Source organism: Hyphomonas sp. GM-8P (assembly GCF_003263315.1).
Lineage (GTDB): Bacteria > Pseudomonadota > Alphaproteobacteria > Caulobacterales > Hyphomonadaceae > Hyphomonas.
Window position 1 is genome coordinate 57,672 of sequence record NZ_AWFE01000002.1, and the last position, 57,671, is coordinate 115,342.

The following is a 57,671-nucleotide window of genomic DNA, read 5'->3' on the forward strand; positions in this document are numbered from 1 at the left end:
TACGCAATGATTGCGGCATCATCACCAGCGGACCCGATAAACGACACACCGATCGGAATGCCATGCACATCGCCCATCGGCACCGTTAGATGCGGATAGCCCGCCTGCGCCGCTATGGAACCCGCGCCAGCCCATGCCGGCCAGACGTCGCCATTGACCGGATCAATGCGAGGCGCGACGGGGCCAGATGGAGACACAAGCAGGTTCACGTCATATTCGGCGAGCAGGCGATCAATCCCCTGCTCCCGCGTTGAAAACCTGACGGCCGCCTTCGCACCCAGATATTCGGGATCTGTCAGTGGTCCACGTGCTTCAGATTCCTCAAACAGACTCTGACCGAACAGCGGCATCTCTTCGTCCGCATGGATGTCATTGAACGCAATCAATTCCCGAAGCGTCCGGGTGGTTACCGTTTCCGGGGTGGTCGCGAGATACGCGTTCAGGCTGTCCTTGAATTCGTATTCGAGTAGCGGGAGCGTGCTGTCCCGGAAATTTTCTGCCGCCGGCTCAAACGCTTCAATATCGACAAGGGTGGCGCCTTGCGCTTCCATCACAGCCAATGCAGCGTCGAAGTGCTCCTTGATGTCCTTGTTGGACCCTTCTGCAAATCGCAACACACCAATCCGCATGCCTTTAAGCGCATCGGGTGACAAGCTGAGCGTATAGTCCTCATCGCCCGGATCCATGGCGTTCATCATCAGGGCCGCACCGCGTACTGTTCGCGTCATCGGACCCGCTGTGTCCTGCGAAGGAGAGATCGGCACAATGCCTTCCTGGGAAATCAGGCCAACGGTGGGCTTGAAACCCACAATGCCATTGACATTGGACGGGCAGATAATCGAGCCATTGGTTTCGGTGCCGACGGCGCCAGCAGCAAGTGACGCGGCGACCGCCACGCCGGATCCGGAACTGGATCCACAAGGATTCCGGTCCAGCATATGCGGATTGCGAACCTGTCCGCCCACAGAAGACCAACCACTCATGGAGTCGTTATCGCGAAAATTGGCCCATTGGCTGAGATTGGTTTTGCCGAGAATGATCGCGCCCTGCGACCTGAGCCCGGCAACCAAAGGGCTGTCACGGCCCGTGATATTGTCTTTCAACGCCAGCGACCCGGCAGTTGTCGGCATGGGATCGAGGCTTTCGATATTGTCCTTCAGAAGAACTGGCACACCGTCCATAGGCCCAAGCGTATCGCCATTCGCGCGGCGCTGGTCACTGGCTCGCGCCAGAGGCAAGGCATTCGGATTGAGCGAAATGATGCTCTGCAGGCGAGGTCCTTCGCGATCGAGTTTTGTAATACGGTCGAGGTAGGCTTGGGTGAGTTCTTCCGATGTCACCTCTCCGGCAGCGAGGCTCTCCACCAGTTCAGGTAGAGTTTGTGCGACAATGCCTGTGGCCTCATAGGATGGCATCACCGCAATCTCCTCCTGAGGAGCGGGTTCAGGCCGCCCCCCGCATCCAGCCAGGACCAGAGCCAACAACGAAGCTGTCACGAGAATTCTCATGCCCATTACCCTCTACATCTGGATAGAGAGCCTAGCCGACAGGCCACAGAGAACAAGGGCAATCGTGCGGAACTAGTTGGTTACGATGCCCAGCCGCTTTCGAAGCGTGCGGCCGAGATTGTTCATCCAGACCGGTCGAGCCGCCACGTCAATTTTCCAGGAAAGCAGGGTTCGCGCGGCTCCATTCGGCAGAATACCCATCAGGATCCACCAGGCATTCTTCGGCAAAGCTTTGCTGCCATACTCAAGACGGTTTGCTCGGCGCAGCTTCTGCAGCAGATTCTTCCGGGTGTCCGATTTGACCGGGTGGGCGCCGGGATCAAAGACGATTGAGATGAGCCGCTCTTGCAGGTGATCCGCATCCCGTTCGCCGATGTCTTCCGCCACCTTGAGACCAAGCCGGGCAGAATGACTGCGGATCACATCATGACGCGCCTGATGATGCTCAATCCGCCACCGACCTCGCTTGGCGTAGTTTTTTGCAAACTGCGTGTGCTGGGAGGGATGAAGGCGATAACCACAAATTGCTTCGTCCAGACCGCGGACCGGGCCATACAATGGAACCGCGGCCGTCAGGTACCCGTCTCCGCCATAGGCGAATGCCTCTGAATTGACCGGCACAATCCGCTGCAATGCCCAACGAGCGAAAACCATACCGGACGTGATCGTGCCGGAATAACTTCCAATGTCGCGGAGCCTGGCTGACACATCTCCATTTGCAAACGGCACCTGAAGCGGCGGGTAGAAGTCGCCCAAATTGTCCTCAAGATCCGCATAGCGCATCCGATAGAGGTACATGGCAACCTTGGGATCATAGTTAGCCAGGATCCGGTTCGCCGCCCCAGGCAACAGGAAATCGTCGGCGTCCAGGAACTGGACGAGATCGCCGGTTGCAATTTCAAGCCCGGCATTAAAGCCGCCCCCCTGCCCGACATTTTCCGCCAGGAACACCGGGATAACGCGATCACCAAATGACTGAATGACTTCGCGCGAATTGTCGGTGGAACAATCGTCAACCACGACCAGCTCAATCTCCACGTCCTGTGACAGGACGCTGTCGATCGCCCTCGTAATGAAGTTGGCGTAATTGTAGTTCGTGATCACCACCGAAAACTTCGGTGCAGCACTTGTCGTCATATCGGGCTCCCTGACGCCCGTCCTTACGCAAGATTCGCACCGAATTGCGTAAAGGACAGTGCCGGGAGCTGAAAAAGTTCGCCTAGCGCGCGAATTTCTTGAATTTCAGACGCTTCGGGTTCACCGCATCCTCACCAAGACGACGCTTCTTGTCTTCCAGATAGGAGGAAAAATCACCTTCGAACCATTCGACGTGGCTATCGCCCTCGAAAGCGAGAATGTGAGTGGCCATGCGGTCAAGGAACCAGCGGTCGTGGCTGATGATCACGGCGCAGCCAGGGAAGGCATCAAGGCCTTCTTCCAGCGCCTGCAGCGTTTCCACATCGAGATCGTTGGTCGGTTCGTCGAGCAGAAGGACGTTGGAGCTTTCCTTCAGCATCTTGGCGAGGTGCACACGGTTACGTTCACCACCGGACAGCAGACCGACCTTCTTCTGCTGATCCGAGCCCTTGAAGTTGAAGGCACCGACATAGGCGCGCGAGTTTACTTCCACACCGCCAAGATCGATCACATCCGTACCGCCTGAGATCTCTTCCCAGACATTCTTGCCGTCGTCGAGCTTGTTGCGGCTCTGGTCGACATAGCCAAATTTCACCGTATCGCCGACACGCAGCGTACCGGCATCCGGCTCTTCCTGGCCGAGGATCATCTTGAACAGGGTCGACTTACCGGCACCGTTCGGACCGATGACGCCGACGATACCGCCGGGCGGCAGTTTGAAGTCGAGGTCTTCAATCAGGAGGTTATTGCCGAAGCCTTTGCGCAGGCCTTCAGCCTCCAGCACCACGTTGCCGAGGCGCGGACCGGGTGGAATGCGGATCTGAGCCGTGGAAACCTTTTCGCGTTCGGCCTCGGCGGCCTTCTGCTCATAGGACTGGATACGCGCCTTGGATTTGGCCTGACGCGCTTTCGGACTGGAACGGACCCATTCGAGTTCCTTCGCGAGGGAGCGTTGCTTGCCACGCTCTTCGCGGGCCTCCTGCTCCATCCGTTTGGCTTTCTGTTCCAGCCAGTCGGAATAGTTACCCTGGTAGGGAATGCCGCGGCCCCGGTCGAGCTCGAGAATCCAGGTCGTAATGTCGTCCAGGAAGTAACGGTCGTGAGTTACAAGGATCACGCAGCCCGGAAAATTGATCAGGTAGTTCTGGAGCCAGGCGACCGTTTCGGCATCGAGGTGGTTGGTCGGTTCGTCCATCAGGATCATGTCGGGCTTCGACAGAAGCAGGGCGCAAATTGCGACCCGGCGGATTTCACCGCCGGACAGCTTGGTCACGTCCGCGTCGTCATCCGGGCAGCGGAGAGCTTCCATAGCCATCTGGATCTTGGAGTCGATATCCCAAGCATCTGCAGCGTCGATCTTCTCCTGGAGCTCCGTCATCTGCTCCATCAGCTCATCGGAATAGTCTTCGCCGAGCTTGCCGGAGATCTCGTTGAACTGGTCCAGCATCTGCTTTTCAGGGCATGCCGCAGCGATGTTCTCGAACACCGTCTTGCTCTCATCAAGCTTCGGCTCCTGGGGCAAGTAGCCGACTTTCACGCCGTCTGCAGACCAGGCTTCGCCAATGAACTCCTTGTCCTGCCCCGCCATGATGCGAAGCAGAGTCGATTTACCGGAACCGTTTACGCCGACCACACCGATCTTGGCGTCGGGAAGGAAAGACAGGTGAATGTTTTCAAACACCTTCTTGCCACCCGGGTAGACCTTGGTGAGGCCCTGCATGTGGTAAACGTATTGAGGTCCGGCCATGGCGGAAGAATCCTGTTTGGGGAAGTTATGTCGCCGCTGAGTTACGCACTCGCCCCATAAAATCAAGCGCGCAGGTGCCCGCGGTCACCCAACTGGAGCCAACAGCGACGCCATGGGCAAGAGATCCCACCGGAAGCCGAGACCGGCACGGATGACAGGGTCGTCGGCACAAAGGCGTCGCGCATCCACTTCATCATCGGCCTCCGCAATCGCCACACCCCATGTCCCTTCAGGGTCCATCACCGGTCCGGCCGCAAACACGACCCCGGTGTCGATCAGGTGCCGGATATAGTCGGAATGCCGTTCCATCGCCTCCAGTTCAGGCGCGCTGGCATCCGCGGGGAAACTCCGGCGCGGTGGAATAAGCTTCATGAGGAAAAAGGCCATTCTATCCGGCTCCGCTTCCGATCAGCCCGCCCTTCGAAAAGCGCGGTCCTGTTCTTCTGCGCTCATGGCAAGCTCAAGACGACGAAGCTCCTTGGCGGCTTGAGTATTCCCAAGCCGCTCGGATTGCCGGAACCAACGCCAGGCTTTCACCAGATCCTGCGGACTTCCATGGCCACCCGCATGGGCAATACCGAGATTGAAAGCGCAACGGCTGTTACCGAGGGCCGCCCCCCGGCTCCACCAATTGCGCGCAGCGGCCGGATCGGCCTCCCCGCCTTGTCCGGACATCAACATCAGTCCGAGATAGGTGATGGCGTCCGTTTCATCCTGCTGCGCGGCCCGCAGAAACAGGAACCGGGCACGGCGGTGGTCTGCCGCTCCCCCGAGACCGTGAAAGCACATAAATCCCAGATTAAACAGTCCTGTAGGGTGACCTGCGCTCGCCGCCTGATGGTAATAGGCTCGTGCAGCAACCAGATCCTGCCGCACCACGCGTCCTGCGTGAAGCATCGCACCATAATTGTTGGCTGCAGCAATATGGCCGGCATCGGCGGCACGGCGCATCATGTCAGCGCCACGAAGAAGTGCGTTGCCACCTCGGTCCGAAGCGACCAGGGTAATTGCTTCCTGAAACAATCCCACCCCATTCATCATGGAACTCACTTTATTGTGAGGCCTTGTCTTGGCTAGGGGGCGAAAGCAGTCAGTGTAGAAAAAAATGCAAACGACCTGTTTCACCAGCTGGAATGGATGACAAATGCCAGCTGGCACGGCTAGTTTCAGAAGCATGAAACCCGCCATTCATACCCTGTTTACTGTGCTCGCGGCTGCCATCATTTTTGCCGCCGCCTCGATGGCCCAGACACCGAAAAATACCGTGGAGACCGAAATATTGACCAACGCGCCAGACACTCTGCCGCTTGAACGCCTTTATGCGTCACCTTCCCTATCCGGCCCCACAGCCCGCATGGTGAAATACTCCCCCGACGGAACACGCGTGACGTTCCTCAAATCGCGTGCTGACGAACAGAACCGGTTCGACCTCTGGCAATATGACGTCTCGACCGGCACGCAGAGCATGCTGGTCGACTCAAGACTTCTCGAGCCCAAAACTGTGAACCTGTCAGAAGAGGAAAAAGCCCTGCGGGAACGGATGCGAATTTCAGGTACGGTTGGAATTACTGACTATAGCTGGGGCTCCGCCGATACGATTCTCGTGCCGCTTGGCGGGGACCTGCACCTCATCACTCTGTCAGAAGATGGACCGGTCGCGAGACAGCTGACTCACACCGAAGCATTTGAATATGACGCCCGCATTTCTCCACGGGGGACTTATGTCAGCTTTGTCAGGGACGGCGCCGTATATGCTGTAGTGCTCGACACAGGAAAAGAAATCCAGCTGACACCGGACGCCGCTCCGGACAAAGGTGTCAGCTATGGCGTCGCCGAGTTCGTGGCACAGGAAGAAATGAAGCGTTTCACGGGATATTGGTGGAGCCCGGACGAACGCTATGTCGCCTATACGGAAGTGGATGAAAGCGGGGTCGATATTATTCCCCGCTTCGACATCGAGGCAGACAAGGTAACTGTCATAGAGCAACGTTATCCTCGCGCCGGAAGACCAAACGCCGATATCGCTCTATACGTACACGACCTGAAGAAGGGCCGCACAGACCGCATTTTTGAAACCGGGCCGAACTCCTATCTCGCTCGCGTTTATTGGACGAGCACCAGTCTCTGGTTCCTCACCGTCAATAGAGAGCAAACAGAAATCCGCTACAACCGAACGGACTCTTCACCCTGGCGAATATGGTCTCCTTACAAGGAACAAAACGCCAAATGGGTAAATCTCTCGAAGGATTTCTTCGAACTCCCGGACGGCCGCATTCTCCTGACGACGGAAGATGGCGGCATGCGCCACGCGATCGCCATTGATCCTGAAGGGCATGGCGACACGAGCATTGTCACCCCACCGGACGAAGTGCTGAACGCCTTTGAAACAGTCTCGCCCGATGGAAATACGCTCTATTACACCGGCTATGCTGACACAGTTCTGGAGCGGCATTTATACAGAACCACAATCGGAAAAACCAAAAAGCCCTCACCTCCTGCTCGCATCACTGAAGCCGGCAAGTTCTGGGACATAAAGGTCAGCCCTGACGGGCAAAGCTTTATTGGCACGTCCTCATCCCCCAGCCAGCCGCCCCAAACCGGACTCTACCGGATCGACGGCACACGTGTCGGCTGGATCGAAGAAAATATACTCAATCACAACCATCCGTACACGCCATTCCTGCCGGGTCATGCCGAAGCGGAATATGGAACCCTGAAGGCCGAAGATGGACAGGATCTCAATTATTCCATCCTGAAACCGCCCAACTTTGATCCTGCACAGAAGTACCCAGTGATCATCGAAGTCTATGGCGGCCCACATGTACAGACAGTCACGCGCAGCTGGGGTAGACTGTCAGATCAGTTCCTTGCCCGCCAGGGTTATATTGTATTCAGGCTCGACAATCGTGGCAGTGACAATCGCGGAAGAGAATTCGAAGATGTCATCTATCGCCGCACGGGCGGACCTGAAGTCCGGGACCAACTGGCCGGGGTGGACTGGCTGAAAGCGCAACCCTTTGTCGATGCCGACCGGATTGCCATCAAGGGCGGATCATACGGAGGTTACATGACCCTGATGACAATTCTGCAGGCCCCAGAAGGTACGTTTGCGGCGGCAATTTCTTCCGCGCCCGTTACGGACTGGAACCTTTACGATACATTCTACACGGAGCGCTACATGGGCACACCGGAAAGCAATCCGGGCGGATATGCCGCTTCCAACGTGCTGCCCTCCGCTGGTAATCTGAACACCCCTCTCCTGCTGATCCACGGCATGGCAGACGACAACGTCACGTTCGACAACTCGACTCGTCTGATGGCTGTTTTGCAGCAGGAAAGGAAAATGTTTGAACTGATGACCTATCCAGGTCAGAGGCACGGCATACGAGGCGAAGCATTGCAAATTCATGAGATGAAGACCGAAATGGAGTTCCTGAACCGGCACCTGAAAAACGTCCAAAGCGCTACGGACGGACCTCAAGGTCTTCCATGATGGAGTTTCTTGACAAGCTGCCTCTCAGTCTCGCGGTCTTCGGATGCCTGACCCTCGGCCTGGCGCCATTTCTCCCTGAACCGCATATCTGGGAAAAACTGAAAATGCTTGCTAGCGGAACACTTCAGAAGCCTGTCGACATTTTTGATCTTTGCTTCCATGCGGCACCTTGGCTGCTTCTGGTCGCCAAACTGGCCCGCATGGCTGTAGTGAGATGACATGAAGCCCTGGACAATTCTTTCCTCAAAACAGGTCATGCGAGACCGCTTCATGGGATTGCGGACCGACCGGTGTGTCCGTGAGGATGGACACATCGTTGAGGCGTATCATGTGACGGAGCTGACAGACTGGGTCACCGTCATTCCGCTCACCGATGCCGGCAATATCGTTCTCATCCGGGAATACCGGCATGCCGCAGGCGTATTCACGCTCGGCCTGCCCGGTGGCGTCTCCGATCCGGGGGAGCTGGACTGGCCAGCCGTCGGCGCCCGGGAATTACAGGAAGAAACTGGCTACTCCGCCAGGGAACTGCACCATGTTGGCACCTGCTACCCCAACCCGGCGACACAGAATAACCGGCTGCACTACTATCTCGCCCTGGGCTGCCAAATGACCAGTTCGCAATCACTGGACCCCAATGAGGAGATAGAAGTTCTGGAAATGCCGTATGCTGATTTCCTGAACTATGGCGCCCTGGAAGTTCAGCACGCTTTGCACGCAGCGGCCCTCTTTTACGCCGAACGCTTTCTGACGCGTCACCCAGCGCTGCACCCGCACCAGAAATAGCAACAGGAGGACAAAGGATGCCCGCTTTCCAGCCCACCGCAGACCAGTTCCGCGCGTTTCGTGACGACCCCTATGACGGCCCCATTGCGCAGGTGAATATCCTCAAGTTCCGCGTGAAGGCGGAATACCAACCAGACGATCCGGAATCTGGAAAAGACGAGCCCGGCAGTGTCGCCTATCAACGCTATGCCGACGCCTTTGGCATAGCCGCAGCGGAAGTCGGCGGCCGGTGCCTGCTGATGGGCGAGGTCGAACGCTACTTCATCGGCAATGGCGACTGGGATGCCGTCATGGTGATGTTCTTTCCGGACCGCAAAGCCTTCATCGCAACCCTCAATCACCCTGACTACAAATCAATGGCACGTCATCGGGAGGCAGGTCTGTTGTGCCAGGAATTGCTGACAACACGCCCGGCCCGCGCCGAAGGGGTCCTGTAAGGCTGTCCTTCAACTCACCTGACAATTGCACGCTCCCCCCCGGTTTCGCCTGTGGCTTGAGGGATTATCGGGAATCCTGGTTCTCAGCGGATCTGCGCCTGTTATTCGGTCAGTCGAGCCACAAAGTCCTGCAGCGCAATCATTCATAACGCTGAAAAAGAGATTTTGGCGCGACCGCTTATAATCATCTTGATGATACCCCGTGAGGATCGAGAATTTTATTCAATTACTTCAATGATATAAAAAAGCGGTTCCGCGTTTCCAAATTCGCGACGGCGCGCATTGCGCCTTTTCCCACAGACCACGCCAGCACCCCTGAAACACGAGCCTGCGTCTCGGTATTTTCGCCCGAGAGGCGATCTTGTGTCCTTGTTAACACGGCGGTTGGATTCTCATGGTTAAACAAAGGGACAACTCGGTGACACCCCTATCTGGTCTGGTATAGTGATTGCACGATGCGGGGGTCGGGTAGATTGCATGAAACGCCTTAGTATCATTCTGTTTTTTCTGCTGGTCGCAGCAGGTGTATGGGGGTGGTTCCAACTGACCGCCCCGGCAAAACCGCTGGCGTTGGCTGAGCCTCTACGGATTAACCAAGGGCTGGTTCTCGGCGGCATTGATCCCGGCAATTCCGATATTCGGGTCTACAACGGCATCCCCTATGCGTCTGCGCGCCGCTGGGCGGCACCCGGTGCGCCACCTCAATGGGGCGCGATGCCACGTGACGTGCGGACCTACGGCGCGGAATGCCTTCAAGCCCGAAAAGGCATGAACGGTTTCGTCAACGGCATTATTGATGGTGCCGGGCTGCCCTGGTGGAAGCGTTTTGCTGCCAAGAAGTATATGGCGGCCATGCCTGCCCCGGCCGAAGCCGAAGACTGCCTCTTCATCAATGTCCGGACTTCTAATGTCGGAGGTGAAGCGCTGCTGCCGGTCATGGTCTGGATCCATGGTGGCGGCCATCAGGCCGGAGCCGGCTCCTCGGAAATCTACCAGGCCAATGCCCTGGTCGAGAATGGCGTTGTGCTCGTCACATTCAATTACCGGCTTGGCCCATTCGGTTATCTGGCCCACCCCGCCTTGACCGAAGAAGCCGGTACGTCTGGCAATTACGGCCTGATGGATCAGGCCGCGGCCCTCCGCTGGGTACGGGACAACATCCGCTCTTTCGGGGGCGACCCAGACAATGTCACCATTTTTGGCGAAAGCGCCGGCGCCCAGTCCATCAGTGAGCTGATGGCAACCCCCATGGCGGACGGGCTCTATCACAAAGCCATCCTCGAAAGCGGGACGAGCAGCTACAACGCCAACTATCTCGACAAGGCCCCTCTGCCCGGATCGCGAAGCATGGAGTCTGTCGGCGAAGAATTCCTCAGCGCCTTCGTCGGCAAGGCGGCAACCGCTGCAGAACTGCGTTCCATCCCCGCCGCATCGATCGTCACTCGGGCGGAACAGCGCGTGGATCTCGTCGGCTACTTCGTTCCGAACGTCGATGGAAAACTCCTGCCGGATACGATCGGCGCCACGATCCGTTCTGGCGAAGCCCCCAAAGTTCCCATTCTCGCAGGCTACAATGCCGATGAAGGCAGCCTTTTTTACGACGGCTTCCAGTCCCCCACTGTTCTGACCCACAACATTACGGGTTCCCTGGAAGAACGCGAGCAGCATCTGGCTGAAGTCTTCGGTGAAAATCCGGCAAAGGCCCTCCAGGCACTCTACGGAATGGACCAGCTGGCCACCTGGGACGAAGGCGCGGCCGACATGCTCGGCGATGACATGTTCGGCGTACACATGCGCTTTGTCGGCAAGGCAAACGCCATATCCGGGCATCCAACCTGGATGTATTTCTTCACCCGCGCGACGCCCACTCGCGGCCAGTCGATCGGCGCCTATCACGGTTCTGAAATCCCGTTCGTCTTTGGGTCGTCTTCCCCCCTGCTGCCCATGTCCGACAAGGACGAGAAGCTGGCCGAAACGATGCAGACCTATTGGACCAATTTTGCCCGCAACGGTGATCCCAATGGTCCGGGCCTGCCGGAATGGCCGGCTTATGAGCTGAACTCGGATGAGTGGCAGGTACTGGATCATGAAATCCTGACGGTTGCCGGGGTCCGCGCCCGCAAGCTGGATATTCTCGAAGAGCACCTGATCGACCGAATTGATGCGGTCACCCGGGCCACCTCGCCACAGGCACCGTACGAAGCCACCCTGATGACGACCGTGCCGAAATCAGGCGACGAGTAGGATCTCGCAAATTGCCGTCAGGCCATCGCGGTCGATTTCATCAAAGGCATCCGGCTCAGTCGAGTCGACATCCAATACAGCTGCGAGCTGCCCCTCCGCGTCGAATACCGGCACAACGATCTCGGAATTTGTCGCGGAATCACATGCAATGTGTCCCGGGAAGGCATGCACGTCCGGCACGATGATCGGCTCCTGCGTCGCGGCCACATGACCGCAAACGCCTTTGCCGAAAGGTATCCGCAGGCAGCCAAGCGTTCCCTGGTACGGACCGACCACGAGCTCACGCTCTTTCAGGGGATCGACGACATAGAATCCGGTCCAGAAATAGCGCGGCCGGAAGGCCTGGGCCAGGATACAGCTCGCGGTCGCATAGCGAGCCGTGACCGAGGTTTCCCCGGCAACCACGCTCTCAATTTCCGCTTTCAGGTCGCGATAAACCGCCGCCTTGTCCATGGTCTGCCTCATCTCTGCCTTGGCTGCGCTATATCGGTTGGCCAGACCGGCTTCGCAATAGGGCGTTGAAGCCAGCTGCGACCTCTGAAATAGTCGGTCGGTCGAGGCAGGCGGTCCCGCCGCCAGCAGAGGAGTATCCGGTGCGGTTGAGGTTGAGGACAGGAACTGCCCTTGCGCTCGCCTGCCTGCTCGCCGGACCCATTTGCGCAAGCGCCGCAAACGCACAGGAAACAGGCGATGCGAATGCACCGCATGCCGGCCCGATCGTCGTGCCCCCATCCATTGACGCCGACCCTGTGCTGGACGACGAATTCGCCTACAAAGCTGAAGACTGGCGGCCGCAGACTGACCTCGATGCCCTGGACCGGGCCCATGCCGACTATCTCAATCGCCGCGACATGCAGCTGGAACGTCCGGAGTGGGAAGCTGAGCCAATTGCCCCTCCAGACCCTCCACCGCAATGGCTGAAATGGCTGGGCGATTTGCTCGGCAATCTGTCACCTTTATTCCAATTCATGTTCTACGCCGTCATTGCGGCGGTTGTGCTGGGTTTTTTGTACTTCGTGTTCGGCGAAGCGATCCGCGTCCGCTTTGGCAAGCGCGGAGAAGGCAGAGTGGATGAGGGCGACGATATCCTGATCGACGTGCGCCCCGATGCGGGCATGGCACGCGGCCTGCTCGAAGAAGCCGACGCGCTGGCACGCGCCGGCAAGTTCGCTGAGGCCGTTCACCTGCTCCTCTTCCGCTCCATCGAGGATATCCAGACCCGCCTCGAAGGCGGCGTGCCGAAATCGCTCACAGCCCGAGAGATCGGCGGTCTGCAACACTTGCCGGAACGCGCGAAAAGCGGCCTCGGCCCGATCATCCGGATCGTCGAGCGGAGCTTCTTCGGCGGACGCCCTGTGGATTCAGAAGGATGGCAGGAAGCGCGTGCTTCCTATGAAGACTTCGCGTTCGGTGAGGGTTGGGCATGACCGAGACCTCGCAATCCTCTGCCGCACCGTTTGCGGCCCGCACGGTTGCCATCCTGATTGCGGTGGCAGTCTTCTCCTTCGGGGCCATTATGGTGCTCGCCGGCTGGTCGCCGGAACTGCGTGATCGCGACCGGGCGGGGGACCACCCCTTCTCCACCTCCGCCATCGGATACAATGGCATCATCCAGCTACTGGAAGCGCAGGGCTACCCTGTTGAGATCTCCCGCTTCAAAAGCAATCTAGATGGGCATTACGGCCTGATGGTCCTCACGCTCTCCACACGCGGCATGGGCAAGTCTCTGGAGGAGTATGAGCTCCAACCAGATACGCTGATCGTCCTGCCCAAATGGTCAGGCATGGTCGACTGGACCAATCCGTCCCGCATGAAAGATACCGACCTTGCAAACAAAAGCTCGATCGCCAGCGTGCTTGACGCATTGGGGATCGAGGCCGAAGTCATACGGACTGATGTGCCCGGCCGCATCGCGACACCTTTCGGACAAACGGCAATCAAACCGGATCTGCAGCTCCAGCTGCTCCAGTCAGAGAAGCTGACGCCCATCATTCGCACCGGTGAAGGTGCCCTCCTGTCCCAGCTTCCCGGCCGGGATATCTACATTCTTGCCGACCCCGACCTGATAAACACGTTCGGTTTGGCGGAACGTGAGAATGCCCGTCTCGCGATGCAGATGATCAACATGATGCGCTATAGCGAAGATGAGCCGATCATCTTTGACGCGACGCTGCATGGTTTTACACGGTCTGAAAACCTGCTGCAGATGATGTTCGACATCCCCTTCCTGGGAGTCACACTTGTCGCCCTGGCCGCTGCGCTCTTGCTCGGCTGGGCAGCCACGATCCGATTCGGCCCGCCAGCCCGCGAGACCCGCGCGATTGCCCTGGGGAAGCAAGCACTCGCGGATAACTCGGCTGGTCTGGTGTCCATGGCACGCCGCGAAACACGAATGGCGCCAGGATACCTTTCCCTCATCCGCCGCCGCCTTGCAAAACAAATCGGCGCACCGCGGAAGCTCACCGAGGCGCAGCTTTCTGAATTGTTCGACCGTCTTGGGCCGGAAGATGTTTCCGGCAAGACCTTTTCACAGATTGAAGCCGGTTTGCGCGGCCCCGCCGCCAACCGGGAAGACTTGATGCACAAGGCCCGCGACCTCTGGCGCTGGCGCCGCGATATTCTCAGGAGATCCATGAATGACCCCAGCTGACATCCGCGATCTGGCCACACGAATCCGCGGCGAAGTCCGAAAAGCCGTCATAGGCCAGGACGTGACAGTCGACCTGCTCCTGACGGCGCTGTTCTCGTCTGGCCATGTCCTTCTGGAAGGGCCACCCGGGACGGCCAAGACGCTTCTGGCGCAGTGCTTCGCGCGCTCCATTTCTCTGGAGTTCGGCCGTATCCAGTTCACGCCGGACCTCATGCCCGGAGATGTTCTGGGCACGAACCTGTTCAACTTCCAGACCAACGAATTCACGCTCACCAAAGGTCCGATCTTCACCGATCTGTTGCTTGCAGACGAGATTAACCGGACCCCGCCGAAGACCCAGGCCGCGCTGCTGGAAGCGATGCAGGAGCGGAAAGTCACCATCGATGGCGATGCCTATCAGCTGAATGACCGCTTCATGGTGATTGCGACCCAAAACCCGATCGAGCAGCAAGGCACCTACCCGCTGCCAGAGGCCCAGCTGGACCGTTTCCTTTTCAAGCATACGCTCGACTACCCCTCCCGCGAGGAAGAATTCGCAATCGTCGCCCAGCACGGCACCCGGACCGGCATGAAAACTCCCGCCGCCTTCGGGATCGAACCCGTTATTTCTCACGAGGAACTCGACGCCGCTGTCACCTCCGTGTCCGCAACAAAAATTCAGGACGATGTGATCGGCTATGTTGTCGACATCGTACGCGCGACACGCACCTCGCCTGCGCTGGAGACCGGCGCCAGCCCCCGCGCCGCAGCTGCGCTCGCCACCGCTGCCCGCGCCCGCGCAGCGCTCGATGGGCGTGACTTTGTCATTCCAGATGACGTCAAATCGCTTGCCCTGCCGACGCTGCGCCATCGCGTCCTGCTCTCGCCTGCCGCAGAAATCGAAGGCCGCACCACGGAAGAAACCCTGATGGCCATTATCGAACAGACGGCGGCGCCCCGGTGATTTCCCCGACCGCTCGCGCTATCTTCCTGATGTTGCTCGGCCTGCCGCTGATGGTCGGCATCGCCCTGCTGCGTCCGGACCTCTGGACCCTTTCGGCAGGATGGATTGCGCTGATCGGCGGTCTGATGGTTCTCGATGCGATGATTGGACCGGCGCTTCGCGCTTTCGAAACCGATATCGAGGCTCCGCCCATTCTCTATGCCGGCGATAGCGATCCGCTTCCGGTCACCTTCCGCTTCACACGAGGCAGCCTCCCCGCACGACTGGAGGTGCAACTGGAGACAAGCGAACTGCTTGAAGACGTTCCCACGCGTGGCCTTCGCGGCTGGGAGGGGAATGAACGCCGCTACCAATTCACGCTTACACCTCTTCGCCGTGGCACAGCGAAACTGCTTCGCCTTTGGTGCCGCTGGCAGGGACCGCTGGGCCTCATCCAGAAGCGGCATATTCGCGATCTTGGTACAGAAATCGTCGTCACGCCCAATATCCGCTGGGTGAAGGATGAGGCCGTGCGCCTGTTCTCCCGCGACGCCGAATTCGGCATCAAGACACAGATCGAGCGCGGCGACGGCAGCGAGTTCGACGCCCTGCGCGAGTTCGCCGCCGGCATGGACCGCCGGGCCATCGACTGGAAACACTCCGCTCGCCACCGTCACCTACTAGCGAAGGAATTCCGCACCGAGCGCAACCACAATATCGTCTTCGCCTTCGATACCGGCCGCCTGATGAGCGAACCGCTGGGCGGCGTGCCGAAGATCGACCGGGCCATCAATGCGGGCCTCCTTCTCTCATATGTCTCGCTGCGCAATGGCGACCGGACGATGTATTTCGGCTTCGATGCGAAGCCCGGGCTTGCCAGCGGTTTCCAGTCCGGTTCCCGGAGCTTTCCGCGCATGCAGAGCCTCGCCGCCCGGCTCGACTATTCGGCTGAGGAATCCAACTACACACTCGCACTCTCCACCCTGGCCAGCCAGCTGGAACGGCGCAGCCTGATCATCATCTTCTCCGACTTCGTCGACACCATCTCCGCTGAGCTGATGCTGGAAAATGTCCGCCGGCTGACCGACCGGCATCTGGTCCTGTTCGCGACCTTCGAGGACGAAGCGCTCTCCTCAATGGCGGATGCGCCGCCGGAAACGACCGAGGATGTCTCCCGCGCGGTGATCGCAGGCAATCTCCTGTCCGAACGCGATGTCGTTCTGCGGCGGCTGCAGCGGATGGGCGTGCAGATCATCGAGACCCGGCCGGAACACTTCGGCGGCGCCCTGCTCTCCCGGTACCTTGAGATCAAGAGGAGGGACATGCTTTGAGCGATATGCTGAAGTCCTACCGCTTCCGCGAAGAGCGGGAGTCCGACTGGCGCAAGCTGGACCTGATCCTCACCCGTGCCGAAAATTCCGGCGTGAAAGCGCTGTCGGATGAAGACATGATGGCGCTGCCGCATCTCTATCGGCAAGCCGTCTCGTCCCTTTCGGTCGCCCGCTCCATTTCGCTGGACCAGAATGTCATCACCTATCTGGAAGGCCTCTGCACGCGGGCCTATTTCTATGTCTACGGCGCACGCACCTCCCTTGGCGAGCGGATGGCGCAATTCATTCGCGCCGACTGGCCGGAAGCCGTGCGCGGGGCGGTGCTCTCCACAATTCTCGCGGCCCTCTTCCTGTTCGGCGGCGCAGCGCTCGCCTTCTTCCTCTGCCTGCAGGACATGGACTGGTACTGGACCATTCATGGCCACAGCTTCGGCGAGATCCGCACACCGGACGCGACCGTGGAACAGCTGCGCTCCACAATCTACACTGAACCTGGCGAGATCGGACAGGACCGGCTGACCGCCTTTGCCGGCTTCCTGTTCAACAACAATGCGCAAATTGCGCTCTTTGCCTTTGCACTCGGTTTTGCGTTCGGCATCCCGACGGCGTGGCTGCTTGTCTGGAACGGGATCATTCTGGGATCCATGTATGCGGTCTTCTGGGACAAGGGCCTTGGCTATGAGTTCACCGGCTGGCTGCTGATCCATGGGGTCACGGAATTGTTTGCCATCGTGCTTGCAGGCGCAGGCGGTTTCGTCGTCGGCGGCGCGGTCGCATTCCCGGGGCGAATGTCCCGCCTGACATCTGCGAGGCAGTCCGGACAGAAAGCGGCGACCATTGCGATGGGCTGCGTGATCATGCTGATCATCGCCGCAATTCTGGAAAGCTTCGGACGGCAACTGATCAATTCCGATACGATCCGCTACGCCATCGCCGGTACGACGCTGGTGTTCTGGCTGCTCTATTTCTACCTTCCCCGGCAGAGGCCAGGCACATGACAGCCCAGGCAGCCACACCTGTAAAGCAGATGGAAATCGAAGCCGCCCGCCGGCGCCGGGCGCGCATGGCGGAGGCACAACGCCTCAACAAGATGACACGGGAACTGGTCACCCCGGAAGGCGCAAAGTTACACCTGAAGCTCGCCACAGCAGCAGAGCGGGCCGGCGCCTTTGCGATGGATGTGGCCATCCAGTGGGCCATCGTGATCGGCACTTTGCTCGGCCTTTCCTATGGCGCTGCGTCCATGGGCATCGAGAATGTGAACATCGCATTCGCCTTCTGGCTGGTGTTCTATTTCTTCATCCGCAACTTCTATTACATCTTCTTCGAGATCGGCCGGAAGGCCGCCACGCCCGGCAAGCGCGCCCTGGGCCTTCGGGTGGCTTCCCGCGATGGTGGACGGCTGACGGCCAATGCGGTGCTGGCCCGTAATTTCACGCGGGAAATCGAAGTCGGCCTGCCGATCCAGTTCCTGCTGATGGGCGGCGACCAGCTGGGCGCCTGGATGGCCGTCTTCGGCCTGCTCTGGTCCGGCGTGTTCCTGTTCTTCCCGGTCTTCAACAAGGACAAGCTGCGCGTCGGTGACCTGATCGCCGGCACCTGGGTGATCAAGGCGCCGAAAGTGAAACTGATGGGCGACATTGCGCAGGTCACCGTCACCGCCCCGCGCACAAACATGTTCGCCTTCACGCCGGAACAGGCAGACGCCTATGGCATTCACGAACTCCACGTTCTGGAAGATGTGCTGCGCCAGTCGACCGGCGATATCAAGCAGCAGGTCGCCGAACGAATCCGCACCAAGATCGGGTGGGTCGCCCAGCCCGGCGAGACCGACATCGCCTTCCTCGAAGCCTATTACGCGGCCCTGCGCCGCCGGCTGGAACAGCGCATGCTGATGGGCGACCGGAAAGCCGACAAGTTCGACGTGCGGCGATAGAGCCAGCACGTTCGCCGGGAAACGCCTCGGCGTTCCGGCAGGTTCCTGGCTGATGGTGAGGTCGGCTCGTGTCGGGGTCCGGCCATGCCTTCAACGCTTCGATCAGCTGAACGGTGAGCCCACCCGAGATGAGGGCCACGGCGCGGTGCATGGCGTGGGTCTTTGCAATGGGAACGATGTAGGGTTTCGGCTCGCCTGCCGCCTTCTGGCGCTGCAGCGTACGGGCGAGGCATTTGGCCCGACGCTCGGCGCCCTGAAGCGCTTCGAGCATGGCCTGCCAGCGATCAATCAGGGGGGCGAGCACAGGCCCGCGCATTGGCACGATGATGGGCCCATGCAGGAAGTCCGGCGCTTTGCCAGCCTTCGTCGGCACGAGCGAGCACGTATACTTGCTCTGCGCGTCACCTTCGCTCTTCTCAAAATAGTTTGAGCCGAGGCGCGGCTTAACCGGCGCGAGCTGCACATGCATTGCCATCAGGAAGATCAGACGGCGGAGCAGAGTGCCGAGCCGTTTCAGCTCACCGAGGCAGCGGCGCTTCACCGTCTTCGAAACCGTCTCCGGCACCTCGCGTAGCCCGGCCTTCAGGCCCGCTTCCGCAATGGCGCGCCCGATCGTTTGCCAGGCATGAGAGAAGAAATCGGTGAGGTCCGTCATGCCGGGAAGGCTGGATTGGGCACCTATGCCGGGAATTGAAGCCCCCTGTTTGCGCGTAACCTGCAGGCACAACGGGCGTACTGTGGGTGGATCGAACCCAATCTGCCCCTCACCCTGCGGCGCTTTGACTATCCCATTGCGGCAGAACTTCGACCTGCTATTCTTCGTGTCGCAGACGCAGACCAAGTCAGATGTTCTGCCGTGTCATCTGGCCTGAGCAGGAAGCGGGAGGGTGTATTGCCTGACCAAGTGGCAAGGGTCACAGCCGTTCGAGGACCGGTGATAGACTTTGTCTGCGAAGGCGAGCTGCCGGCGATCAATGATGCCGTGATCGTTGATCCGGATAAGTCTGCTGTCGTTTGCGAAGTCCAGGCGCACCTGGATACCCAGCATTTCCGCGCCATCGCGCTGCAACCAACACAGGGCCTCTCCCGGCTCATGAGCGCGCGGATGACCGGCGCCCCCATCACCGTACCGGTCGGGGACGACGTGCTGGGGCGGCTGTTGAATGTTGTCGGCGACATCGGGGATGGCGGCCCGCCCTTGCCGGGCGGCACGCCGCGCCGATCCATCCACCAGCCCGCTCCGCCGCTTTCCCGGCAAGGCGCAGAGGTGAAGCTATTCTCAACCGGCATCAAGGTGCTCGACCTTCTGGCCCCGCTCGCACAGGGCGGCAAGGCGGCGCTGTTCGGCGGCGCCGGGGTCGGCAAGACCGTGCTGGTCACCGAACTGATCCATGCAATGGTGAAGGACTATGACGGCGTGTCCGTCTTTGCAGGCGTCGGGGAACGCTCGCGCGAGGGACATGAGATGCTTCACGACATGACGAATTACGGCGTGCTGGACCGCACCATTCTCGTCTATGGACAGATGAACGAGCCGCCGGGCGCGCGCTGGCGGGTGCCGCTGACCGCGATGACGATTGCAGAACATGTGCGCGACCAGGACCAGCGCAATGTCCTGCTGATGATGGACAATGTCTTCCGCTTCGTTCAGGCGGGCGCCGAAGTCTCCGGCCTCTTGGGGCGCATGCCGTCCCGGGTGGGATACCAGCCGACGCTGGCGACGGAAGTGGCAGACCTGCAGGAACGCATCACCTCCTCCAGCCGCGCTGCCGTGACCGCAATCGAAGCCGTCTATGTTCCGGCGGATGACTTCACCGACCCGGCCATTGCCGCGATCAGCACCCATATGGACAGCATGGTCATGCTGTCACGCGACCTCGCCGCGGAAGGCATCTATCCGGCGATTGACCCTTTGCGAACAACTTCCACCTTGCTCGACCCACTGATCGTGGGTGAGGAGCATGTCCGTACGGCGACGGAAGTCCGTAAACTGATTGAGCATTACAGTGAGATGCGGGATGTGATCGCCCTGCTTGGCGTGGAGGAACTCAGCCGCGACGAACAGCTGCTGGTCGGCCGTGCGCGCAGGCTGCAGCGTTTCCTGACACAGCCCTTCTTCGTGGCCGCCGCCTTTACTGGAATGGAAGGCCGCAGCGTTCCAACGGAAGACACGATTGCCGGGTGCCGCGCCATCCTGTCCGGCGAATGCGACGACTGGGAGGAAAGCTCGCTCTACATGATCGGGTCTCTGGACGAGGCCCGGTCCAACGAAAATGCGCGGCGGAAGAAGGCGTCGTGATGGAAACGCTGAAACTCACCGTCACAACACCGCTGCAGATCATCCTGCAGGAAGATGCGGTCATATCCTTGCGGGCAGAAGATGCGAGCGGGGATTTCGGCATCCGGCCGGGCCACACGGATTTCCTGACCGTGATCGATGCCGGCGTCATGCGGTGGCGCACGGCGGAGGCGCCATGGCGTTATTGTGCCCTCAGGGGCGGCATCTTCAGCGTGATGGGCGGAAGCGAAGTGCGGATCGCCTGCCGGGAGGCCATCGTCAGCGAAGATCTCGCCTCCCTCCAGGCGCGCGTCTCTGCCGCGCGGAAGGAGGCGCTGGACGAATCCCGCCGGGCCCGGGCGCAGGGTGTGAAACTCTATGCGCACGCCGTGCGCCGCCTGATGCATGAACTCGCCGCCGGGGGTGACACGCTGGGGTTGCAGCCGGATGCCGACAAATGAGTGAAGAGAGCGACCGCACCGAAGAAGCCGCCCGCCGCGCGGACGCGCTGGACAAGGCTGGCAAAGCGGATCCCGAACCGTCTCTTGCCCGACGGTTCGCGACTATCGGCGCACTTGGATGGATCATCGTTGTCCCTATCCTGACTGGGCTGTTCATTGGGCACTGGCTCGACAAGTGGCTGCACACGGGCATCACCATGGCCGCCGCGCTGCTGATGGCCGGTGCAGCCCTGGGCTTTGTGCTGGCGTGGCGCTGGATAGAGGAACAATGATGCCGGACGCGGGCACAATCATACTCGCCCTGCTGGCCGGATTGGCCGGGATCGGGATCGGCTGGCTGCATTTCTACAGCCTCGAACGGATTGCGGAAATGATTGTCGCAGGCCGCCTCTCCGCCATCGGCCTGCAGCTTGCCCGGATCGTGCTGCTGATCGGCATCCTGTGGCTGTTCGCGCAGGCTGGCGCGCTGGTGCTGCTGGCCGGGGCGGCTGGTGTGCTGGTCGGCCGGATGATCGTCATGAGGGGAGCCCGGCGATGAACGCATCTCCATTCAATGTCGAGACGGCCTTCATGCTCGGCCCGCTCGCCATTACGTGGCCGGTGGTCGTGACCTGGGGCATCATGGCGGTCCTCACGATCGCCTCCTTCCTGATGACCCGCCGCCTGACGCTGAAGCCCGGCCGGGCACAGGCCGTGCTGGAACTGATCGTCAGCACACTCGACAGTGAGATCCGCGCGACCGTGGAAGGCGACCCTGCCCGCTTCCGGCCGCTGATCGGGACGCTCCTGATCTTCATCCTTGCCGCCAACTGGACATCGCTCGTCCCCGGCGTCGAACCCCCGACCGCTCATCTGGAGACAGATGCCGCGCTGGCGGTGATCGTGTTTTTCGCCTCGATATACTGGGGCATCCGGTCACAAGGGATCGGCGGCTGGCTCTCCAGCTTTGTCCGGCCCAGCTGGCTGATGTTGCCGCTCAATGTGATCGGACAGGTCACACGGCATTTCTCGCTGATGATTCGCCTGTTCGGCAATGTCATGAGCGGCGTGTTCGTGATCAGCATCGTCTTGTCCCTCGCCGGCCTGCTGGTGCCGATCCCGCTGATGGCGTTGGAGATGCTGACCGGGGCGGTACAGGCCTATATCTTTGCCACCCTGGCGCTGGTCTTCGTCGGTTCGGCGGTCAGCGAAACGGGCGTAGACAACACAAGACAGCAGAAGGAACTGCCACATGATTGAATATGTCGAGATCGCCAGTATCATATGTGCGACGCTTGCGGTGTGCCTTGGTGCTGTCGCCCCTGCGCTGGCAGAAGGGCGCGCTGTCGCCGCCGCGCTGGAAGCCATCGCCCGCCAGCCTGAATCTGCCGGGACGATCTCGCGGACCCTGTTCGTCGGGCTCGCCATGATCGAAACCACGGCGATCTACTGTCTCGTCGTCTCCCTTCTGCTGCTTTTCGCTAATCCCTTCACGCAATGAATTTTGACTGGGTCACATTCGGTTTTCAGGTCGTCAATGTCCTGCTGCTTCTGGCGATTCTGAGGTATTTCCTTTTCCGTCCGGTTGCGGACATTATCACGCACCGGCAGGCGGAAACGGATGCAGCATTGACCGCTGCACAATCTGCAAAGCGCGACGCAGAGGCCGCTACCCGCAAGGCCCTCGACGAGGCTGATGCAACCGTGGCGGCCCGCCAGGACGTCCTTGCCCAAGCACGCAAGGATGCCGAAGCACAGCACAAAGCCTTGCTGGAAAAAGCCCATGCAGAAGTCGACAAGATCATCGCCGAAGGAAAAGCCGCGCACGCGCGCAACGCCAGCGACAGCAAGGCGCAGGAACTGGCACGCGCCCGGGACCTTGCCACCTTGATTGCCCAAAGGGCCCTGACGGCGCAGCCACAAGATCTCGCAGGCTATGTCAGCCGTCTGGTCGCGTCGCTTCATAAAATGCCATCCGCGGAACGGACAGCCCTGCTGAAAGGCGGGCACCTGAAACTGCTGAGCGCCGCGCCGCTTTCCGAAAGCGATCATTCCCTCGTGACGTCCGCTTTGGCGCCGTTCGACATAGACCCGGACGTTTCCGTTGCGCCTGACCTGATTTCCGGCCTCGAACTGGTTTCGGACAGCGGCGCGATCCGGAACTCGCTGGCCCACGACCTGGACCAGATTTCAGAAGCGATGCGCGATGACCGGCCGGACTGATCCCGCACTGGACCCTTTGAAGGCTCGGATCGCCGGGGTGCAGCTTGGCGCCGAGTCCGAGGAGCGCGGCAAGGTCATCGCCATCGCTGATGGGCTCGCGACTGTCGACGGCCTGCCGGGCGCTGAGCTCAATGAAATCCTGACTTTTTCAAACGGTGCGCGCGGCTTCGTCATGACGCTTGAAGAAGACCACTTGAACGTCGCCTGCCTCGACCCTTCTGACGATGTCGCTGCCGGCACCCATGTCACCCGCTCGGGAGAACTTGCTTCCGTGCCGGTCGGGGAGCACCTGTTCGGCAGAGTGCTGGACCCTCTGGGGCGTCCTCTGGACAACGGATCGATGCCTGAAGGCAGCGAAAGACTGCCCGTGGAACGCCCGGCACCTGCGATTATCGATCGGGATTTCGTCACGGAACCCGTCGAAACCGGCTTGCTCGTTGTCGACGCCCTGTTCGCGCTGGGCCGGGGGCAACGCGAACTGATCATCGGGGAACGCCAGACCGGAAAGACGTCCATCGCCGTCGACACAATCATCAATCAGGCCAATAGCGACATTATCTCGATCTATGTAGCCATCGGCCAGCGGACATCTGCGGTCCGCCATGTCATTGATGCGGTTCGCGAGCATGGGCGAATGGAGCAAACGATTTTCATCGTCGCCGAAGCCTCTGCCGAACCGGGCCTGCAATGGCTGGCACCGTTCTCCGCGACATCCATCGCCGAATGGTTCCGCGACCGGGGACAGCATGTCTTGATTGTCTATGACGACCTGACCAAACATGCCGCAACACACCGAGAACTCGCGCTGCTGTCGCGGCAGCCGCCCGGCCGCGAAGCCTATCCAGGCGACATCTTCTATCTGCACGCCCGTCTGCTCGAACGCGCAGCCAAACTGTCCAATGCCCGCGGCGGCGGCTCACTGACCGCATTGCCCATCGCTGAAATCGAGGCCGGAAACCTTTCGGCTTATATTCCAACCAATCTGATTTCGATCTCGGACGGCCAGATCGTTACGTCGCAATCGCTATTTGCCGCAAACCAGCGTCCTGCCATCGACATTGGCCTGTCGGTGAGCCGAGTTGGCGGCAAGGCCCAATGGGGAACGATGAAGTCCGTCGCCGGACGGTTGAGGCTCGATTACGCGCAATATCTGGAAATGAAGATGTTCTCGCGCTTTGGAGGGTTTGGCGACGAGGCCATGGCGTCGCGGATGAAGCGAGGGGAACGTATTGCCGCCCTACTGGCCCAGCCACGACTTTCCCCACTGGACCTGATGACGCAGATTGCACTGCTCAGTGCTCTGATCGAAGGCATTCTGGATGATGTGGACCTGAAAGACATCCCCACTTTGAAGGCACGACTGTCGTCGCTCCTCGCCACGGATTCCAAATTCTCAGAAGTGGACGTGAAGACAGACAAGCTGGACAAGGCGACGAAGTCGGCCTTGCTGGAGGCCGTGCACACCGCATTGAAACAGTCATGAGCCAGCGCCCGGAAGAGATCCAGCACCGTCTGAAAAGCCTCGATGAAATTGGCGACGTCGTCGGGGCGTTACGCGCAATTGCTTCCAGTCATGCGAGCTCCTCTGAAACCGCAATGCAGGCGATTGCTGCCTATGCGGGGACGGTGAGGCACGCGCTGGCGATCTCCATCGCAGCCTCAGCGCCGCATTCGGAACCGGAGGGGCCCGGCCTGTTGCTGGTCGTCGGTGCGGCGCAAGGCTTTTGCGGCGCCTATCCGGAACATATTGGCGAAGTGGCCCAATCCGCACTCGAGCCCGGCATGGGCCTTGTGGTTATCGGGAACCGGACGGCTGACATGCTGAATGCCGCGCATGCGCCGGTCTTGTGGTCGGCCGATTTGCCGGGACATCCTGCAGCAATACCCGCGCTCGCCAGCCGCACGACGGACGTCCTGGTGGAGCATTCGCCCCACCATCCCGGCCCGATCCGTGCCCTGACCGGGTCTCCCCGTAGCGGCCATGCCGCCAGGCTGTCGCGTCTTTTTCCTCCGGAGCCGCCTGAAGGGATGACTTCGCAAATTGCACCGCTGATGACCTTGCCGGCAGAAGACCTGTTGACTGGCCTGCTCCAGGAAGCCCTGTTCGCCAGCGTCGCGCATGTGATGATGCAAGGGGCTGAGACCGAAGCCCGCGCGCGCGTGGAAACCATGGCGAGAGCCCAGAACAATCTCCGCACGCGCCGCACGGAAGTCGAACAGGCCTACCAGCAAGCCCGGCAGGAACAGATGACCACCGAAATGATCGAGCTGTCCGCGTCACGGACTTAACGCTTCTATTCCCATTTCATCCGCGCGGTGCGCCGGATTGCACCGGAACATGATCGGAATGCTGATCAACACAAAGACGGCAGGAACCAGTGTCATGGCAGCCCGGATTGCAGCCACGGTGTCACTACCCTGCGTTTCTGAGGCGGAAACATAACCCCCGAGGCTCAGAACGCCGCCGACGATCAATGGCCCCAGTGCCAGACCACCCTTTTCGACGGCCGTCCAGGCACCGGTATAGACGCCGGCAGAGTCCCGTCCGCGCAGGCGGGCTGCATGAATGACGTCTGTCAGCATGGCAAATGGCAGGAGTTGCAAGCCACCAAAGCCGATGCCAATGATGAGCGTCGCGGCCAGCGTTACCGCCTTTTGCCCATCCAGTGCTGTCAGCCAAAAGAACACGAACCCTATCGCGACGATGACGCCGGCAAGCATATATGCCCGCGCCTTGCCCATCTTCGTGGCCAGGATATTCCAGACAAAGAGCGACATGACCGTTCCGCCCATGAGCGACAGGAACATCTCGGAAATGACGCCTTCGCTCTGGCCGGTAACGTCTGTCACATAATAAGGTGTTGCCCCCATAAACACGCCAAATCCGGCCAGTTGGGCAATATAGGCCAGCGCAAGCGCCAGGAAGTCAGGATCCTTTCGCAGGTCGGACAGTTTGCCCCTGCTGTGTTCGTCCTCGGCCGGAGCAGACACATCGGGTGATCGCGCTGTTCCGAAGAACGCCAACAACATCGTCACTGCACAGATAGTGCCAATCGTCCAGGACATCGCTGCGAAACCGGCGCGTCCTCCGCCATAGAATTCCAGAAGCGCCGGGGCGAGCGCTGAACCGGCCAATACCCCAACCATCGCGAATGTCATGCGGTAACTCATGATGCGGGACCGTTCAGAGCTGTCGGCACTCATTTCAGCCGGCATGGACAGGTACGGCACGGCATAGACCGTGTAAGCGGTGGCGCTCAGCACATAGATCACCAGAACATAGACAAAGCTCATCGCCTGGCTTGGAAACACCGGCGCGCTGAACAGGAAGCCGAATGTCAGGGAGGTCAGGATCGCGCCGATCAGCAGGTATGGACGCCGGCGGCCAAGCCGGGACCGGGTACGATCGGAAACCCAGCCCATTACCGGATCCGTCACAACGTCCCAGATTCTCGGAAGGAATACCGCCAACCCGGCCAGCGCTGGCGAAATGCCCAGAATTTGTGTCAGGTAATAAAGCAGCAGAATGCTTGGAACAGTGAGATAGAGACCGGTCCCGATCGATCCCATACTGTAGGAAAGAAGAATCCTGCGTGGTGTCGGCCCCATTCTACGCGCTCCGGTCATCTCAACTCACTTTGTCTCGCCCGAATGTCGCGATTGCGCGATGGTCCGGTTGACTTAAATATGAAAATGAGGCCATACTCATTTTTGTCAATAGAAAATGGGGCACAATACAATGAGTGATAATCAAGTCGGTCTCGTCGATTTTGCGATGTTCCGCCCTGGAGAAAATGTCGGCACCTCGGAATGGGTGACGGTTGATCAGCCAATGATCTCCGGCTTCGGTGATATCACACTTGATCCCGATCCAATGCATGTCGATCCGGAATGGGCCGCTGAAAACAGCGCGTTCGGCCGCACGATCGCGTTTGGATTCCTGACCATGTCGCTGCTAACCCATCTGCTGCATTCGGCTATGGGCGACTCGAATGATCGCGAACATGCGGACGTTGGCTATTTCCTGAATTATGGCTTCGACCGGATGCGGCTGGTGTCCCCTATTCCCGTGGACAGCCGGGTGCGCGGGCATTTCAAGACGCTGGAAAACTACACCGATGAAAAAGATCGTCAGATGGTGAAGTTCGAATGCCACATCGAGATCGAAGGCGAGGAACGCCCTGCCCTGATCGGTGAATGGCTTGCGATCTGGATCAACAAATAAGCGCCTTGTGCACCCAGCCCTGATTTTCGAGACGAACCGAGCATACAGCCATGTCCCTTCCCGCCCCCGCAGACATCACACTGCCACCCGCCTTCCCCCGGATCAGCGACTTTGTCGGTCACTATGCCGAGCTTACCCCGGATATCGATGCAATGGTACTGGAAGGCCAGCGCGTCACGTACCGGCAGTTCCACGACCGGGTGGAGGCCCTCGCCCGAGCATTGCTCAGCGCGGGCGTCAAAAAGGGCGACCGGGTCGCCACGCTTTGTACGCCGAGCCCGGATTATTTCATTTGCTTCCTGGCGACAGCATCCATCGGCGCGATCTGGGTCGGGCTGAACCCGCGTTACCAATTGAATGAACTCACCTATGTGGCGGACGACAGCCAGCCAGTGCTGCTGCTCGCACGGTCGAAGATTGAGGGACGGGATTATACCCCGGAACTGGAAGCCCTTGCGAACCGCACGCCCTCCATCCGGCAGACAGTCGTGCTTGATGAGCAGTCTGGTAGCCTTCCGGAAGGTGGAATCGGTCTCGCAACCTTCCTGGCCGATGGCGCGGGCGTTTCAGATGCCGACCTTACATCTGCGCGCTTCACATGCGGCGGGCGGGATGCCTGCATGATCGTCTACACATCCGGTTCAACAGGCCGCCCGAAAGGCGCCCTGCTACACCATCAGGGCATTGTCGAGTTCAGCCTGGAACAGAATCGCGTCTGGCCCGTCTTCCCCTTGCGTACACTGAACTATTTTCCGGTGAACCATATTGGTTGTGTGGTCGATATTTCCTCACCGACCCTGGTTGCTGGCGGGACGATTGTGTTTCTGGAAAACTTCTCACCCAGTAAATCCCTGCAACTCATGGAACAGGAACAGATCACGCTCTGGGCCTCCGTACCGAGCGTCTTCCAGCTCCAATACGCAGATGCGAGTTTCGCTGAAACCGATCTTTCCGCGGTCAAACTGATCGTCTGGGAAGGTGCCGCGATGCCGGCGGACATGCTGGATCGCCTGCTGCAGCATGGTGCGCCGCTGGCCACCAATTATGGCATGACGGAAAGCTGTGGTGCGATGACAGTCGTGCCCCCTACACGCGATCGCACAGTCCTGTCTGGAACTGTCGGCTGGCCAATGCCGGGCGCTCAGGTTCGCCTTGCTGACGGCGATAATGTGATTGCGGAAACGGGTGTCACCGGGGAAATCCAGGCGCGGTCTGCCTATAACATGCTCGGCTATTGGAACCGGCCAGAAGCGACGGCCGAAACCCTGAACACTGAAGGCTGGCTCGCAACCGGAGACCTCGGCCAACGCAACGCCGATGGCACCTACACCATCGTAGGCCGCTCGAAAGAAATGTACAAATCCGGCGGTTACAATGTGTATCCACGCGAAGTGGAGAATGTGATCGAAAGCCATCCACAGGTCGACATTGGCGCGGTGATCGGCATCAGCGATCCGGTCTGGCAGGAAGTTGGGATCGCCTATGTACTGGTGAACGGCGATCTCACTGTGGAAGCACTTGAAGCGCACTGCCGCGAGAATCTCGCGAACTACAAGATCCCGAAGCGCTTCTTCCTGGTTCGCGAACTTCCGCTGCTTCCCATCGGAAAAGTCGACAAGGTTGCTCTACGGAAGCAGGCTGCCGAAGACATTGCGAATGCCACAGCATCATGAGCGATGTAATGTATACGCATGCAGGACGTGTTGCTCGAATAACGCTCAACCGCCCTTCCGTTCGCAACGCCATCAGCCGGAACATGCTGCAGCAGCTCGAGCAGCAGCTCGACCGGGCGATCGCTGATGAAGATGTCGACGTTATCGTCCTCGCCGGAGCGGGCCGGGATTTCTGTGCCGGTGAAGACCTGCGCGAGCTAAGCGAAGCCATACCAGATGCCACCAGCGCCGTCGCCATTGTGGACCGCTTCCAGAATGTCACTCGCCAGATCATGTTGGGACACAAACCGGTGGTCTGTGTCACGCAGGGATGGGCGATCGGGGCCGGAGGCGCCTGGCCGCTCAATGCAGACTTCACGCTCTGGTGCGAAACCAGCAAGATGCGTTTTCCTGAAGCCGGCCATGGCCTCTATGCAAGCGGCGGTGTGACCTGGCTGCTGGAACAGGTTTGTGGACCGGCGCGCGCCCGTGAAATCAGCTGGGCAGGCGTGGATGTCAGTGCCGACGAACTGGTAAAAGACCGAATTGCCCCGCGGCTTATCCCCTCCAATGATATGGACGCGGCGCTCGACCACCTGCTTGGCAAACTCCTTTCCCTGCCCCGCGCCTCCCTGACCCGCTACAAGACGGCGCAGGCGGACAGAATTCATGACCAACTCGAAGCCGCCCTGGAATCGGAAAAGACACAGATGCTGGATGCCGCTGACGCGATCAGTACGAACGGGGCGGACTTCAGCTTCAAACCGTGAGAGACTTTGCCCACATCCCACACACCCACTACCATGTCTTGAAGAAATGACGGGTTCAGGTAGAGGTGCCCTGTTTGTTGAATATGGCGTCAGATTTGCACCGGTCACCGGCAAAATCTGCCACTGGCAGCGGGAGAGGCTGAATTGGCAAAATCGGATGCGGTAGAAGTCCAGGACAAGCGTTTTACGGCACAGCTGGACACAAGGCTGAAAAAATCGCCGCCCAAGCGCAAAGGCGACAGGACTCGTGAACGCCTGAAACTGGCTGCAGCGCAGGTACTCGAATCTGTTGGCTATCACGCCATGCGCATTGTCGACATTACCGAGCAGGCCGAAACCTCGGATGGCTCATTCTATATTTATTTCAAGGACAAGAAGGAAATCACGCTGAGCGTGCTGCAGGAATTCCTGGAAGGCATGCAGACCGTCGATGTGCCCGCAGGCGAGACGCGGTCACCTTTTCAATCCATTCGAACGGCCAATCTGCACTGGCTCGGCATCATGCGCGCGAATGCGGGTCTGATGCGGTGTGTCTTGCAGCTGAGCGACGAGGATGCAGAGTTCGGCCGCGTCGCACACGCCAACAACCGGGTCTGGCACGAAAAGATCGCCCGCAGCGTTGTCCGCAATTATCCGGAAGGCGCCATCGAATATGAAGCGGCACTTTTTGCGGCTTTTGCATTGGGCGCGATGATGGATGAACTGGTTCGCCGGATCGCGATCTATCCGGACGAAGGCCTGGTCGAATTTCTCAGCAAAACCTGTCCGAGTGATGAAGACCTTGCGGATGCTCTAAGCGTAATTTGGTTCCGCGCACTTTATCCAGGTCACCCCCTTCCGGATCACCTGGGCGCCATGGCACTCGATCTGAAAGCCTTCGGAAACTAGGTCTCTCGACCGGACGGCCGCCCTGATCTGTGTCCTGACGGTCCATTCCCTCAAAAAATTTCTGAAATGCACCTCATTCTCCGGGATGAGGTGTTGACTCGTACGAGTTTTCAGAATCTAAATTCAAATATGAGGCCATATTCATTTTTAAAGATGGCAATTGGGGAGTTCTCAACATGAAGAAACTAATCTGGACAAGCGCCATCGCCATGCTGGCTGCCGGACAACTCGCAGTCGCTCAGGAATCCCGAGCCAGTACAGCCGAACCTGCCGAACAGACCCGCAGCCTTCAGAAGGTGGTCATCACGGCCCGGAAGCAGCAGGAAACATCGCTGGAAGCCCCCCTTTCCGTCACCGCTTTCACGTCTGACTCCCTGATCAACGAAGGGATCGGTGACCCGGACGCGCTCGCGCTTCGTACGCCAGGCATGACATACGGCAATTTCGGGGACTCCAAGCTCTCCCCTACTTCGCTTCGCGGTGTGATTGGCGGTTCTGGCTCAGCCGGCGCAGATCCGGCCGTTGCCTACTATCTTGATGAGGTCTTTCTCGGACAAGGTGTCGGCGCAGCGGTAGACCTGTTCGATCTGGAACGTGTTGAAGTGCTCCGTGGTCCTCAGGGCACTCTCTTTGGACGGAACGCGATCGGCGGTGCTGTCAGCTACACGACTGCCCGGCCGACAGACGAATTCGAGGCCCGGCTGGAAGCCGAGGCCGGCAATTATGACTATTACCGTATCGGCGCTGTCGTCAGCGGGCCGCTGATCAAGGATACCGTGTCCGGGCGCCTGGCGGTCCAGAAAACGGAGCGCGGCGGTCTGTCAGACAATGTCGTGCTGGGGCAGGAAGTAAATACCGAAGGGGCCTGGTCGGTCCGCGGGCAGCTCCTGTTCAATCTCGGCGCTGAGACTGAATGGTTGCTCACCGCCGACTACAAGGAAATCGATCAGGAACCGCTGATCTTTGAAACGCTGAAATATATCGACGGAACCACTTTCGTCTCGGTCCTGGATGCCTTCTCGATCGAACGCAACGCAGATCCGTTTGACCGCAAGGTCTACGCAGATCAGCAACCGGTCGAAACCGCGGAGATCTGGGGCGCGTCCTCGATATTCACGACGACCATCAGCGGCATCGACATCACCAACATCACCTCCTATCGCGAGCACGACTATTTCAACCGTACCGACACTGACCGGTCAGCCCTGAGCTGGCTCTATGATGGAGACCCGGAAACCGCGCAGCGCTTCTCCAACGAGTTCCGCCTGAACTGGAGTTCCGGCGACCTCGACTGGATCCTGGGGACCTATTATTACGACCAGGAAGCCTCCAATCTCAGCTTCATCGAAATCGGCTCTGACCTGGCTGACCTGCTCGGCGCTCCGGAGGCCGCTGGCGGACGCTCCGGCTCGGACGCACGCATGGATACACGTTCCATCGCCGCTTTCGCGTCAATGACATGGAATATCTCCGAGATACTCGATGTCACCCTGGGTGCCCGGTACACGGATGAAGAAAAGAAGATCAACTATTCACAGTCCGATCCATTCGACCTGCTCGGCGGCAACTTCGGCGTTACCGGATCGGACAGCTGGTCGGAAGTAACCCCCACCGCCAATGTGCGCTACCGGTTCACACCGGAAACAATCGGGTATGTCACTGTCTCCAGCGGCTTCAAGAGCGGTGGTTACAATGATGCACTGGGCGACGCGAACGGTATCTCCTTTGATCCCGAAACCCTGTGGAACTATGAAGCCGGCCTGAAGGGTGAGCTGTTTGATGGCCAGATGCAGGCCAGCCTCGCCGTCTTCTACATGGACTGGACGGATATCCAGATCACCACGGACAACCCGAACACGCCGCTTTATGATCCGCAGATCAGCAATGCTGGTGCGGCGCATTCCACCGGGGTTGAACTGGAAGTGCTTTCGCGGGTCACCGACTATCTGACTGTCGGTCTGAACGCTGCTCTGCAGGAAGCCGAGTTCGACGAAGGCATCCTTCCCGACGGCACACCGCTCGACAAGATCCCCTATGCGCCCGACTACACATTCAATCTTAATGCGGACTATGAGGCGCCACTGACCCAGTCACTGGACTGGTTCATTGGGGGCTCGGTTTTGGCCAGGGGTGAAAGCTACCTGACGCAAGACAACCAGTCTGACGGCCGGGTCGACAGCTATGCGCTCTACAATCTCAGTGCCGGTATTGCCGCGAATGACGGGTCCTGGAGGCTCAGCGTCTGGGGAGAGAACCTTGGCGATGAAGAGGTGAAACAACGCCTGTTTGACCTGTCGGGCACAGATGTCATTGGTCAGAAATTCGTCGTCCTCGGCGACCCGGAGACCTATGGTATCCGTCTCGTGGTCCGTTACTAAGGAGACTATCATGCTGTTCTTTTCCGGTCTTTTGAAACACTCTCTCACAGGTGCCAGCCTGCTCGCATTGTCGGCCCTTGTGGCCTGCAATCTTCCAGCAGACGTAACGGCACCCACGCACAGTGCTTCTGAAACACAACCGGAGCAGACACCGGCCCGGGCCGACAAGGCCTATTACCTTCCCATGCGCGACGGTACCAAGATTGCCGTCAATCTCTACTATCCGACGCGCGAAATTCCGACTGAACCCGCTCCGACCATTCTCGTGCAGACCCGCTACGGCCGGGCCCTCATGATCCAGGCCTATGAGCGATTTCGTGATGACGGTTACGTCATTGCAAGCGTCGACACGCGCGGATCGACTTCCTCCTTCGGTCCGCGCCGTGTCGATGTCGGGCCGGAAGAGGTCGAAGACATGGATGAGATCATCGCCCATCTGGCGGCTCAGCCATGGTCGAACGGCACCATATTCGCGCAAGGGACTTCCTACATGGCGGACACCGCCGATGTTGCGACCAGCCGGCCGGCGCCGGCATTGAAGGGCGCGATCGTTCGCGAAGTGGACTTCGATGTCTTCCTGAACCTGTTCTTCCCCGGCGGTGTGGCAAACGACTGGTTTCTTCAGGGATGGGGCGGCGCGACCAAGAACATGGATGAAGGCGTCAACGCGGATGGCAGCCTGAACTGCCTCGCCCGGGTGGAGGATTGCGCAGCCCTTTGGCCGGTTCTTGATCCTGTCGATGATGACACCGACCTTACCCTGTTACGCGAAGCTCTCGCCGGCCGAGACCGATGGGCACCAGACGATTATGCGGACCTTGTCTATTTCGACGACAAGGGGCGCAATGGCTACACCTTCTTCGATTCATCCCCTTCCTCGCATCTGGAGGGGATCAAAGAGCAGCTAAAGCCTGCGCAGATATGGGGCAGCTGGATGGATGCCGGGACCGCCCGTGCGGCCCTGTCGCGGTACCTTTCTGCACCAGACGTTCCCATGAATATCTGGATCACGGGCAACGACCATTCCAACGTGACATTTGCTGACCCGCGGTTTCCGGGCGACCAGGAACCGAGGCCATCGATCGACGACCAGCATGAAATCATGTCCGGGTTCTACGACCAGATTTCGAATGACGAACCAATAGCGCGGGAGATCAATTACTACGTACTCGGAGCTGATACTTTCAAGCAGTCCAGTACGTGGCCACCCATTGGCATAGAGACGACATCGATGTATCTGAGTGCAGACCGCTCGCTGTCAGACGCCCCCCCAGAGGGAGGTAGCCTTGTCTATGACGTCGACTTTTCCGCAAATACCGGCGAGACGACACGCTGGTCCACTCAGTTCGGTGTGGCACCAGCCTATGCGGACCGCCGTGACGCTGACGAGAAACTGGTCGTATTCGATAGCGCCCCTCTGGAATCAGCAATGGAACTCGTAGGCGACCCGGTTCTCACCCTGTTTGTATCCAGCGCCACGAACGATCCGGTTTTTCACGCTTATCTGGAAGTCGTCCTCCCGGATGGTACGGTCAGTTATGTCACTGAAGGCATCATTCGCGCGATCCATCGTGCTTCTGCTGACCCTGCCACTTTGCCTTATGAAATGGGCCCAGCGCCACATTCATTCCGCAAGGAAGACATGTTGCCGGTGACACCGGGCGAGCTGATGAAAGTCGAATTTGCGCTAAATCCGGTCGCAGCCCGTCTTAACCCGGGAGAGCGGGTACGTCTGGCGATTGCTGGAACAGATACGGCCTATTTCCGGCGGTATTCAGAAGGCAAACCGGAAGCGTTCACGATATCTTTTGGGCCACAGACCCCAAGCGCATTGACCCTGCCCCTTCGCCCCTGGTCAGACATTGACACGGAATAGGGAAAGAAGGTGACAAACCGCCAATGACAACCGCGTGTTGCGCGTTGCGGTATGGTCAATTCTACAATGGTCTCAGGCCGGGCGCAGCCGATGCTGTATTTCCCGCAACAGGAAATCTCGATATACGTGTGGGATGAGTGGATCCTGCAGCAGCGACAGAATTGTTTTCGAGATCGGCCAGATCGCACCCATTCTGACATGGGCAGAAGAGGCTGGCGTTGATCTGGACCGGGTGGCGGGCAAGATCGGTGTTGCCCCTGACGCACTCCGGAACGCGCCACACACGAGGCGGCCGCTGACCGACTATTTCCGCATTCAGTCCGAAATCGCGAAGTCACTGGACGACCTCACGGCTCAGCTGTCGGAACGGAAGCTCCTCTACCAGAGCGGCACCTTCGTGATTTCCCAATTGAAGTCTGCGAGAACCCTGCAGGACCTGATCCGCAGTCTGGCATCCTATTTCAACATGCTGCATGGCGGGAACTATAATCTGGTTCGTCAAAGCGGTGAGACACTGACCCTCATCCTGGATGACTCGAAATTCCCCTATCGCTTCAGGGATAATGAACCGCTGCTGCACTTCGTCCGGGATGCCTTGCTGATCAAGGTCTACTGCCTGATAGACAGCCTGACTGGCGGCGTTGCCAGCAAGGCGCTGACCCGCGTGACACTTGTCCGGGGCCGCAAGGACATCGAAGACACACTGACATCATTCTGGGAAGTTCCGGTTCAGTACAACAAAACCGTATACGAACTAGTGTTTGACTATCAGGCTGCGTGCCAGCAGATCGCGCCGGCAACGAATGCAGACCTGAGTACCGATGGAATCTTCTCTCGTGTCATCCACCACCTGGACACGCTTGAGCCGGAGACAGATACGCGCCCCTTCGCCATCCGGACTGAAGAGCTGATCTCCGAAGGGTTGGAAACCCAGCAGGCGGTCGCCAGCGCGTTCAGCATCAGCGTGGCCACCCTCAGACGGCGCCTCAGTGAAGAAGATACCTCCTTCCGGGATCTGGTGCTGAATCACCGTATGGAGCGGGCCAATGCCCTGCTGGCGCGCGGCACGTCTGTCTCTGAAGTCTCCGAACTGATCGGCTATTCCGATGTGCGCGCATTCAACCGGGCATTTAAGAAGATGCGAGGCGTATCGCCCGCGGTTTTTGCCCGGAATGATGCTGCGGTGAACGAAGGCGCGTGAGCGAAACTGTTCACTAGCCCTGAGCCGTCCCGTCATCGAAATCCGGATCGTCTTCTGAATAATCCTCCCAAAATAACATACCTGCGGGAGGACATCGTGAAGCAGCAGAAATTCGACACGTTTAAGTTCGGCCTGGTTTCAGCGATTGCGCTGACCGGTGGCCAATATCACGCCATGGCACAAGACGCCGATCAGGCGGATGAAAACACCCGGACGCTGGGACGCGTGACGGTCACGGCACAACGCCGCGAGGAAGACCTTCTCGACGTGCCGCTGTCGGTCACCGCGATCGGATCGGAGCGACTGGAAGTTACCGGCGCCGTGGACATTACCTCCATCCAGCGCTCGACCCCGAACGCCACGATCGAAGTGGCGCGCGGATCGAACTCGACATTGATCGCCTTCATCCGCGGCGTCGGCCAGCAGGACCCGCTCTGGGGCTTCGAGCCTGGCGTCGGCCTTTACGTCGACGATGTCTACATCGCCCGCCCTCAGGGCGCGATCCTCGACATTTTCGATGTCGACCGCGTGGAAGTGCTGCGCGGCCCACAAGGGACACTCTACGGCCGCAATACAATCGGCGGCGCGATCAAGTATGTGACCAAGCCGCTCGGCAATGAGCCGGACCTGAAGGTCAAAGCCAATCTCGGTAGCTACAGCCAGGCTGATGTGATCGTCTCCGGCTCGACACCGCTGAGTGATACGTTCGCCGTCGGCGGTGCCATCGCGAAATACACGCGCGACGGCTTCGGCAAGAACCTGAACACCGGCGCTGAGCATTATGACAAGGACCTGCTGGCCTATCGCTTAAGCGCCGAGTGGACTCCAAGGGACGATTTCTCGCTCCGCTTCGCCTATGACAAGTCCGAAGACGACTCTAATGCGAAGCACGGGCACCGCCTCCTTCCGAGTGCAGACGGAACGCTCCCGGTTACCGGCGATGTCTACGACACGCGCGCCGGCATCGGCGATGATAACTCCGTCGAAACCGAAGGCTACTCGCTGACCGCGCAGTGGGATGTAAACGACATCGTCACGCTGAAATCGATCACGGCCTATCGTGAAGGCTCCACCATCACGCCGATCGATTTCGATGCCCTGCCGCAGCCGGACTTCGATGTGCCGGCCTACTACAATGACGACCAGTTCTCGCAGGAGTTCCAGCTTCTCTATGATAATGGACCGCTCAGCGGCGTCGCCGGGATCTACTATCTCGATGGCACAGCGGACGGCGCGTTCGACGTCATTCTCAGCGCCCTCGGCCTGTCGATCTACCAGGCCGGCTCACAGGAGAAAGAAAACTTCTCCGTCTATGGCGACTTCACCTACGCACTGAACGACCAGTGGAGCGTTTCGCTCGGCGGGCGCTATACCGAAGACAAGACGACGGCGGATGTGCTTCGCGAAGCCTGGCTTGGTCTCGGCACCGGGTCTTTCGATCCGTCGAACACGACCTCTGTTTTCCTGGTGACCCAGACAGACTATCAGGGCGTTGAACGCAAGGATGACCAGTTCACGCCGCGCGTGTCCGTTTCCTATAAGCCGACGGATGACCTGAACATCTATGCGACCTATGCACAGGGCTTCAAGGCAGGCGGTTTCGACCCGCGCGCGCGGGAAGATCTGGACCCGACCGGCCTCTCCCGCCAGGGCTTCGGCCCCGAGCAAGTCGACTCCTATGAACTGGGTGTCAAAGGCTCCTTCTTCGGCGACAGCCTGCTGCTCAATACGGCGGTGTTCTTCGCCGACTATACCGACCAGCAGATCACTGTTCAGAGCGGTGCAGACACCGATAATGACGGCATCAACGACACGTTTGTTTCGTCGGTGTTCAACGCTGGTGCGTCTGAATACAAAGGCCTCGAAATCGAAGGCACCTGGTTTGCGACCGATAATCTGACCCTGTTTGCAACGCTGGGCTATATTGACGCCGAGATCACCGAAATCCTGTCCGGCGGCACGAACGTCGCCAGCTCCTTCGTGACGCAGAACACGCCGGAGCTGCAGGGCCAGATCTCCGCGAACTATATTCAGGACCTTGGCCCGAACCGTGGTGAGCTATCGCTGACCGGCACGGTATCCGGCCGCGACGAATACTATCTGTTCAACATCCCGAATGAGGGCTTCCCGGCCGGGCAGAGCGCAATCTTCCCGGGCGGCGGGCCGAAGCTGGATCCGTCAGGCTACTACCTGTTCGATCTCAGTGCGGTCTGGACGTCGCCGACCGGCAAGTACCGCGTTGGCCTGCATGGCCGGAACCTGACCGATCAGGAATACCGCGTGGCGGCCTATAACTTCGTGACGCCGAGCCAGCTTGGGCTCGACTCCGCCTACTCGGCTTTCTACGGGCCGCCGCGCACGTTCACCGTCTCTCTTTCAGCTGACTTCTAAGTCAGGCGTGGGGACGGCCGGCATGCGGACCACCTCCCGGTCCGCATGCCGGATGCGATTGAAGACCAATCTGTAGCGAAGGATCGGATAAATGACCGCGGACGTGTCTTCATCCAGATCAGGCCCATTCAGCACAACGAGCCGGTCCTATGTGCTCCTGCTTCTGACGCTTGTTTACACGTTCAATCATATCGACCGGCAGATCCTCGTTATCCTGCTGGAACCCATCAAAGCCGATCTGGACCTGAACGACACCCAACTCGGACTATTATCCGGGCTCGCCTTCGCGGCTTTCTATGCGACCCTGGGTATCCCGATCGCCATGTGGGCTGACCGTAGCAACCGCCGCAATATCATCACCCTCGCGCTTGCCGTCTGGTCGGGGATGACCGCGCTCTCGGGCCTCGCACAGAATTACTGGCATCTTCTCATCGCGCGAATGGGTGTTGGTGTGGGCGAAGCAGGCGGAACGCCGCCTGCCACTTCGATCATCTCCGACCTTTACGGACCGCAGGAACGCGCAACAGCGCTTGGAATTTATACGACAGGTATTGGTATAGGCATTTTGGCCGGCTTCATCATCGGCGGCTACGTCTATGAAATCTGGGGTTGGCGGGCCGCCTTCTTCATCGCCGGAGTGCCGGGCTTGTTGCTGGCTCTGCTGGTCAGATTCACCTTGAAAGAGCCCGTACGCGGCGCCGTTGAAGCGCGTACGGATGATGGCACGGCCCCTACATTGAAGGAAACGTTGACCTTCATCGGCGGACAAACATCCTTTCTGTTTCTGCTCGCCGGGTGTTGCCTGATCTGTATCTCGGCGAATGCCTTCCTGGTGTTCACCTCGAGCCATCTGCAACGGACCTACGAAGTGGGGCCTGGTGATGTGGCGATTCCGCTTGGCGTGCTGATCGGCGGGGTCGGCGGCATCGGCGCCGTGGTCGTTGGACGCCTCTGCGACCGGCTTTCGACCCGTGATCTCAGGTGGCGGCCGTGGACGATCGCCGTTTGTGCCGCGCTCGCCCTGCCTTTCGCCTGGATGTTCCTTCAGGCACCCAGTATTGAATTGGCCTATGCCTGGAACATTGTGCCGAGCTTCATCGGTCTTGTTTATGCAAGCATCGCATACACCGCATCGCAGGAACTTGTCGGGCTTCGCATGCGCTCTTTTGCTTCGGCGTTCATGCTGTTTTGCCTGACACTTATCGGGATCGGCGGTGGCCCCACACTGGCAGGGTGGCTCAGCACGCACTTTGCGGAAGCCGGTTCCGAAACACCTCTCAAATCTGCCCTCGAGATCATTCTGGCTTTAAATGCTCTGAGTGTCGTGTTTCTATTCCTGTCGGGACGAAATTACGACAGAGACACAAAACGGGCAGCGGCAACCTCATGACGGGTGAACCGGAACTTTCGCCGAAAGATGAGACGGGCGTGTCTGGTTCTGACCCGGCAGGCAAGCGGGATATCCATTACCAGTCTCCGGATGGTCTGCGCCTCTACGCTGCCGACTATGGCCCTGTCGATGCACCGCTGACTGTATTGTGCATGCATGGCCTGACCCGAAACCATAAGGATTTCGAGCCGCTTATCGACCAACTGGACGTGCCAGCCCGGTTTATCGCAGTCGATGTCCGCGGACGCGGTCAGTCCGATCGTGACCCCAACCGCGCCTACTCCCCGGACGTCTATGTCGGAGACATGATCGCACTACTGAATGAACTCGGTATTGATCGTGTTGCGCTCATAGGTACATCCATGGGCGGATTAATGGCCATGATCATGTCCCAAGTGCTGAAGGAGCGCATCTCCGGAATCGTCCTCAATGATGTCGGACCGGCGGTGAATCTCGCAGGCTTGAAACGAATTGCGGATTATACAAGTGGCATCCGATCCTTCCCGGACTGGACGGCAGCCGCCAACGCGATCCGTGCAAGCCAGCAAGCGGCATTTCCTGATTTTGGCGACTCAGACTGGATGGCGTTTGCGCATCAAACCTGCCGGGAAACCGATCAGGGCCAGGTTGTGTTCGATTATGATCCCGCCATTACCGAAAACATGGATGTGTCAGGCGCTGGCTGGAAGGTCAACTTCATGATGTGGCGTCTGTTCGGTAAGATGAAATCTATCCCTTTGCTGACGGTACGCGGGGAACACTCGGACATTCTCACCGCAGAGACGGCCAATCGCATGAGCCGACGCCATAAAAACAGCCGGCTTGTGACTGTGCCGAACCGGGGGCATGCCCCCATGCTATCCGAGCCGGAGTCCGTATCGGCAATTTCCAGCTTTCTCAAAATGCAGATGGCATCGGTCTGACACTTTAGGTGAAGCACGCCTATCGAGACCGCCGCAAGTGGCCTCGGGTAGTATCTGCACCGACAGCAGGTAGCTGTATTGCGGTTCTGAATTGCCCGAATATTCACCAGACAACTGGATAATTCGGGCTTGGCTTTCGTCATCATTTTGGTGGTCGCGCTTACCCAGCGTATCTACGGCGCAGAACTGCCAACGCGTCCGGCGTACGTTTGGGCAACAGATGAAGGGCCGCGGAATGAAGAACAAACACATGATGGCCGGAATGCTTGCGGCAACCTGCGGTATCATCCTGGCAGGATGTGCAGGCGCGGCGCTGAGCCCTGAAGCGGTCGCCCCCGTCAAAGTGGCTGCCGAGGTCTCGCCCGAGGCTCCCGCGCCGAAAGGTGAGATCCTGTGGGACACATATGGTGTGCCTCACATCTATGGCGCCGATGCGGAAACGGTTTTCTACGGCTACGGTTACGCACAGGCCAACAGCCACGCCAATACGATCTTCCGCCTTTATGGCGAGGCGCGGGGCAAAGGTGCCGAATACTGGGGCGCCGAATATGAAGAGACGACCAGATGGCTGGTCATGAACGGTGTGCCAGCGCGGGCGAAGGTCTGGTATGAGACTCAGACCCCGGAATTCCGTGCGAAACTCGATGCCTTCGCCTACGGCATGAATGCCTATGCCAAGGAACATCCTGAAGCGATCGCCGACGATGTGAAAATGGTTCTGCCCATCACCGGCGTCGATGTTGTGGCGCATGCTCACCGACTGATGAATTTCGTCTATGTCGCCTCACCGAACCGCACGATCGGTGAAGGCGATCCACCCGAGCTTGAGAAACAGGGATCGAACACATGGGCGGTGGCACCTTCGAAGACGGCCAGCGGACACAGCATGCTTTTACAGAATCCGCACCTGCCCTGGAGCATGCCATTCTTCATCTACTATGAAGCCCACCTCATCGGACCAGACTTCGAGGTTTACGGCGCGACACAAGTCGGTCTGCCGGTGATCCGCTTTGCCTTCAACCAGCAAATGGGTATTTCCAACACCGTCAATGGCATGGTCGGCGCAACCACCTATGAATTGACCCTGCAGGACAATGGCTATCTCTTCGATGGCGAAGTGCTTCCCTTCGACGTCGAGGAAACGAGCTACAAGCTCCTTCAGGAAGACGGCACATCTCTCGACGTCCCGGTCTCCATCCGATCAACGGTCCACGGCCCGGTATTCGAACGCCCGGATGGCAAGACGGTTGCGCTACGCGTGGCCGGGCTCGATCGCCCCGGCATGCTGAACCAGTATTTCGATATGGTCACTTCCGACAGCTATGATGAGTTCCACGAAGCCATTTCGAGACTTCAGGTGCCGACCTTCAATATCTCCTACGCTGACCGAGACGGGCATATCGAATACATCTTCAACGGCATGGCGCCGAAGCGCTCATCCGGAGACATTGATTTCTGGCGCGGCCTGGTGCCGGGTGATACGTCCGAATATCTCTGGACCGAAATCCATGACTTCGATGACCTGCCACGTGTGACGGACCCTGACTCCGGCTTTATTCAGAACTCGAATGATCCGCCATGGGAAGCCACGTTGCCTGTGCCATACAAGCCGGACGACTATCCGGCCTACTTTGCTCCACGCACACCGCTTTCCATGCGGGCACAGAACTCGCTGAAGATGATGACGGGTTCTGACGACATCACCTTTGAGGAATTTGTCGGACTGAAACTGTCGGCGAAGGCGTTGATGGCCGAGCGCGTCCTGCCGGACCTGCTTGCAGCGGCGGCGGAAGATGACGACCCGGATACGCAAAAAGCGGTCGAGATCCTGTCCGCCTGGGACCGGACATTCTCTTCAGACAATCGCGCCGGTGTCCTGTTCGAAGAGTGGGCCAAACTGTTCGCAGGGCCCCGCATGTCGGGCCAGGAGGGCTTCGCCATTCCGTGGAGTGCCGAAGACCCGATCAATACGCCTGCCGGTCTCAAGGACCCGCAAGCGGGCGTCGAGCTGCTGCGCAAGGCAATCGCCTCCACCAAGGAAAAGTTTGGTGTGATGGACCCGGTCTATGGCGATGTCTCGCGCTTCATTCTGGAAGACGTGAACGTGCCGGGGCACAGCGGGTACGGAAACCTCGGTTCCTTCGATGTTATTACCTGGTCTGAGCCCAATGAAGATGGTGTTCGCACACCGGCGCATGGTGAGACCTGGGTGGCTCTGATCGAATTCTCGACGCCGATCAAGGCGTATGGCCGCATGAGCTATGGGAACTCCCGCCAGCCGGGGACAACGCACTACAGCGACCAGCTGAAACTGTTGTCTGACAGGGAATTCCGCGAGCTATGGCTTCGCCGAGAGCAGGTGGAGGAACACCTCGAACGTCGTACGCCGCTTTCTCCCGACTGACGCCTTGGACGCCGCCGGCAAATCAAGTCTGATTCACGCGAGGTCCATCTCCAACCTGGAAACAGGTCATTGAAAGCGATCCCATCGTATAACTCTGCAGGAACGCTTTGGCCGTACCTTCTCCTTCGGTGGCTACGCCTGCGATATAGGCGAGCGGAAGAAAATGATCTGGCGTCGGCACAGCACGTGAAAAGCCGGGATGACTTGCCACCTGCCCCAGCTTGCCAGGGTCTGCCGCAATCTGATCGATGACCGCCTGATCAAAGTCCACCGCCCAGTCCTCACCGTACTCCGGCCTTCTCCATTGGATAAGACGAAGATTGTGGACGACATTGCCACTGCCGAGGATCAGAACGCCTTCATCCCGTAGTGGTGCCAGTGCCCGGCCGATCCTCACATGATAGTCGAAAGGTTTCATGGCATTGATCGACAGCTGAACAACAGGGATATCCGCTTCCGGGAACATGTGGGCGAGGATGCTCCATGTCCCGTGATCGAGCCCCCATTGATCCTGATCCAGCCCGATCCAATCCGGCTTGATCAGTTCGGCAATGCGCTTGGCCAGATCAGGCGCGCCGGATGCTGGATATTCGTAGTCGAACAAAGCCTGCGGAAAGCCATAGAAGTCATGAATCGTCCGCGGATCCGGCATCGCCGTCACAACGGTGCTGCCAATGAACCAGTGCGCTGAAATACACAATATGGCCTTGGGCCTAGGAAGGTTCTTGCCGAGCGCTTCCCAGGTTCGGGTATATTGATTGGATTCAAGCGTGTTCATCGGGCTTCCATGACCGATGAACAATGCCGGCATCCTGTTCATTATTTTGCCCCGACTTCCGGTTCGACCAGCTTGAACTCGACCTCAAGGTGAAGCTGCACCTCGTCGCTGATCATCGGCACACCGTAGCTGACACCGAATTCCGACCGCTGGATCGTCGCATATCCATCGAAGCCCAACGAGAATTTATTGTCGAGAGGATTGACGCCGGCCTTGTTGAAGTCAGCGGTGAAGCTGACCGGCTTGGTAACACCGCGAAGTGTGAGCTCGCCAGCAACGATGGCTGAGTCTGCGTCTGTCAGCTCAACGGAGGTTGCCGTGAAGCTCGCTGCCGGGAAATTACCGACGTCGAAAAAATCCGGTGTCTTGAGGTGGTTGTCGAGCGCAGCATTCAGTGTTCCGACAGAGTTGACATCAATCTCGGCTTCGAGCGCGCTGGTCTCTGGGCTTGATGGGTCCAGTTCCATGGTCGCTGTCACGCCGGCAAACTGGCCGGTATAGGTGGAGAAGCCGAGGTGGCTGACCGACCAGGTAATCTTGCCGTGCGCCGGATCGAGCACATAAGTGCCGGCCGGAATGGCTACGGTTTCTGCTGGTGCGGCTTCCTGGGCGACCGCTGTCAGGGCGCCGAATGCGAGAACGGCAGCGATGGCGGCGCTGGCGAAGACGGATTTACGGGACATTTCCAACTCCTATTTCCTGTGACTGGCGCGCTCCGGGACACTTTCCGGCCGGAGCGAAGCTTCATCTGATGCAAGGAAGATGGAGGCATGCCCTCTTCATGGCCATTGGCGAAACCGGTTTAATGGGTATGCAAAAGCGTATATTAGCGAATTGACTAGCCGTCCGGATTGAGCCGGTGGGCATTCTCTTCAAATGTCGCGATGAGTGAATCCATTGTCGCGCGGATCCGCGGCGTCTGGCGCATGTCCGAATGCACACCGAGCCATATATCCCGCTTGAGATCAGGAGACTCCGGCTGGATGCGAACCAGACGGGCGTCATCGTCCGCGCGGAACCTCGGCAACAGGGCGATACCGCCTCCGCTTATCGCCGCCAAGAAAATCACCTCGCGACTGTTGGACCGCATCTTGATGGTGCCGGTCGGAAACTGCTCCTCGATCCAGACCGCTTCCGGCAGATGAGATTGATCGTCCATGACCGAGATGAGCCGGTGGGCATTGATGTCAGCGTCGCTCAGATAATCCGGGCTGGCGAAGAAATTAAGGGCGATTGCGCCGATCTTGCGCTGGACGATCTGGCTTCCGCTGAATGGCACCATTCTGATGGCAATATCGGCCTCTCGGCGCGCGAGGCTCAGCGCTTGAGTGGCCGGAGCCAATTCGACGGTGATGTCTGGGTGTTCTTTCTGGAGAGCAATCAAAGCAGGCGTCACAAAGGATGAGGCCAGCGTGTCCACGGTTGTCACACGCACATCCCCTTCCATCTTGATGTCGCCCCCGAAGATCAGTCGTTCGGCAGTGTGGGCTTCCTGCTCCATGCGCTCCGCATTCTGCAGGACGCTTTCGCCGATAGGGGTCAACACGAAGCCGTCTGGCGTGCGCTGCAGCAGTTTTGCTCCAAGGGTCTCTTCCATAGCGGCCAACCGCCGCCCGACCGTGGGCTGTGTCAGCTTGAGGGCACGCGCCGCACCGGACAGGCTGCCTTGACGCGCTATTTCCAGAAAGGTGTGAAGGTCATCCCATTGCATTGAAATGGTATACATAAACGCATAGCCGCTAGGCAAACATTCCCGATCCCGGAACTGCATTGCCGACCCTATTTCCCGGCTGACACACAACAGTTCAAACGTTCAGGAGGTCATTATGTCTTCGGTAAAAAAAGTGGCAGTCATTGTTGGCAGCCTTCGCGCAGAATCCAAAACCCGCCTGCTGGCAAAGGCAATCATTGCAGAGGCCCCGGAAAACCTGAGCTTCGATTTCGTCGAGATCGGCGAGCTCGCCCTCTACAATGAAGACCTCGAAACCGATACGCCACCGGCAGCTTGGACTGGTTTCCGGAAACAGATCAGCGAAGCGGATGCCGTGCTTTTCGTGACACCGGAATACAACCGCTCGGTTCCCGGCGCCCTGAAAAATGCCATCGATGTCGGCTCCCGGCCGTATGGTAAGGCAGCTTATTCCGGCAAGCCTGCGGCCATTGTCACGGCTTCCCCCGGCGGCATCGGCGGTTTCGGCGCGAACCATCACCTGCGGCAATCCCTAGTGTTCCTGAACATGCCGGTTCTACAGCAGCCGGAAGCCTACATTGGCGGCCTTTGGGAAATGTTCGACGAGGCAGGCAATGTGAAATCGGAGGACACACGAAAGTTCCTGAAAACCATCGCAAATGGCTTTTCTGACCTGATCAAGCGCACCTACCACGATCTCGGTTGAGCACTGCGGAAGCCCCCAGATATTCACTCCCCCAATAGTTCCGTGTCAGGCCACCTTCCCGCGCAGTGTCAGACAGATGCAATCCAGTCTGACACTGCGCGAGAAGGAGGCTGCCTTCATTCAGGAAATCGGGACTCAGATCCTCGCCAAAGAGTGTGTGCGGCGAAGAATAAAATGAATGAGAAGACGGCGAGCGCGATCGTGGTGACTGACACCTGCCGGAAAAGTCCGTGAACTTCCGGAATGATACTGACAAGGGCGGGCCCTATACCCATCCCCGCAAATGCCAGAACAGGCAAAAGAGACGTCACTCTTTCTGTCGGATCCACCTCCGCGACCATGCCCATCATCAGCGGCAATCCCCCGCCCCAAGCAAAGAGAAACAGACTACTCGCAGCGTAGAACGTCCCTGCACCCATATGTTCCGAAAACAACGTGATGCTCACAACGACCGTCACGCAGACCAATAGCACAGGCCCCACTCGGCCAAAGCGTGACGTAATCAGCGCCGCGAGTAACGAGCCGGCTATCGCCGCTACATTGCCGACCGCCAGCGCTTGTCCAATCACCCCGTCTGGAAGCTCCGCCAACGACCCGAGGACTCCGGAGAAGACCCAGAGCACCCCCACTGCGGCTGAGAAAATGAAGTAGGAAGACGCCTTCAGGATTATGGCAGGGTGGAATGCCGAATTATTGGCCGCGCCCTCCGCCTGTGAATCAGCCGTGACCGGATCTTGTTTCAACATCCATGTGACAGGAATCATCAACGCCTGTACCGCCGCAAGAAAAGCGACCACGGGCACCAAAGTCGATACATTCGCAAAGGCGGGTATACCCAGCAATACAATCACGGCGACTACCGCCTGCAAGGTTAGGATAAAAGCGAAACCACGGTCAGCATTGCTGGAAGCACCAACGATGGCGGCAGACAATGCCAGAAGAATCCCCGCTCCAAACCCGGCGAGCGCCTCCATTGCTACGGCACCATGAAAGCCTGGCATCAACGCAACGGAAAACTGAGCCACACACGCCAGAATAGCTGCAAGAAAGGACACCATCCGAATGGGCAGTCGGCCAAGCCACACCGTTACAAACAAAGACCCTATGGCTGTGCCCAAGAGATTGGCCAACCCTACGAGGCCTGACTCAACACCAGAAACGTGATGCGTTTCAGCCACGAGGTTCGCCAACAAAGGCATGGCAACAACCTGCGTAACCCCAATCCCGCCGACGAGGATTGCCGCGATGACGTCACCTCGATTCGGGGCAATGGACGGTTGTGTTACTAATTCAACAGATTCAGCCATCAGGCAGCATCCGGCGGGAGGGGAGTCTTGCCCAGAATAAGATCAGCCGCCTTTTCCGCAAGCATCAGCGTTGGTGCGTTGATGTTGCCATTGGTGATATTTGGAAACACGGACGAATCGACAACTCGCAACCCGTCCACACCGATCACCCTGCATTCCGGATCCACGACCGCTTGTGGATCATCTTCCCTGCCCATCCGGCAGGTACCGCATGGATGGTAAGCGCTTTCGACCTCCCGCGCGACGAACGCATCGATATCGTCATCGCTCATACATTCCAGGCCAGGCGTGATTTCCCCATCACTGAAAGCCCTCAAGGCGGGTTGCGAGAAGATCTCTCGGGTGAGGCGCACACAAGACCGGAAAGCCTTCCAGTCACTCTCATGAGACATATAGTTGAACTGTATCGACGGCGGCGCCGTCGGATCAGCGGAGGCAAGACGCACTTGCCCCCTCGCGGCCGTCCGTCCAGGCCCGATATGGGCCTGAAAGCCGTGAGCACTTACAGGTTGGCTGCCATCGTATCGAATAGCCGCTGGCAGGAAATGATACTGCGCATCGGGATAATCTGCATTGTCATCCAGGCGAACAAATCCCGCTGTTTCAAAGTGGTTACTCGCCCCAATCCCGGTACGCGTCAGCAGCCATTGCAGCCCTGCCAACCCCTTGCTCACCGGGTTCATGTACCGGCGCAGCGTGATTGGCTGGTTGCAGCGAGTCTGCAGATAGATCTCAAGATGGTCCTGCAGATTTTTGCCAACGCCCGGGCGTTCGCTCACAAGGCCGATCCCGAAATGGCTGAGTTCTTCCGCCGAACCAACACCGGACAACATGAGCAATTTCGCGGAATTGAATACAGACGCACTGAGAATGACTTCCCGCCGCGCCATCAGCACACGGCGCTTTCCACTGCGAAGCAGTTCCACCCCTATTGCCCGGTCGCCCTTCCAGAGAATTTTGCAAGCCAGCCCTCGATAGAGCGTGAGGTTCTCCCGTTCCCGCGCCGGCTTCAGATACGCGTTTGCTGCGGACCAGCGCTGACCTTTCCAGATGGTCTGGTCCATTGGGCCGAAGCCTTCCTGTTGAAGACCATTGCAATCGTCTGTCTTTCGAAAGCCAGCTTCCTGGGCCGCTGACATAAAGGCCTGATCGAGGGCGTGTTCCTGCGAGGGGACTGTTACATGCAAGGGACCATCCGTCCCGCGAATGGTTGGATCGGCGCCCTCCACATTCTCAAGGCGACGGAAGTATGGCGCCACATGCCGACCGCTCCAGTTCTTTGCGCCTTTCGCTTCCCAAGCATCAAAATCCCTGGAATTTCCTCGAATGTAGACCAGACCGTTTATGGAGGAAGACCCTCCCAAGACCTTGCCACGCGGGGTCGCCAACCTTCGGCCACCAAGAAACGGCTCCGGCTCACTGCGATAGCCCCAGTCATAACGCTTCATATTCATGGGATAGGACAGCGCGGCCGGCATTTGAATGAAAGGTCCAAAGTCTGAACCGCCATATTCCAGCAGCGCGACCTCATGACTCCCGCATGCGGAAAGGCGGTTCGCCAGAACGCACCCCGCCGACCCTGCCCCGACCACAATGTAGTCAGCGGTGCCGATTTCAAGTGCTTGTGTCATGCTTACTCGTCCAGAAGCGCTCTGGGACTTCCGACTTCGTACATATTAATAATCCCTCCACCGCGGCTGGTACCGTCATAGAGGTCATAACCAAGTAGGCTTTGAGCACGCTTCGGCAGCTCACGGACCTTCTCCAGTGGAATTCCGAGCCAGCTGTTCTCTACAGGCACCAGCCAGCCGTGACAGTAGGATACAGACAATCCACGGCGCGGTACGCCGCTGACATTCTTTCCGCCCCCATGCAGGGTTTGTCCCGCAAACATCGCGACTGACCCCGGAGACATGACAGCTTGTGTTATCTCATCAGGCTGGGGTTCGCGCGCCCGGTCCCATTTATGGCTACCCGGCACGACGACCGTGGCCCCGTTCTCAATGGTGTAATCACTTAACGCTATCATCACATTGATAACCAGGGGGGCAGCGGCCTGGGCTGTGCGAGGCCAGGAATCGTCATCCCGGTGAATCGGCTGCGCTGTCTCCCCCCCGCGAATTTCGATCAGCTCAGCAGCGCTCAGACGGTAGTCTGTGCAGTGCGGCCTCAATTGCTGATCCATGATCGACATAATGCGCGCGTCGGCCAGCACAGGAGCAAAGCTTCTTGCCTTCGCTGCGATACCGTGAAGACGGACGGTGTAGGCACCAAGGAAGTCGTCATACATGTTCTTTTGTTCTCGAGGCTTGCAGGCCTCGATATACGGCTCAAGCTCATCATTGAGAGACTTCACCACGTCTGGCGGAAAAAAGTCTTTGACGATAACAACGCCATCTTCGTCGAGCACTTGGCTAATCACTTCGCCAGAGGATTCGCCTGATAGCTGCTTTACGGTCGCTCCCATTCGCTTCTCTCCAGATAAAACACCACCCGCACCATATACACTCTCAAACTATTCGCAATAATGTAAATGGTTGTGCAATTACTTTTTGATAGCCATTCTGGTGTGCCCCGCCCAACTGGCACATACTTTTCATTTAAACTTCAGAGGCCTATTGAAAAGGCGCTCCACTCTTCGAGCCAGTCAGGAAGCATGACGACACCGCAACGCCAACGCCGCCATCGTGAGCAAAGCCAGAGACATCTGGTCGACGCGACTATTTCGGCGATCTACAAGCATGGTTTCCATGAGGCGACGGCACAGCGGATTGCCGAAGAGGCAGGTCTCTCCGCTGGCAACATCCACTATCATTTCGGGTCAAAGGAAGAGTTGTTTGCCGCAGCCATGCGCCAGCTCATGTCCGATATCAGCGACACTCTTGTCAGTGAACTCGGCGATGCAGACACGCCACTCGCGCGGGCGCATGCCATCATTCATGCAAATTTGTCGGAACCACTCTTCAGCCATCGGAACTGTTTCGTCTGGCTGCAATTCTGGTCGGAAACGGCCCGATCTGAAGAGCTCGCCCGGCTGGAACGTATCAATGCCCGTCGCTTCCATCGCAACCTGCTCGATGCCCTCGGCAAACTCCTAAAACGGAAAGACGCTGAGCAGATCGTTCGCGAACTGGTCGCCATGGTCGATGGGTTGTGGATTCGCAAAGCGCAGAATGACGACGCCATCACGCCTGAAGCCGCGCGAGACATCGTCTTCAGCTATCTGGAACGTCGCCTCGATTCACTGACGAATGGAGGCTGAGCGCGATGGGACGGGCCGAGAAAAAACTGCAGCGCAAGCAGAGCCTGATTGAGGCAACGGTCAACTGCGTCAACAAATACGGTTACGCTCAATCGACTATCCAGCGGATTGCAGCAGAAGCCGATCTGACAAGCGGTTCAATCTATCGTCATTTCGACAACAAGCGCGACCTCTTCGAGGCGACAATGCGCTACTTGCTGAAGCTTGTCCTGACTGAAGAGCGCCGGGCCCTCGCAACTGCCAATAGCGATTCAGAATGCCTGAAAGCCGTTATCTCGTCGAAGTTTGCCCCCTCACTCTTCAATTCGCAATTCTGCACCGTATGGCTGCATTTCTGGGCTCACGCACAGTCCTATCCGGCCTTCGCCCGAATTGAGCAATTGAGCGAGCGTCTCCTGCATCGCAGCGTCAGGCGTTATGCGATGAGGCTTATGGCACCGGAAGAAGCCGAGGCTCTCATTCTTGAAATCTCGCTGATAATTGACGGCCTCTGGATCGCACACGCACAACGCGGTTCTGAGCTCACCCCCTTTATCGCGAACGAGATCGCGCAAGGCTGTCTGGACACACGACTTGTCGGATAGGGATCAGGCCTCCCAGTGCGGTGGCCAGTCACCTTCCAGGCGAAGATCCTCACCCACGGCATCTTCGATCAGCTTGGCAACGTGCAATTCGCCAACACCGCCACCATAGGCTTCAGCTGCAGCGGCAAATCTTTCCTGCACACGTGCACCGATCGGGGTCGGAACCCCGCCCCGCTCGGCGAGCGCTGCACATAGGCGCAGGTCTTTCAGGCAAAGATCCAGCGTAAACGAAGGATCGTAATGGCCCGCAAAGATCGAGGGTGCATCGTGGCGGGCCACAAAACTGTCGCCGACACTGTCCTTGATGGCATCCCACAGGACGCCCAGCGGCACACCGGCGCGGCGCCCGAGCATCAGCCCTTCTCCGATAACTGCGGCATGCGTGAACCAGAGATAATTGGTCACCAGCTTCACCGCATTGCCAGTGCCAAGTTGTCCGCAGCGGATGACCCGCCCCATGCGCGAGAGGACGGGTTCGCACACATCAAGAACTTCCTCTTCTCCGCCGGCAAACAAGGTCAATTCCCCTCGACGTGCCCCATCGACCGCGCCAGTCACGGGCGAATCAACTGTCTTCACACCCATCTGGCCTGCAAACCCGGCCAGCTCGATCACAAGCTCAGCATCATTTGTGGTCGTATCCACCCAGATTGTACCGGCATCCAGTCCCTCGAAAACACCATTTTCGCCCCGCATGACCTGGTCGACCACATCAGGCTTGGGCAGCGAAGTTATCAGGATGTCGACACCCTTCGCACAATCCGCAGGCGTCTCGGCCCAACTGGCACCGCTATCAATGTGCTGGTTGGCGCGGGCCTTGTCGATGTCATGCACCTTGAGCTGCAATCCGGAACGCAAGAGCACCATCGCCATGTTGGCCCCCATATTTCCAAGACCGATAAATCCGATGCGCATGACTCCACACTCCTGAATGCTTGCTTGCCGGTATTTTGGTCTTCAACCGGCTCTTTCAATATGTGTCCCGGCACACGCAATTGACAAAATGTAATTGTATGTGCAGTTATTTTTTGGAGCACTAATTCACCCATCACTGATCCGCAAGGAAAAAGGAAGCACGACGTGAGCTACGCCATAGACTTGTTCATCGACGGCAAACGTGTGGCCGGCGAAGGCGAGGCAGAGTTCATCTGCCGAAACCCCGCAACGGGTGAAGAGATCGGCCGGTTCCGCGAAGCCAGTCCGGACCAGATAGAAACAGCCGTCGCCTCTGCAACGCGGGCCCAGAAGGACTGGGCCGCCACGCCAGCCGAGCAACGCGGACGCATTCTGCGCAAAGCCGCCGACCTTTTGCGGGAACGCAATGACAAGCTCGCCCACATTGAGATGGAAGACACCGGCAAGCCAATTGGCGAAGCTCTGTCCGTGGACGTGCAGACCGGCGCAGATGCCCTGGAACACTACGCCAATCTCGCTGGCAGTATTGCCGGAGAATACCAGGACTTCGGATACGGCTTCTACTACACCCGGCGTGAGCCGCTCGGTGTTTGTGCAGGTATTGGCGCCTGGAACTACCCGCTGCAGATTGCCTGCTGGAAGTCCGCTCCTGCGCTCGCCGCTGGCAATGCGATGATCTTCAAACCATCGGAACTTACCCCGATCAATGCCGTTCACCTCGCAGAAATCTACTGCGAGGCCGGCTTGCCAGCCGGTGTGTTCAATGTGCTGCAGGGAGAACGGACCCCCGGCGCAGCCCTGGCGGCACACCCGGCCATTGCAAAAGTATCACTCACTGGAAGCGCGCCCACGGGGCGCAAAGTGATGGAGGCGGCCTCCCCCCGCTTGAAAGAAGTTTCCCTCGAACTGGGAGGCAAATCTCCTCTGATCATCTTTGAGGATGCCGAACCGGAACATGCTGCGCGGCTCGCCATGTATGCAAATTTCCTGACCCAAGGCGAAATATGCGCAAACGGCACACGCGTCTTCATTCACACCAGCATTCACGACGCTGTCCTGGAAGAAATCATAAAACGGACGACAGCTCTGAAAATTGGTTCTCCCGCCGATCCGGAAACCCAGGTCGGATCTCTGATCTCGCTCGACCACCTCGATGTTGTAAGCGGGTTTGTGGATCGCGCCCGGGATGCTGGCGCGAAGGTCGTTTGTGGAGGGCATCGCGTTGACGTGCCGGGCCACGAGAATGGCGCCTTCTATGCTCCTACAGTCATCGCCGACAGCACGGACGACATGGAGCATGTCCGTGAGGAAATCTTCGGCCCCGTCATGACCGTCCTTAAATTTGAGACCGAGGACGAAGTCGTCGCCCGCGCGAACCGGTCGGATTATGGCCTGGCTGGCGGCGTTGTCACAAAGGACCTGACCCGCGCTCACCGGGTCGCCGCAAACGTTCAGACCGGCATGTTCTGGGTCAACACCTACCAGGCGATGCCAATGCAAATTCCGTTCGGCGGTTACAAGCAGTCAGGCATAGGCCGCGAGAACGGTTGGGACGTGCTCGATGAGTACACTCAGAAAAAGAGCGTCTTCGTTCAAACGAAACCTGAAGATTTGCCCTTCTGACCCTTTGGTTCAGTCAACAATTCATAAAACTCAATAATATGCGGGAGAACAGCATGATGCCCATCCAACGATTGCCCCTCATGGCAGGGGCTGCGTCCACACTTGTCGTATCAATGGCAGCCCCGGCCATGGCACAAGATGCAGACCAGCAGGATGGACGCAGCCGCATCCTGCAAACGGTTCAAGTGACAGCCGAGCGCCGCGAAGCCTCGCAGCAGGATGTGCCGGTGACGGTCACATCCGTAGACGAACGTATGTTAAGCGAGGGAGATTATCGCACAAGCGAGGACCTCGCCCAGCAGGTACCCGGGCTTCAGATCAAGTCTTCCTTTTCCGCCTCCAATCCGACGATCTTCATCCGGGGCGTCGGCATCAATGATTTCAATCCGGCCAATAGTGGCGCCATCGGCGTCATGATTGACGACATGTTCTACAATTCAACAACCGGCCAGCTTTTTCAGCTGTTCGATCTTGATCGCGTTGAAGTTCTCAAAGGCCCTCAGGGGACTCTCTATGGCCGCAACACAACCGGTGGCGTGCTGAGCGTTCACACAAAAAAGCCAAGCTTTGAGCCGGGCGGGTACTTGAGCGCCACGTATGGCCTGTTCAACCAACTCGACGTTGAGGGCGCGGTGACCCTTCCGGTGAGCGACAAACTCGCTTTCCGTATTTCCGGCGTGTCAAACACGCGGGACGGCACACGCGATATTTCGTTCCCCGATGGGACTAGCGCAGAGAAAAACGATGTCGATTTCCAGGCCGGACGCCTGCAGATGCTGTTTGAACCAACTGCAGATCTGAGCGTCCTCGGCAAGATCGAATATGGCAAGAGCAACGCAACCTCGCGCTCCTATGAAAGTCAGGGTCTGATCAACTACTCGACGTTCGAGTATGGTCTCAGCGATTATGACAGTGTCTGTGGTGGCCGCGGTGCGGCCGTATGCGCCGATGCATTCGGCTATACTGACGATCCAGATCCCTATTCGGGCGCCGAGAACCTCAAGGATACGCCGGAGGAAGTCGAGGCGTTTACCGCAAATCTTCAGGTGGAATGGGATCTCGGCAGCTGGGAACTGACGTCCGTCACCGGATACCTCGATACCAACCGTGAAGCGATACTGGAGGTGGATGCTTCGCCCTACCGCTTGGTCGAAGAACACATCAATGACGGCTCAGAACAGTTCAGCCAGGAGCTTCGTCTGGCGTCCGACTGGGAAGGACCGATGAGCCTGATCCTGGGCGCGTTCTACCTTCAGGATGAACTGACTGGGCAGGACTCCTTCGAGCTGCTCGCCGATGCCAGCCCGACACCCGGAACGGCATATTTCGACGCGGTGAATTACATTCTGCGGACTGATCGCTTCTATACCCAGAAGACAAACACGTTCGCAGTGTTCGCCCAATCTGACTATGACCTGACAGACCGGCTGACGGCGACACTCGGCGCACGTTTCACCTGGGAAGAGCGCACACTGGATCACGTCGCCTATGCGGGACCGGTCGATGCAGTATCTTTGGATGGTGATATGCCGGTCTACGCCATCCTGCTGGACACTTCGTTCTTCCCAACGGACAAACTCTCCTTCGAGGAACCCACCTTCCGGGCCGCCCTCTCTTATGATGTCAGTGATGACGTGATGGTCTTCGGATCCGTATCACGCGGCTTCAAGAGTGGCGGCTTCAATACCGGCGCGACGTCAGACCCAATCGAAGCTTCAGTTGTTGAGCCTGAAAAACTCATGGCTTATGAAGTCGGCGTAAAGTCGGAATGGTTCAATCAGACTCTGCGGGCCAATGCTTCGGCGTTCTTCTATGATTACTCAGACCTGCAAGTCTTCGGCCTCGCGCCTGGCGCAGTACCGACGCAAACCCTGTTCAATGCAGAAAAGGCGGAAATCAAGGGATTCGAGTTCGACGTAACCTCGGTGCCGGTGACGGGCCTCGAGTTGTCCTTGGCCGGGACATATCTGGATGCTGAGTATATGGATTTCGTGACACCGATTGGCCAGGACTTCTCGGGCAACACGATGGTTGCAGCCCCCGAATGGAGTCTCGTCGCCCGCAGTCGCTACGAGACAGGTCCCGTCTGGGGTGATCTCGGTCTCGTGGCCAGCGCGGATGCAGCGTATACAGGCGACCAGTACTTCGACACGCAAAACACTTCCCGGATCGGCCAGGATGCTTACTGGATCGCGAATGCCCGACTGGCACTTCGGCCTGATGACAATCGCTGGGAACTGGCGGTCTTCGTCAAGAATCTGACTGACGAAGAGTACATCGTCGATGCGTTTGATGTCTCTGACTTCGGCTTCGATGAGCTGGTCTATGGCGATCCGCGCACCTATGGCGTGAGCCTGACCTACCGCTTTGGCAGCGGACAATAGGCAAGCTTGCCGATCTTCTCGGACACGCTCACACACCCCACCGGAACGTGCAAGAGGATTGGCGGAGGGGCTGTCGCTCGCGACAGCCCCTGATGCGTGTCGTCGAATTGAGACCTGCTCGCTCAAACAATCCCGCCTCGCATGTGGATCAGATATCCAGCACCATCTTCATGGCCCCTTCCGCGCGACGGTCAAACAGATCGTAGGCATGCGCGCCTTCCGACAGGTCCAGCGTGTGACTGATATAGCGCTCGGGCTTGATCCGGCCGGACTGGATCAGAGGAACGAGTTCCGGCCATTCCTGTGGCACTGAACAAGTCCCGATCCGGAAGGTCAGCCCCATCGCGAATGCCTTTGCCATAGGGAAGTCCATGGACCGGTCCTGGTTGACTCCGATGACTGACACCGTGCCGCGGCGCCCGGCCAGTCCGAGCGCCGCGCGGATCGTCGCGGAATGCCCCACCGCCTCGATCACACTGTCACACATCCGGCCATGCGTGGCCTCGCGGATATACTCCTTGGCCTCGGCGGGGTCTGGGGTTTCCAGTCCGATGGCGCGTCCCATGGCCCGGCGTTCTTCGACAAGATCGATGCCGAATACGCTGGCTGCGCCCATGGCCAGCGCACCCTCCGCGGCCATCAGGCCGATCGGGCCGAGCCCAACCACCGCAACCGTTGCACCGTGCGCGATGTCGGCATTGCGGGCGCCGAACCAAGCGGTCGCCAGGGCATCCGTCAGCATCAGCGCCTGCTCCGCGGTGACGCCCTCCGGAATGCGCGCTGCGTTGAAGTCGGCCGCGGGAACGCGCACGCCCTCTGCCTGGCACCCCTGTAGCGCGCTAGAGAGTCCGTAGCAGCGGCCGGAATTCGTTTCACAATTGACGACATTGCCGGCGAGGCAGGAGCGGCACTGACCACACCCGACCGCTGCGGAAATCATGACCTTGTCACCAACCTTCAGCTGGCGAACGGAACGTCCGATCTCGACCACTTCTCCGACGGCTTCATGGCCGACGCAGTATCCGACATCCTCCGAGAAGGTTTCCCCGTGATAGATGTGCAGGTCACTGCCGCAGATGGAGCATTTATCGACCTTGATGATCGCATCGCGGTCATCTTCGATGATCGGGTCAGGCATGGATTCAAAGCCGATCTCTTTCGGCCCGCGATAGACGAGTGCTTTCATGACGCG

General features: G+C 58.8%; 52 protein-coding genes (1 of these 52 only partly in view). 37 read left to right on the forward strand and 15 right to left on the reverse strand.

What is annotated here, in order from left to right; all coding sequences use genetic code 11:
* The 5 genes from HY26_RS01280 to HY26_RS01300 all read right to left on the reverse strand — a co-directional run.
* Positions 1-1,415 carry the 5' portion of an amidase gene (locus HY26_RS01280; protein ID WP_233348628.1) on the reverse strand. Its footprint begins 100 nt before the window's first position, so only the first 1,415 of its 1,515 coding nucleotides appear in the window; the start codon lies at positions 1,413-1,415; its stop codon lies beyond the left edge, outside the window.
* Positions 1,416-1,580: 165 nt separating this feature from the next.
* Positions 1,581-2,645: a glycosyltransferase family 2 protein gene (locus HY26_RS01285; RefSeq protein ID WP_034763020.1), complete on the reverse strand. Its 1,065-nt coding sequence runs from the start codon at positions 2,643-2,645 to the stop codon at positions 1,581-1,583.
* An 82-nt stretch (positions 2,646-2,727) separates the two neighbouring features.
* Positions 2,728-4,392 carry an energy-dependent translational throttle protein EttA gene (gene ettA, locus HY26_RS01290; RefSeq protein WP_034763025.1) on the reverse strand — a complete coding sequence of 555 codons (1,665 nt, stop codon included), beginning with the start codon at positions 4,390-4,392 and terminating at the stop codon, positions 2,728-2,730.
* A gap of 84 nt (positions 4,393-4,476) precedes the next feature.
* Positions 4,477-4,764 (reverse strand): YciI family protein, encoded by a 288-nt coding sequence (locus HY26_RS01295; protein WP_233351491.1) that lies wholly within the window; start codon positions 4,762-4,764, stop codon positions 4,477-4,479.
* Between the two features lie 36 nt (positions 4,765-4,800).
* Positions 4,801-5,580: a tetratricopeptide repeat protein gene (locus HY26_RS01300; protein ID WP_112072762.1), complete on the reverse strand. Its 780-nt coding sequence runs from the start codon at positions 5,578-5,580 to the stop codon at positions 4,801-4,803.
* Here HY26_RS01300 and HY26_RS01305 point away from each other — a divergent pair.
* From HY26_RS01305 to HY26_RS01325, 5 genes are all read left to right on the forward strand, one after another.
* Positions 5,567-7,885, forward strand: coding sequence for a S9 family peptidase (locus tag HY26_RS01305; protein WP_233351492.1), 2,319 nt, complete (start codon positions 5,567-5,569; stop codon positions 7,883-7,885). The two genes, HY26_RS01300 and HY26_RS01305, sit on opposite strands and share 14 nt — an antisense overlap.
* Entirely contained in the window at positions 7,885-8,103 is a 219-nt protein-coding gene (locus HY26_RS01310; protein WP_112072799.1) for an RND transporter, read from the forward strand. Before HY26_RS01305 ends, HY26_RS01310 begins: the two co-directional genes overlap by 1 nt.
* 1 nt (position 8,104) lies before the next feature.
* Complete coding sequence (locus HY26_RS01315; RefSeq protein ID WP_051599686.1) at positions 8,105-8,671, forward strand: NUDIX hydrolase; 567 nt, start codon at positions 8,105-8,107, stop codon at positions 8,669-8,671.
* A gap of 17 nt (positions 8,672-8,688) precedes the next feature.
* A complete protein-coding gene (locus tag HY26_RS01320; protein ID WP_112072763.1) occupies positions 8,689-9,108 on the forward strand; it encodes a DUF1330 domain-containing protein in 420 nt (139 codons plus the stop codon).
* A 477-nt stretch (positions 9,109-9,585) separates the two neighbouring features.
* Complete coding sequence (locus HY26_RS01325; RefSeq protein ID WP_081812971.1) at positions 9,586-11,352, forward strand: carboxylesterase family protein; 1,767 nt, start codon at positions 9,586-9,588, stop codon at positions 11,350-11,352.
* Here the strand turns inward: HY26_RS01325 and HY26_RS01330 are convergent.
* Complete coding sequence (locus HY26_RS01330) at positions 11,338-11,817, reverse strand: GAF domain-containing protein (protein WP_233351494.1); 480 nt, start codon at positions 11,815-11,817, stop codon at positions 11,338-11,340. The two genes, HY26_RS01325 and HY26_RS01330, sit on opposite strands and share 15 nt — an antisense overlap.
* 128 nt (positions 11,818-11,945) lie before the next feature.
* On the opposite strand from HY26_RS01330, the gene HY26_RS01335 reads away from it, so the two are divergent.
* The 16 genes from HY26_RS01335 to HY26_RS01410 all read left to right on the forward strand — a co-directional run bounded on the left by HY26_RS01335 (position 11,946) and on the right by HY26_RS01410 (position 25,421).
* Positions 11,946-12,779, forward strand: a complete 834-nt coding sequence (locus tag HY26_RS01335) for a hypothetical protein (RefSeq protein WP_158531384.1) — start codon at positions 11,946-11,948, stop codon at positions 12,777-12,779.
* Positions 12,776-14,002, forward strand: coding sequence for a DUF4350 domain-containing protein (locus tag HY26_RS01340; RefSeq protein WP_051599688.1), 1,227 nt, complete (start codon positions 12,776-12,778; stop codon positions 14,000-14,002). The genes HY26_RS01335 and HY26_RS01340 overlap by 4 nt, the downstream gene beginning before the upstream one ends.
* Positions 13,989-14,945 (forward strand): MoxR family ATPase, encoded by a 957-nt coding sequence (locus HY26_RS01345; protein WP_034763038.1) that lies wholly within the window; start codon positions 13,989-13,991, stop codon positions 14,943-14,945. Before HY26_RS01340 ends, HY26_RS01345 begins: the two co-directional genes overlap by 14 nt.
* Positions 14,942-16,255, forward strand: a complete 1,314-nt coding sequence (locus tag HY26_RS01350) for a DUF58 domain-containing protein (protein WP_034763040.1) — start codon at positions 14,942-14,944, stop codon at positions 16,253-16,255. Before HY26_RS01345 ends, HY26_RS01350 begins: the two co-directional genes overlap by 4 nt.
* 5 nt (positions 16,256-16,260) lie before the next feature.
* Positions 16,261-17,253 carry a stage II sporulation protein M gene (locus HY26_RS01355; RefSeq protein ID WP_112072764.1) on the forward strand — a complete coding sequence of 331 codons (993 nt, stop codon included), beginning with the start codon at positions 16,261-16,263 and terminating at the stop codon, positions 17,251-17,253.
* A complete protein-coding gene (locus tag HY26_RS01360; protein ID WP_233351495.1) occupies positions 17,250-18,191 on the forward strand; it encodes an RDD family protein in 942 nt (313 codons plus the stop codon). Before HY26_RS01355 ends, HY26_RS01360 begins: the two co-directional genes overlap by 4 nt.
* 52 nt (positions 18,192-18,243) lie before the next feature.
* On the forward strand, positions 18,244-18,621 hold the full coding sequence (locus HY26_RS01365) for a hypothetical protein (protein WP_112072765.1): 378 nt from the start codon (positions 18,244-18,246) through the stop codon (positions 18,619-18,621).
* Between the two features lie 462 nt (positions 18,622-19,083).
* Positions 19,084-20,490, forward strand: coding sequence for a F0F1 ATP synthase subunit beta (gene atpD, locus HY26_RS01370; protein ID WP_034763048.1), 1,407 nt, complete (start codon positions 19,084-19,086; stop codon positions 20,488-20,490).
* Positions 20,490-20,930 (forward strand): F0F1 ATP synthase subunit epsilon, encoded by a 441-nt coding sequence (locus tag HY26_RS01375; RefSeq protein ID WP_112072766.1) that lies wholly within the window; start codon positions 20,490-20,492, stop codon positions 20,928-20,930. Before atpD ends, HY26_RS01375 begins: the two co-directional genes overlap by 1 nt.
* On the forward strand, positions 20,927-21,202 hold the full coding sequence (locus HY26_RS01380; RefSeq protein ID WP_034763054.1) for an AtpZ/AtpI family protein: 276 nt from the start codon (positions 20,927-20,929) through the stop codon (positions 21,200-21,202). The genes HY26_RS01375 and HY26_RS01380 overlap by 4 nt, the downstream gene beginning before the upstream one ends.
* Entirely contained in the window at positions 21,199-21,468 is a 270-nt protein-coding gene (locus HY26_RS01385; RefSeq protein ID WP_146740152.1) for a hypothetical protein, read from the forward strand. The genes HY26_RS01380 and HY26_RS01385 overlap by 4 nt, the downstream gene beginning before the upstream one ends.
* The gene (locus HY26_RS01390) at positions 21,465-22,169 is read left to right on the forward strand and encodes a F0F1 ATP synthase subunit A (RefSeq protein WP_065382856.1); all 705 of its coding nucleotides are present in this window, start codon (positions 21,465-21,467) and stop codon (positions 22,167-22,169) included. The genes HY26_RS01385 and HY26_RS01390 overlap by 4 nt, the downstream gene beginning before the upstream one ends.
* A complete protein-coding gene (locus HY26_RS01395; RefSeq protein ID WP_034765729.1) occupies positions 22,162-22,410 on the forward strand; it encodes a F0F1 ATP synthase subunit C in 249 nt (82 codons plus the stop codon). The genes HY26_RS01390 and HY26_RS01395 overlap by 8 nt, the downstream gene beginning before the upstream one ends.
* Complete coding sequence (locus HY26_RS01400; RefSeq protein WP_034765731.1) at positions 22,407-23,132, forward strand: ATP synthase F0 subunit B; 726 nt, start codon at positions 22,407-22,409, stop codon at positions 23,130-23,132. The genes HY26_RS01395 and HY26_RS01400 overlap by 4 nt, the downstream gene beginning before the upstream one ends.
* Positions 23,116-24,615: a F0F1 ATP synthase subunit alpha gene (locus HY26_RS01405; protein WP_112072768.1), complete on the forward strand. Its 1,500-nt coding sequence runs from the start codon at positions 23,116-23,118 to the stop codon at positions 24,613-24,615. Before HY26_RS01400 ends, HY26_RS01405 begins: the two co-directional genes overlap by 17 nt.
* Positions 24,612-25,421: a F0F1 ATP synthase subunit gamma gene (locus tag HY26_RS01410; RefSeq protein ID WP_112072769.1), complete on the forward strand. Its 810-nt coding sequence runs from the start codon at positions 24,612-24,614 to the stop codon at positions 25,419-25,421. Before HY26_RS01405 ends, HY26_RS01410 begins: the two co-directional genes overlap by 4 nt.
* Here HY26_RS01410 and HY26_RS01415 read toward each other — a convergent pair.
* Positions 25,410-26,741 carry an MFS transporter gene (locus HY26_RS01415; protein ID WP_158531385.1) on the reverse strand — a complete coding sequence of 444 codons (1,332 nt, stop codon included), beginning with the start codon at positions 26,739-26,741 and terminating at the stop codon, positions 25,410-25,412. The two genes, HY26_RS01410 and HY26_RS01415, sit on opposite strands and share 12 nt — an antisense overlap.
* A gap of 130 nt (positions 26,742-26,871) precedes the next feature.
* On the opposite strand from HY26_RS01415, the gene HY26_RS01420 reads away from it, so the two are divergent.
* The 11 genes from HY26_RS01420 to HY26_RS01470 all read left to right on the forward strand — a co-directional run bounded on the left by HY26_RS01420 (position 26,872) and on the right by HY26_RS01470 (position 43,230).
* Complete coding sequence (locus tag HY26_RS01420; RefSeq protein ID WP_158531386.1) at positions 26,872-27,357, forward strand: MaoC/PaaZ C-terminal domain-containing protein; 486 nt, start codon at positions 26,872-26,874, stop codon at positions 27,355-27,357.
* Between the two features lie 50 nt (positions 27,358-27,407).
* Positions 27,408-29,030: a class I adenylate-forming enzyme family protein gene (locus HY26_RS01425; protein WP_112072772.1), complete on the forward strand. Its 1,623-nt coding sequence runs from the start codon at positions 27,408-27,410 to the stop codon at positions 29,028-29,030.
* Entirely contained in the window at positions 29,027-29,779 is a 753-nt protein-coding gene (locus HY26_RS01430) for an enoyl-CoA hydratase/isomerase family protein (RefSeq protein WP_112072773.1), read from the forward strand. Before HY26_RS01425 ends, HY26_RS01430 begins: the two co-directional genes overlap by 4 nt.
* Before the next feature lie 144 nt (positions 29,780-29,923).
* A complete protein-coding gene (locus tag HY26_RS01435) occupies positions 29,924-30,667 on the forward strand; it encodes a TetR/AcrR family transcriptional regulator (protein ID WP_112072774.1) in 744 nt (247 codons plus the stop codon).
* Positions 30,668-30,843: 176 nt separating this feature from the next.
* Positions 30,844-33,045: a TonB-dependent receptor gene (locus tag HY26_RS01440; RefSeq protein ID WP_112072775.1), complete on the forward strand. Its 2,202-nt coding sequence runs from the start codon at positions 30,844-30,846 to the stop codon at positions 33,043-33,045.
* A gap of 10 nt (positions 33,046-33,055) precedes the next feature.
* Positions 33,056-34,921: a CocE/NonD family hydrolase gene (locus HY26_RS01445; protein WP_158531387.1), complete on the forward strand. Its 1,866-nt coding sequence runs from the start codon at positions 33,056-33,058 to the stop codon at positions 34,919-34,921.
* Between the two features lie 133 nt (positions 34,922-35,054).
* Entirely contained in the window at positions 35,055-36,122 is a 1,068-nt protein-coding gene (locus HY26_RS01450; RefSeq protein WP_112072777.1) for a helix-turn-helix transcriptional regulator, read from the forward strand.
* A 96-nt stretch (positions 36,123-36,218) separates the two neighbouring features.
* Positions 36,219-38,513: a TonB-dependent receptor gene (locus tag HY26_RS01455; RefSeq protein WP_065382854.1), complete on the forward strand. Its 2,295-nt coding sequence runs from the start codon at positions 36,219-36,221 to the stop codon at positions 38,511-38,513.
* Between the two features lie 91 nt (positions 38,514-38,604).
* Positions 38,605-39,903, forward strand: a complete 1,299-nt coding sequence (locus tag HY26_RS01460) for an MFS transporter (protein WP_034765758.1) — start codon at positions 38,605-38,607, stop codon at positions 39,901-39,903.
* Positions 39,900-40,826 carry an alpha/beta fold hydrolase gene (locus tag HY26_RS01465; RefSeq protein WP_112072778.1) on the forward strand — a complete coding sequence of 309 codons (927 nt, stop codon included), beginning with the start codon at positions 39,900-39,902 and terminating at the stop codon, positions 40,824-40,826. Before HY26_RS01460 ends, HY26_RS01465 begins: the two co-directional genes overlap by 4 nt.
* A gap of 235 nt (positions 40,827-41,061) precedes the next feature.
* Positions 41,062-43,230: an acylase gene (locus HY26_RS01470; RefSeq protein ID WP_233351496.1), complete on the forward strand. Its 2,169-nt coding sequence runs from the start codon at positions 41,062-41,064 to the stop codon at positions 43,228-43,230.
* Between the two features lie 22 nt (positions 43,231-43,252).
* Here the strand turns inward: HY26_RS01470 and ygiD are convergent, their stop codons facing one another.
* From ygiD to HY26_RS01485, 3 genes are all read right to left on the reverse strand, one after another.
* On the reverse strand, positions 43,253-44,050 hold the full coding sequence (gene ygiD, locus HY26_RS01475) for a 4,5-DOPA dioxygenase extradiol (protein ID WP_199288526.1): 798 nt from the start codon (positions 44,048-44,050) through the stop codon (positions 43,253-43,255).
* Positions 44,050-44,691: a YceI family protein gene (locus tag HY26_RS01480; RefSeq protein ID WP_112072779.1), complete on the reverse strand. Its 642-nt coding sequence runs from the start codon at positions 44,689-44,691 to the stop codon at positions 44,050-44,052. Before HY26_RS01480 ends, ygiD begins: the two co-directional genes overlap by 1 nt.
* Before the next feature lie 155 nt (positions 44,692-44,846).
* Positions 44,847-45,719 carry a LysR family transcriptional regulator gene (locus HY26_RS01485; protein WP_065382858.1) on the reverse strand — a complete coding sequence of 291 codons (873 nt, stop codon included), beginning with the start codon at positions 45,717-45,719 and terminating at the stop codon, positions 44,847-44,849.
* Positions 45,720-45,834: 115 nt separating this feature from the next.
* On the opposite strand from HY26_RS01485, the gene HY26_RS01490 reads away from it, so the two are divergent.
* On the forward strand, positions 45,835-46,404 hold the full coding sequence (locus tag HY26_RS01490; RefSeq protein ID WP_112072780.1) for an NADPH-dependent FMN reductase: 570 nt from the start codon (positions 45,835-45,837) through the stop codon (positions 46,402-46,404).
* 116 nt (positions 46,405-46,520) lie between these two features.
* On the opposite strand, the gene HY26_RS01495 is transcribed toward HY26_RS01490, so the two are convergent.
* From HY26_RS01495 to HY26_RS01505, 3 genes are read right to left on the reverse strand one after another with little or no spacing between them, the layout of a single operon-like run.
* Entirely contained in the window at positions 46,521-47,711 is a 1,191-nt protein-coding gene (locus HY26_RS01495; protein WP_112072781.1) for an MFS transporter, read from the reverse strand.
* Positions 47,711-49,342 (reverse strand): choline dehydrogenase, encoded by a 1,632-nt coding sequence (betA, locus tag HY26_RS01500; protein WP_112072782.1) that lies wholly within the window; start codon positions 49,340-49,342, stop codon positions 47,711-47,713. The genes HY26_RS01495 and betA overlap by 1 nt, the downstream gene beginning before the upstream one ends.
* A 2-nt stretch (positions 49,343-49,344) precedes the next feature.
* Positions 49,345-50,178: a phytanoyl-CoA dioxygenase family protein gene (locus HY26_RS01505; RefSeq protein ID WP_112072783.1), complete on the reverse strand. Its 834-nt coding sequence runs from the start codon at positions 50,176-50,178 to the stop codon at positions 49,345-49,347.
* Positions 50,179-50,367: 189 nt separating this feature from the next.
* Between HY26_RS01505 and betI (HY26_RS01510) the strand changes: the two genes are divergently transcribed.
* Both betI (HY26_RS01510) and betI (HY26_RS01515) read left to right on the forward strand, forming a co-directional pair.
* Positions 50,368-50,973: a transcriptional regulator BetI gene (gene betI, locus HY26_RS01510; protein WP_158531388.1), complete on the forward strand. Its 606-nt coding sequence runs from the start codon at positions 50,368-50,370 to the stop codon at positions 50,971-50,973.
* Positions 50,974-50,978: 5 nt separating this feature from the next.
* A complete protein-coding gene (betI, locus tag HY26_RS01515; protein ID WP_112072785.1) occupies positions 50,979-51,557 on the forward strand; it encodes a transcriptional regulator BetI in 579 nt (192 codons plus the stop codon).
* Between the two features lie 3 nt (positions 51,558-51,560).
* On the opposite strand, the gene HY26_RS01520 is transcribed toward betI (HY26_RS01515), so the two are convergent.
* The gene (locus HY26_RS01520) at positions 51,561-52,472 is read right to left on the reverse strand and encodes an NAD(P)-dependent oxidoreductase (protein WP_112072786.1); all 912 of its coding nucleotides are present in this window, start codon (positions 52,470-52,472) and stop codon (positions 51,561-51,563) included.
* Positions 52,473-52,637: 165 nt separating this feature from the next.
* Here HY26_RS01520 and betB point away from each other — a divergent pair, with 165 nt between their 5' ends.
* Together betB and HY26_RS01530 are read left to right on the forward strand one after the other, a co-directional pair.
* Positions 52,638-54,095, forward strand: coding sequence for a betaine-aldehyde dehydrogenase (gene betB / locus HY26_RS01525; RefSeq protein WP_233351497.1), 1,458 nt, complete (start codon positions 52,638-52,640; stop codon positions 54,093-54,095).
* A 53-nt stretch (positions 54,096-54,148) separates the two neighbouring features.
* On the forward strand, positions 54,149-56,479 hold the full coding sequence (locus HY26_RS01530; RefSeq protein ID WP_158531389.1) for a TonB-dependent receptor: 2,331 nt from the start codon (positions 54,149-54,151) through the stop codon (positions 56,477-56,479).
* 148 nt (positions 56,480-56,627) lie between these two features.
* Here the strand turns inward: HY26_RS01530 and HY26_RS01535 are convergent, their stop codons facing one another.
* Complete coding sequence (locus HY26_RS01535) at positions 56,628-57,665, reverse strand: alcohol dehydrogenase family protein (protein ID WP_112072788.1); 1,038 nt, start codon at positions 57,663-57,665, stop codon at positions 56,628-56,630.
* Positions 57,666-57,671: the final 6 nt, after the last annotated feature.

What these genes read in the sequence shown, in the direction of transcription:
- HY26_RS01400 (WP_034765731.1), top strand. Translation starts at nt 22,407, where the DNA reads ATGAATTTTGACTGGGTCACATTCGGTTTTCAGGTCGTCAATGTCCTG.
- HY26_RS01320 (WP_112072763.1), top strand. Translation starts at nt 8,689, where the DNA reads ATGCCCGCTTTCCAGCCCACCGCAGACCAGTTCCGCGCGTTTCGTGAC.
- HY26_RS01355 (WP_112072764.1), top strand. Translation starts at nt 16,261, where the DNA reads ATGCTGAAGTCCTACCGCTTCCGCGAAGAGCGGGAGTCCGACTGGCGC.
- HY26_RS01480 (WP_112072779.1), bottom strand. Translation starts at nt 44,691, where the DNA reads ATGTCCCGTAAATCCGTCTTCGCCAGCGCCGCCATCGCTGCCGTTCTC.
- HY26_RS01295 (WP_233351491.1), bottom strand. Translation starts at nt 4,764, where the DNA reads ATGAAGCTTATTCCACCGCGCCGGAGTTTCCCCGCGGATGCCAGCGCG.
- HY26_RS01285 (WP_034763020.1), bottom strand. Translation starts at nt 2,645, where the DNA reads ATGACGACAAGTGCTGCACCGAAGTTTTCGGTGGTGATCACGAACTAC.
- HY26_RS01390 (WP_065382856.1), top strand. Translation starts at nt 21,465, where the DNA reads ATGAACGCATCTCCATTCAATGTCGAGACGGCCTTCATGCTCGGCCCG.
- HY26_RS01450 (WP_112072777.1), top strand. Translation starts at nt 35,055, where the DNA reads ATGAGTGGATCCTGCAGCAGCGACAGAATTGTTTTCGAGATCGGCCAG.
- HY26_RS01340 (WP_051599688.1), top strand. Translation starts at nt 12,776, where the DNA reads ATGACCGAGACCTCGCAATCCTCTGCCGCACCGTTTGCGGCCCGCACG.
- HY26_RS01470 (WP_233351496.1), top strand. Translation starts at nt 41,062, where the DNA reads ATGAAGAACAAACACATGATGGCCGGAATGCTTGCGGCAACCTGCGGT.
- HY26_RS01300 (WP_112072762.1), bottom strand. Translation starts at nt 5,580, where the DNA reads ATGGCGGGTTTCATGCTTCTGAAACTAGCCGTGCCAGCTGGCATTTGT.
- ygiD (WP_199288526.1), bottom strand. Translation starts at nt 44,050, where the DNA reads ATGAACAGGATGCCGGCATTGTTCATCGGTCATGGAAGCCCGATGAAC.
- ettA (WP_034763025.1), bottom strand. Translation starts at nt 4,392, where the DNA reads ATGGCCGGACCTCAATACGTTTACCACATGCAGGGCCTCACCAAGGTC.
- HY26_RS01345 (WP_034763038.1), top strand. Translation starts at nt 13,989, where the DNA reads ATGACCCCAGCTGACATCCGCGATCTGGCCACACGAATCCGCGGCGAA.
- HY26_RS01385 (WP_146740152.1), top strand. Translation starts at nt 21,199, where the DNA reads ATGATGCCGGACGCGGGCACAATCATACTCGCCCTGCTGGCCGGATTG.
- HY26_RS01535 (WP_112072788.1), bottom strand. Translation starts at nt 57,665, where the DNA reads ATGAAAGCACTCGTCTATCGCGGGCCGAAAGAGATCGGCTTTGAATCC.
- HY26_RS01360 (WP_233351495.1), top strand. Translation starts at nt 17,250, where the DNA reads ATGACAGCCCAGGCAGCCACACCTGTAAAGCAGATGGAAATCGAAGCC.
- HY26_RS01445 (WP_158531387.1), top strand. Translation starts at nt 33,056, where the DNA reads ATGCTGTTCTTTTCCGGTCTTTTGAAACACTCTCTCACAGGTGCCAGC.
- betI (WP_112072785.1), top strand. Translation starts at nt 50,979, where the DNA reads ATGGGACGGGCCGAGAAAAAACTGCAGCGCAAGCAGAGCCTGATTGAG.
- HY26_RS01495 (WP_112072781.1), bottom strand. Translation starts at nt 47,711, where the DNA reads ATGGCTGAATCTGTTGAATTAGTAACACAACCGTCCATTGCCCCGAAT.
- HY26_RS01365 (WP_112072765.1), top strand. Translation starts at nt 18,244, where the DNA reads ATGGTGAGGTCGGCTCGTGTCGGGGTCCGGCCATGCCTTCAACGCTTC.
- HY26_RS01485 (WP_065382858.1), bottom strand. Translation starts at nt 45,719, where the DNA reads ATGCAATGGGATGACCTTCACACCTTTCTGGAAATAGCGCGTCAAGGC.
- HY26_RS01315 (WP_051599686.1), top strand. Translation starts at nt 8,105, where the DNA reads ATGAAGCCCTGGACAATTCTTTCCTCAAAACAGGTCATGCGAGACCGC.
- betI (WP_158531388.1), top strand. Translation starts at nt 50,368, where the DNA reads ATGACGACACCGCAACGCCAACGCCGCCATCGTGAGCAAAGCCAGAGA.
- HY26_RS01430 (WP_112072773.1), top strand. Translation starts at nt 29,027, where the DNA reads ATGAGCGATGTAATGTATACGCATGCAGGACGTGTTGCTCGAATAACG.
- HY26_RS01490 (WP_112072780.1), top strand. Translation starts at nt 45,835, where the DNA reads ATGTCTTCGGTAAAAAAAGTGGCAGTCATTGTTGGCAGCCTTCGCGCA.
- HY26_RS01465 (WP_112072778.1), top strand. Translation starts at nt 39,900, where the DNA reads ATGACGGGTGAACCGGAACTTTCGCCGAAAGATGAGACGGGCGTGTCT.
- betA (WP_112072782.1), bottom strand. Translation starts at nt 49,342, where the DNA reads ATGACACAAGCACTTGAAATCGGCACCGCTGACTACATTGTGGTCGGG.
- HY26_RS01380 (WP_034763054.1), top strand. Translation starts at nt 20,927, where the DNA reads ATGAGTGAAGAGAGCGACCGCACCGAAGAAGCCGCCCGCCGCGCGGAC.
- HY26_RS01520 (WP_112072786.1), bottom strand. Translation starts at nt 52,472, where the DNA reads ATGCGCATCGGATTTATCGGTCTTGGAAATATGGGGGCCAACATGGCG.
- HY26_RS01375 (WP_112072766.1), top strand. Translation starts at nt 20,490, where the DNA reads ATGGAAACGCTGAAACTCACCGTCACAACACCGCTGCAGATCATCCTG.
- HY26_RS01530 (WP_158531389.1), top strand. Translation starts at nt 54,149, where the DNA reads ATGATGCCCATCCAACGATTGCCCCTCATGGCAGGGGCTGCGTCCACA.
- HY26_RS01405 (WP_112072768.1), top strand. Translation starts at nt 23,116, where the DNA reads ATGACCGGCCGGACTGATCCCGCACTGGACCCTTTGAAGGCTCGGATC.
- HY26_RS01415 (WP_158531385.1), bottom strand. Translation starts at nt 26,741, where the DNA reads ATGGGGCCGACACCACGCAGGATTCTTCTTTCCTACAGTATGGGATCG.
- HY26_RS01305 (WP_233351492.1), top strand. Translation starts at nt 5,567, where the DNA reads ATGAAACCCGCCATTCATACCCTGTTTACTGTGCTCGCGGCTGCCATC.
- HY26_RS01460 (WP_034765758.1), top strand. Translation starts at nt 38,605, where the DNA reads ATGACCGCGGACGTGTCTTCATCCAGATCAGGCCCATTCAGCACAACG.
- HY26_RS01330 (WP_233351494.1), bottom strand. Translation starts at nt 11,817, where the DNA reads ATGAGGCAGACCATGGACAAGGCGGCGGTTTATCGCGACCTGAAAGCG.
- HY26_RS01410 (WP_112072769.1), top strand. Translation starts at nt 24,612, where the DNA reads ATGAGCCAGCGCCCGGAAGAGATCCAGCACCGTCTGAAAAGCCTCGAT.
- HY26_RS01325 (WP_081812971.1), top strand. Translation starts at nt 9,586, where the DNA reads ATGAAACGCCTTAGTATCATTCTGTTTTTTCTGCTGGTCGCAGCAGGT.
- HY26_RS01310 (WP_112072799.1), top strand. Translation starts at nt 7,885, where the DNA reads ATGGAGTTTCTTGACAAGCTGCCTCTCAGTCTCGCGGTCTTCGGATGC.
- HY26_RS01420 (WP_158531386.1), top strand. Translation starts at nt 26,872, where the DNA reads ATGAGTGATAATCAAGTCGGTCTCGTCGATTTTGCGATGTTCCGCCCT.
- HY26_RS01395 (WP_034765729.1), top strand. Translation starts at nt 22,162, where the DNA reads ATGATTGAATATGTCGAGATCGCCAGTATCATATGTGCGACGCTTGCG.
- HY26_RS01440 (WP_112072775.1), top strand. Translation starts at nt 30,844, where the DNA reads ATGAAGAAACTAATCTGGACAAGCGCCATCGCCATGCTGGCTGCCGGA.
- HY26_RS01425 (WP_112072772.1), top strand. Translation starts at nt 27,408, where the DNA reads ATGTCCCTTCCCGCCCCCGCAGACATCACACTGCCACCCGCCTTCCCC.
- HY26_RS01505 (WP_112072783.1), bottom strand. Translation starts at nt 50,178, where the DNA reads ATGGGAGCGACCGTAAAGCAGCTATCAGGCGAATCCTCTGGCGAAGTG.